The sequence below is a fragment of the Stenotrophomonas sp. YJH_SMC_138 genome (assembly GCF_059369855.1).
This window is the reverse complement of the sequence record NZ_JCAFTB010000006.1, coordinates 1-56937: the sequence shown is the minus strand read 5'-3', so window position 1 is coordinate 56937 and position 56937 is coordinate 1. Positions and strand designations below refer to the sequence as shown.

52 protein-coding genes (1 of these 52 only partly in view) are annotated in these 56937 nt (G+C 67.0%); 30 read left to right on the top strand and 22 right to left on the bottom strand.

Annotated elements, in window-relative coordinates:
- Together AC5P7I_RS13785 and AC5P7I_RS13780 are read left to right on the top strand one after the other, a co-directional pair.
- On the top strand, nt 1–1371 hold the 3' portion of the coding sequence (locus AC5P7I_RS13785) for an ATP-binding protein (RefSeq protein WP_262087580.1). 342 nt of this gene lie to the left of the window's left edge; only the last 1371 of its 1713 coding nucleotides appear in the window; its start codon lies beyond the left edge, outside the window; it ends in the stop codon at nt 1369–1371.
- A complete protein-coding gene (locus AC5P7I_RS13780; protein WP_262087578.1) occupies nt 1368–1985 on the top strand; it encodes an Hpt domain-containing response regulator in 618 nt (205 codons plus the stop codon). Before AC5P7I_RS13785 ends, AC5P7I_RS13780 begins: the two co-directional genes overlap by 4 nt.
- Here the strand turns inward: AC5P7I_RS13780 and AC5P7I_RS13775 are convergent, their stop codons facing one another.
- The 9 genes from AC5P7I_RS13775 to AC5P7I_RS13735 all read right to left on the bottom strand — a co-directional run bounded on the left by AC5P7I_RS13775 (nt 1986) and on the right by AC5P7I_RS13735 (nt 12097).
- A complete protein-coding gene (locus AC5P7I_RS13775; protein ID WP_262087576.1) occupies nt 1986–2741 on the bottom strand; it encodes a SapC family protein in 756 nt (251 codons plus the stop codon).
- Between the two features lie 110 nt (nt 2742–2851).
- The gene (locus AC5P7I_RS13770; RefSeq protein WP_005409616.1) at nt 2852–3124 is read right to left on the bottom strand and encodes a hypothetical protein; all 273 of its coding nucleotides are present in this window, start codon (nt 3122–3124) and stop codon (nt 2852–2854) included.
- A gap of 252 nt (nt 3125–3376) precedes the next feature.
- On the bottom strand, nt 3377–5413 hold the full coding sequence (gene fusA / locus AC5P7I_RS13765) for an elongation factor G (RefSeq protein ID WP_262087573.1): 2037 nt from the start codon (nt 5411–5413) through the stop codon (nt 3377–3379).
- A gap of 447 nt (nt 5414–5860) precedes the next feature.
- Nucleotides 5861–6610, bottom strand: coding sequence for a hypothetical protein (locus AC5P7I_RS13760; RefSeq protein WP_262087572.1), 750 nt, complete (start codon nt 6608–6610; stop codon nt 5861–5863).
- Nucleotides 6611–6673: 63 nt separating this feature from the next.
- A complete protein-coding gene (locus AC5P7I_RS13755) occupies nt 6674–7435 on the bottom strand; it encodes a heme ABC transporter ATP-binding protein (protein ID WP_049403890.1) in 762 nt (253 codons plus the stop codon).
- A complete protein-coding gene (locus tag AC5P7I_RS13750; RefSeq protein ID WP_046430486.1) occupies nt 7432–8475 on the bottom strand; it encodes a FecCD family ABC transporter permease in 1044 nt (347 codons plus the stop codon). Before AC5P7I_RS13750 ends, AC5P7I_RS13755 begins: the two co-directional genes overlap by 4 nt.
- A complete protein-coding gene (locus tag AC5P7I_RS13745) occupies nt 8472–9518 on the bottom strand; it encodes a heme/hemin ABC transporter substrate-binding protein (RefSeq protein WP_262087571.1) in 1047 nt (348 codons plus the stop codon). The genes AC5P7I_RS13750 and AC5P7I_RS13745 overlap by 4 nt, the downstream gene beginning before the upstream one ends.
- 51 nt (nt 9519–9569) lie before the next feature.
- Nucleotides 9570–10946 carry a YncE family protein gene (locus AC5P7I_RS13740; RefSeq protein ID WP_164109205.1) on the bottom strand — a complete coding sequence of 459 codons (1377 nt, stop codon included), beginning with the start codon at nt 10944–10946 and terminating at the stop codon, nt 9570–9572.
- A 122-nt stretch (nt 10947–11068) separates the two neighbouring features.
- A complete protein-coding gene (locus tag AC5P7I_RS13735) occupies nt 11069–12097 on the bottom strand; it encodes an alpha/beta hydrolase-fold protein (protein WP_169411023.1) in 1029 nt (342 codons plus the stop codon).
- Between the two features lie 281 nt (nt 12098–12378).
- Here AC5P7I_RS13735 and AC5P7I_RS13730 point away from each other — a divergent pair, with 281 nt between their 5' ends.
- Nucleotides 12379–12753, top strand: coding sequence for a hypothetical protein (locus tag AC5P7I_RS13730; RefSeq protein ID WP_014647092.1), 375 nt, complete (start codon nt 12379–12381; stop codon nt 12751–12753).
- 74 nt (nt 12754–12827) lie between these two features.
- Here AC5P7I_RS13730 and AC5P7I_RS13725 read toward each other — a convergent pair whose 3' ends face one another.
- From AC5P7I_RS13725 to AC5P7I_RS13705, 5 genes are all read right to left on the bottom strand, one after another.
- Entirely contained in the window at nt 12828–13199 is a 372-nt protein-coding gene (locus AC5P7I_RS13725) for a DUF805 domain-containing protein (RefSeq protein WP_014647091.1), read from the bottom strand.
- Between the two features lie 189 nt (nt 13200–13388).
- Nucleotides 13389–14666, bottom strand: coding sequence for a replication-associated recombination protein A (locus AC5P7I_RS13720; protein WP_262087568.1), 1278 nt, complete (start codon nt 14664–14666; stop codon nt 13389–13391).
- A gap of 490 nt (nt 14667–15156) precedes the next feature.
- Entirely contained in the window at nt 15157–15795 is a 639-nt protein-coding gene (gene lolA, locus AC5P7I_RS13715; protein ID WP_005413289.1) for an outer membrane lipoprotein periplasmic chaperone LolA, read from the bottom strand.
- A 111-nt stretch (nt 15796–15906) separates the two neighbouring features.
- The gene (locus AC5P7I_RS13710) at nt 15907–17850 is read right to left on the bottom strand and encodes a DUF3857 domain-containing protein (protein ID WP_262087567.1); all 1944 of its coding nucleotides are present in this window, start codon (nt 17848–17850) and stop codon (nt 15907–15909) included.
- 39 nt (nt 17851–17889) lie between these two features.
- Nucleotides 17890–20250 carry a DNA translocase FtsK gene (locus AC5P7I_RS13705; RefSeq protein WP_014647088.1) on the bottom strand — a complete coding sequence of 787 codons (2361 nt, stop codon included), beginning with the start codon at nt 20248–20250 and terminating at the stop codon, nt 17890–17892.
- A 233-nt stretch (nt 20251–20483) separates the two neighbouring features.
- Here AC5P7I_RS13705 and trxB point away from each other — a divergent pair, with 233 nt between their 5' ends.
- Complete coding sequence (trxB, locus tag AC5P7I_RS13700) at nt 20484–21455, top strand: thioredoxin-disulfide reductase (RefSeq protein WP_014647087.1); 972 nt, start codon at nt 20484–20486, stop codon at nt 21453–21455.
- 78 nt (nt 21456–21533) lie between these two features.
- On the opposite strand, the gene AC5P7I_RS13695 is transcribed toward trxB, so the two are convergent.
- Nucleotides 21534–23066, bottom strand: a complete 1533-nt coding sequence (locus AC5P7I_RS13695; protein WP_262087566.1) for an N-acetylmuramoyl-L-alanine amidase family protein — start codon at nt 23064–23066, stop codon at nt 21534–21536.
- 193 nt (nt 23067–23259) lie between these two features.
- On the opposite strand from AC5P7I_RS13695, the gene AC5P7I_RS13690 reads away from it, so the two are divergent.
- The 4 genes from AC5P7I_RS13690 to AC5P7I_RS13675 all read left to right on the top strand — a co-directional run bounded on the left by AC5P7I_RS13690 (nt 23260) and on the right by AC5P7I_RS13675 (nt 26079).
- Nucleotides 23260–24384, top strand: coding sequence for a GNAT family N-acetyltransferase (locus AC5P7I_RS13690; RefSeq protein WP_262087565.1), 1125 nt, complete (start codon nt 23260–23262; stop codon nt 24382–24384).
- Nucleotides 24385–24449: 65 nt separating this feature from the next.
- Complete coding sequence (aat, locus tag AC5P7I_RS13685) at nt 24450–25190, top strand: leucyl/phenylalanyl-tRNA--protein transferase (RefSeq protein WP_014647084.1); 741 nt, start codon at nt 24450–24452, stop codon at nt 25188–25190.
- An 86-nt stretch (nt 25191–25276) separates the two neighbouring features.
- Nucleotides 25277–25495 carry a translation initiation factor IF-1 gene (gene infA, locus AC5P7I_RS13680; protein ID WP_005409596.1) on the top strand — a complete coding sequence of 73 codons (219 nt, stop codon included), beginning with the start codon at nt 25277–25279 and terminating at the stop codon, nt 25493–25495.
- Nucleotides 25496–25704: 209 nt separating this feature from the next.
- A complete protein-coding gene (locus AC5P7I_RS13675) occupies nt 25705–26079 on the top strand; it encodes a hypothetical protein (RefSeq protein ID WP_229767389.1) in 375 nt (124 codons plus the stop codon).
- A 72-nt stretch (nt 26080–26151) separates the two neighbouring features.
- Here AC5P7I_RS13675 and clpA read toward each other — a convergent pair whose 3' ends face one another.
- The gene (gene clpA, locus AC5P7I_RS13670; RefSeq protein ID WP_014647082.1) at nt 26152–28437 is read right to left on the bottom strand and encodes an ATP-dependent Clp protease ATP-binding subunit ClpA; all 2286 of its coding nucleotides are present in this window, start codon (nt 28435–28437) and stop codon (nt 26152–26154) included.
- Between the two features lie 138 nt (nt 28438–28575).
- Between clpA and AC5P7I_RS13665 the strand changes: the two genes are divergently transcribed.
- Nucleotides 28576–29388 carry an APH(6) family putative aminoglycoside O-phosphotransferase gene (locus AC5P7I_RS13665; protein ID WP_262087564.1) on the top strand — a complete coding sequence of 271 codons (813 nt, stop codon included), beginning with the start codon at nt 28576–28578 and terminating at the stop codon, nt 29386–29388.
- A gap of 161 nt (nt 29389–29549) precedes the next feature.
- Here AC5P7I_RS13665 and clpS read toward each other — a convergent pair whose 3' ends face one another.
- Nucleotides 29550–29876, bottom strand: coding sequence for an ATP-dependent Clp protease adapter ClpS (gene clpS / locus AC5P7I_RS13660; protein WP_005416477.1), 327 nt, complete (start codon nt 29874–29876; stop codon nt 29550–29552).
- A 112-nt stretch (nt 29877–29988) separates the two neighbouring features.
- On the opposite strand from clpS, the gene AC5P7I_RS13655 reads away from it, so the two are divergent.
- From AC5P7I_RS13655 to AC5P7I_RS13625, 7 genes are all read left to right on the top strand, one after another.
- The gene (locus tag AC5P7I_RS13655; RefSeq protein ID WP_014647079.1) at nt 29989–30462 is read left to right on the top strand and encodes a hypothetical protein; all 474 of its coding nucleotides are present in this window, start codon (nt 29989–29991) and stop codon (nt 30460–30462) included.
- Between the two features lies 1 nt (nt 30463).
- On the top strand, nt 30464–30925 hold the full coding sequence (locus AC5P7I_RS13650) for an NUDIX hydrolase (RefSeq protein WP_014647078.1): 462 nt from the start codon (nt 30464–30466) through the stop codon (nt 30923–30925).
- Complete coding sequence (gene mnmA, locus AC5P7I_RS13645; RefSeq protein WP_053495617.1) at nt 30922–32064, top strand: tRNA 2-thiouridine(34) synthase MnmA; 1143 nt, start codon at nt 30922–30924, stop codon at nt 32062–32064. The genes AC5P7I_RS13650 and mnmA overlap by 4 nt, the downstream gene beginning before the upstream one ends.
- The gene (hflD, locus tag AC5P7I_RS13640) at nt 32061–32675 is read left to right on the top strand and encodes a high frequency lysogenization protein HflD (protein WP_032961893.1); all 615 of its coding nucleotides are present in this window, start codon (nt 32061–32063) and stop codon (nt 32673–32675) included. Before mnmA ends, hflD begins: the two co-directional genes overlap by 4 nt.
- A 218-nt stretch (nt 32676–32893) precedes the next feature.
- The gene (locus AC5P7I_RS13635) at nt 32894–34084 is read left to right on the top strand and encodes a methyl-accepting chemotaxis protein (RefSeq protein WP_014647075.1); all 1191 of its coding nucleotides are present in this window, start codon (nt 32894–32896) and stop codon (nt 34082–34084) included.
- Nucleotides 34085–34182: 98 nt separating this feature from the next.
- On the top strand, nt 34183–34398 hold the full coding sequence (locus tag AC5P7I_RS13630) for a hypothetical protein (protein ID WP_014647074.1): 216 nt from the start codon (nt 34183–34185) through the stop codon (nt 34396–34398).
- Nucleotides 34399–34465: 67 nt separating this feature from the next.
- Nucleotides 34466–34972: a hypothetical protein gene (locus tag AC5P7I_RS13625; RefSeq protein WP_032961898.1), complete on the top strand. Its 507-nt coding sequence runs from the start codon at nt 34466–34468 to the stop codon at nt 34970–34972.
- 124 nt (nt 34973–35096) lie between these two features.
- Here the strand turns inward: AC5P7I_RS13625 and AC5P7I_RS13620 are convergent, their stop codons facing one another.
- Entirely contained in the window at nt 35097–37856 is a 2760-nt protein-coding gene (locus AC5P7I_RS13620) for a bifunctional diguanylate cyclase/phosphodiesterase (RefSeq protein ID WP_262087563.1), read from the bottom strand.
- Between the two features lie 130 nt (nt 37857–37986).
- On the opposite strand from AC5P7I_RS13620, the gene AC5P7I_RS13615 reads away from it, so the two are divergent.
- Nucleotides 37987–40089: a sensor histidine kinase gene (locus AC5P7I_RS13615; protein ID WP_032961901.1), complete on the top strand. Its 2103-nt coding sequence runs from the start codon at nt 37987–37989 to the stop codon at nt 40087–40089.
- Nucleotides 40090–40093: 4 nt separating this feature from the next.
- On the top strand, nt 40094–41866 hold the full coding sequence (locus AC5P7I_RS13610) for an EAL domain-containing protein (RefSeq protein WP_014647070.1): 1773 nt from the start codon (nt 40094–40096) through the stop codon (nt 41864–41866).
- 414 nt (nt 41867–42280) lie between these two features.
- Here AC5P7I_RS13610 and AC5P7I_RS13605 read toward each other — a convergent pair whose 3' ends face one another.
- The 4 genes from AC5P7I_RS13605 to flgA form a co-directional block, all read right to left on the bottom strand.
- Nucleotides 42281–43507, bottom strand: a complete 1227-nt coding sequence (locus AC5P7I_RS13605) for an ATP-binding protein (protein WP_262087562.1) — start codon at nt 43505–43507, stop codon at nt 42281–42283.
- A 91-nt stretch (nt 43508–43598) separates the two neighbouring features.
- Nucleotides 43599–43937 (bottom strand): flagella protein, encoded by a 339-nt coding sequence (locus tag AC5P7I_RS13600; RefSeq protein WP_041863395.1) that lies wholly within the window; start codon nt 43935–43937, stop codon nt 43599–43601.
- Nucleotides 43934–44239 carry a flagellar biosynthesis anti-sigma factor FlgM gene (gene flgM / locus AC5P7I_RS13595; protein ID WP_014647067.1) on the bottom strand — a complete coding sequence of 102 codons (306 nt, stop codon included), beginning with the start codon at nt 44237–44239 and terminating at the stop codon, nt 43934–43936. Before flgM ends, AC5P7I_RS13600 begins: the two co-directional genes overlap by 4 nt.
- A gap of 75 nt (nt 44240–44314) precedes the next feature.
- Entirely contained in the window at nt 44315–44971 is a 657-nt protein-coding gene (gene flgA / locus AC5P7I_RS13590; RefSeq protein ID WP_032961903.1) for a flagellar basal body P-ring formation chaperone FlgA, read from the bottom strand.
- Nucleotides 44972–45230: 259 nt separating this feature from the next.
- Here flgA and AC5P7I_RS13585 point away from each other — a divergent pair, with 259 nt between their 5' ends.
- The 12 genes from AC5P7I_RS13585 to flgL all read left to right on the top strand — a co-directional run bounded on the left by AC5P7I_RS13585 (nt 45231) and on the right by flgL (nt 56910).
- Nucleotides 45231–46175 (top strand): chemotaxis protein, encoded by a 945-nt coding sequence (locus tag AC5P7I_RS13585; RefSeq protein ID WP_014037130.1) that lies wholly within the window; start codon nt 45231–45233, stop codon nt 46173–46175.
- A 151-nt stretch (nt 46176–46326) separates the two neighbouring features.
- Nucleotides 46327–46722: a flagellar basal body rod protein FlgB gene (gene flgB / locus AC5P7I_RS13580; RefSeq protein ID WP_005409576.1), complete on the top strand. Its 396-nt coding sequence runs from the start codon at nt 46327–46329 to the stop codon at nt 46720–46722.
- A 3-nt stretch (nt 46723–46725) separates the two neighbouring features.
- Nucleotides 46726–47133 (top strand): flagellar basal body rod protein FlgC, encoded by a 408-nt coding sequence (gene flgC / locus AC5P7I_RS13575; RefSeq protein ID WP_005416461.1) that lies wholly within the window; start codon nt 46726–46728, stop codon nt 47131–47133.
- A 23-nt stretch (nt 47134–47156) separates the two neighbouring features.
- Entirely contained in the window at nt 47157–47840 is a 684-nt protein-coding gene (locus tag AC5P7I_RS13570; protein WP_014647064.1) for a flagellar hook assembly protein FlgD, read from the top strand.
- A gap of 32 nt (nt 47841–47872) precedes the next feature.
- Nucleotides 47873–49096: a flagellar hook protein FlgE gene (flgE, locus tag AC5P7I_RS13565; RefSeq protein WP_197621743.1), complete on the top strand. Its 1224-nt coding sequence runs from the start codon at nt 47873–47875 to the stop codon at nt 49094–49096.
- A 32-nt stretch (nt 49097–49128) separates the two neighbouring features.
- On the top strand, nt 49129–49878 hold the full coding sequence (locus AC5P7I_RS13560) for a flagellar basal body rod protein FlgF (protein ID WP_014647062.1): 750 nt from the start codon (nt 49129–49131) through the stop codon (nt 49876–49878).
- Between the two features lie 103 nt (nt 49879–49981).
- Nucleotides 49982–50767: a flagellar basal-body rod protein FlgG gene (gene flgG, locus AC5P7I_RS13555; RefSeq protein WP_005409571.1), complete on the top strand. Its 786-nt coding sequence runs from the start codon at nt 49982–49984 to the stop codon at nt 50765–50767.
- 22 nt (nt 50768–50789) lie between these two features.
- Nucleotides 50790–51482 (top strand): flagellar basal body L-ring protein FlgH, encoded by a 693-nt coding sequence (gene flgH / locus AC5P7I_RS13550; RefSeq protein ID WP_014647061.1) that lies wholly within the window; start codon nt 50790–50792, stop codon nt 51480–51482.
- A gap of 2 nt (nt 51483–51484) precedes the next feature.
- Nucleotides 51485–52621, top strand: a complete 1137-nt coding sequence (locus tag AC5P7I_RS13545) for a flagellar basal body P-ring protein FlgI (protein WP_041863393.1) — start codon at nt 51485–51487, stop codon at nt 52619–52621.
- 1 nt (nt 52622) lies between these two features.
- The gene (flgJ, locus tag AC5P7I_RS13540) at nt 52623–53822 is read left to right on the top strand and encodes a flagellar assembly peptidoglycan hydrolase FlgJ (RefSeq protein WP_262087561.1); all 1200 of its coding nucleotides are present in this window, start codon (nt 52623–52625) and stop codon (nt 53820–53822) included.
- Between the two features lie 8 nt (nt 53823–53830).
- Nucleotides 53831–55711 (top strand): flagellar hook-associated protein FlgK, encoded by a 1881-nt coding sequence (gene flgK / locus AC5P7I_RS13535; RefSeq protein ID WP_262087560.1) that lies wholly within the window; start codon nt 53831–53833, stop codon nt 55709–55711.
- Nucleotides 55708–56910, top strand: coding sequence for a flagellar hook-associated protein FlgL (gene flgL, locus AC5P7I_RS13530; RefSeq protein WP_014647057.1), 1203 nt, complete (start codon nt 55708–55710; stop codon nt 56908–56910). The genes flgK and flgL overlap by 4 nt, the downstream gene beginning before the upstream one ends.
- The last annotated feature ends 27 nt before the right edge of the window (nt 56911–56937 follow it).

Genomic DNA, 56937 nt, shown 5'->3' with positions numbered 1-56937 from the left:
CTGCCCTGCCCCGGCCTTGCCGCGTCCACCCCGTTCCGTGGCGGCGCCACCCTGTTGGCCGGACGCGCCGGCGAGTGGCTGCCACGGGAGATGCGCGAACTCGACGGCCGGGTCATCGCCGTCGTTGAAGGCGGGCCCTACGCCAGCTGGCTGCACGCGCATCACCCGCAGGTCCGGCTGCGGCAGCTGCCAGACCGGCATGCAGCACTGGCGGCAGTCGAAGCCGGCCTGGCGGACGTGGCGATTGGCCTGGAGCCCACGCTGCGCCCCCTGGTTCGACGCCATTTCAATGGCAGCCTGCGCCTGCAGCCGTTCGATAGCGGTTTCTCCACCGACCTTTACCTGCTGGTTCGCCGGGAAGACCAGCAGCTGCTTGGGCGCATCGAACAGGCATTGCGGGAGATCACACTGGAAGAGCACGCAGGCCTGCTCCACCCATGGGCAGGCCAGACCCTGCCTGCCGCGGCCGGGAATGCACTGGACTGGATGCAGGCGTCGCCCCCGCGCGGGTGGCTGCTGCTGGCCCCACTGCTGATTGCCCTGCCGCTGCTGTGGCTCGCAATGCGCCACCTGCGGGCGCGCGGTGACCGAAGCAGCGCGCATGCCATCGGCGTGATCAGCCACGAGATGCGCAACTCGGCGCAGGCCGTGCTGACCTCGATCGAGCTGCTGGGGCAATCGACATTGCCCAAGGGCGAGCGTGACCTGCTCGCCGCTGCCAGCAGCGCCAGCCAATCCCTGCGCAGCCTGTTGAATCGCGCACTGGATTTTTCGCGCCTTGCGAGCGGCGCTTTCAAGCCGCATGCGCAACCCTGCGATGCAACCCAGCTGTGCCGGCAGGCTCTGGAGGCGATCCGGCCACATGCCCAGCGGAAAGGCCTGCAGCTGCATCTCGATGCCCAGGGCGCATCCCCGTCGAACATCCTGGTGGACGCCGATGCGCTACGCCAGATTGCCAGCAATCTATTGGCGAACGCAGTGAAGTTCAGCGATTCCGGCCGCATCGAGCTGCGCCTGCAACTGATGCCGGCGGCGCGTCCGCGGGCGCTGCTGCTGGAGGTGATCGACAGCGGCATCGGCATCGCGCCGGCGCAGGTAGCCACCCTGTTCCAGCCTTTCCAGCAAGGCAGCAGCGGACAGCGGCGTGGCGGAAGTGGGCTGGGGCTTTCCATCGCGCGCGAGCTGGCCCGCGCAATGGGCGGCGACCTCACTGTGCACAGCGTGCTGGGCCGTGGCAGTCGCTTCATCCTGCGCCTGCCGGTGTGCCCGGCTGGCACCGGCGTGGATGCCCAGGACATGCCCGTGGCGATACGCCACTGGCCGGACTGCACCTGCTGCTGGTCGAGGACCACGAGCTCAATCGCCACGTGATCGCCGAACAGCTGCGGCGCTGGGGCGCAGAGGTGTGCGCCGTGAAAGATGCGGCCAGTGCCCTGGCCGAACAGGCACGACAGCCCCGCTCCGTTGCTCTGATCGACATTGGGTTGCCTGGCGCCGATGGTCACGTGCTGGCGCGCAAGCTACGCGGGTCTGCCGGGCGCACCGTTCGCCTGATCGCATTGTCTGCCCGCACCGGACGGCGTCATCGCGCACGCTGCCACCGCTCGGGCTTCGACGCGGTGCTGGCCAAGCCGCTGCGCGCCGCCCAGCTGCTGCCTGCGCTCGGCATTGCGCGACCAGAGGGCCTGGGCGCAGCCGCGCAGACGATTGACATGGACGCGGCCTACATCGCCGACATCCACGATGAGCTCGGCAACATGGAGCGGGTTATTGATCGAGCGGATGCATCGGCACTGGGCCATCACGCGCACCGATTGCAGGGCACGCTGCAGATGCTGGGCCAATGCGAGCATGCGGCCATCGCGGCGGAGCTGGTCGACCTGGCGCATGACGCCGCGCCGGACTGGGCCGATGCGCGGCGCCTGCTGGACGTGCTGAAGGCCGGACAGGGCTCCCGCCCAGCGGGAACCCTGCCAATGCCTTGATCAGGCGGACAGGCGCTCGACCTGGCGACGGGTCAGGTCATTGAAGCGACCCAGCGACATCAGGTGCTGGTGGATCAGTGCCAGCCAGCCGCTGCGGTGCCACTCGACCACGGTGGCTTCCGGCAGCGCAACGAACTTCTCGACGTCCACCACCAGGAAGCCATTGAGGTTGAACTCGCGGCCATCCGGGGTACGCACGGTGGCGTTGCGCTCGACCAGCAGGCCGTTGTCGGTCAGGGCCTTGGAGAAGGCCAGGGTCTGTTCGTGCTCGCGGGTGTACTGGCCGCAGAACTCCAGCGCCTGCTGCACCATTTCGGTGGCCTTGCCGTCAACGAACAGCGGCTGGCCTTCCTCGCCGCCCTTGACCACGCGCGGGCTTTCTTCGTCGATGCCCAGCAGGAAGTCATTCTCCGCGCCGGTGTCGATGAAGATGAAGGGGTGGCGGCGCAGGTAGGCCGGAATATAGGCCTCGTCTTCCCACAGGCCGTCCTTGATGAACAGGTTCTGGTCGGACACGCCGACGGCAGCCATCGGAACCGCACCGGGGCCGGCGAACAGGATCGGGAAATGATGCAGCGCCAGCGAGAACTCGCCCAGCACCAGCGGAATGGCGTTGTTGCCGGCGGCGAACTCGAGCTTGCCCGGCAGGATGCGCAGATCGGCGTGCACATCGGCCTGCAGCGGCACCGGACGGGTATAGAACAGGGGAGCGCCGCTCGGCGCCGCTTCGGTGGTGGTGTCGCTGGTGGTGGTCATCTTGGGAACCGTTCGATCATGCGCGCCTGCCATCCCGGGCACGCCAGCGGGAACAACCTGAATCCCGCATTATCAACAAGCTCGATGACAACGGCCACCCCGCCAGCGAACTATTTCAGCTGCAGGGGGTAGCGCTGCCAGAGCACGTGGACCAGGAATCCGGCCAGTTCGGTGTCGCGCGCGCTCACCGCTGCACGGATCTTGTCCAGCAGCACCATGTCGCTGCAGGAGCGCACATCGGCGTGGTTGGCCTGCCCTGCCCGGCGCGCACGATAGCGTGCGGCCCGCTGCGCATCGCTCATCGCATACCCGAACTTGGGCGGACGACCGCGCTTGCGCGGCAGGGTCAGCTCCAGGGTTCCGGGGTCTTTGTCATCACGCATGAGAGGGGTGCGGGCGGCGGCGAGCAACGGGGGGTGCGCAATTTATCGTGAGGCATCACTTTAATCCAGCTTTTTCTGCAGTTTTGTTGCATCGCAATGCAAAAAAACGCATCGCGAGGGCCCCATCCACGCATGGCGTGGATCTAGTGCAGAGCTCGCGACCCGATCACCCGGTAGATCCACGCCATGCATGGATGCGGAAACCCGAACCCACAAAAAAGGGAGCCCGCGAACGGGCTCCCCTCACCTTCTTCATGCAGCGCGCACCGGCTCGTAGCCATGCAGGTGCGCCTCGCTGCTGGCCCGCCCCTGGCTGAGCGAACGCAGCGAGGTGGTATAGCCCACCAGCTGCGCCAGCGGTGCGAAGCCACTGACCTCGGCGCGACCATCCTGATCGTCGATGCGGGCAATGCGACCATGGCGGCGGTTGAGGTCGCCGACCACATCACCCACCGACGCTGACGGCGAATGCACCGTCACCGCCATCACCGGCTCCAGCAGCTGCGTGCCGCCTTCGGCCAGCGCCGCCTTGATCGCCTCGGCGCCTGCGCGATGGAACGCCATCTCCGAGGAGTCCTTGGCATGGGTCTGGCCATCGACAAGACTGACCTCGATGCCGACCACCGGATGGCCCTGGGGGCCTTCCGACAGCGCAGCACGCACACCTTTCTCCACCGCCGCGATGAAGCTGCGCGGCACCACGCCACCGACGATGCGGTCGTTGAATACGACCTGGTCGTCCTCGCGCGGCGATACATCCAGTACCACGTGCGCGAACTGGCCCTGGCCGCCGGTCTGCTTGACCAGCCGCCCGACGACGCCGGTCATCGCACGCGTCGGCGTCTCCTGGTAGGCCACGCGCGGCGCACCTACGCCTACGTCGACCTTCCATTCGCTGCGCAGGCGCTCGACCATCACCTCCAGGTGCAGTTCGCCCATGCCCCAGACCAGGGTCTCCGCCGTGTCGCGATCGGTTTCGACGCGGAACGAGGGATCTTCCTGGGCCAGGCTGGCCAAACCCTGTGCCATCCGGATCAGGTCGGCCGCACGCGCCGGCTCCAACCGCCACGCCAGCACCGGTGCCTGTGCCTGGATGTTCTCCAGGCGCAGCGGCTGCGCACGACCGCTCAGCGTTTCACCACTGACCGCATCCTTCCAGCCCAGCACTGCAACGATGTCACCGGCCACGGCCTGTTCGATGTCGTGGGTCTGGTCGGCCTGCACCCGCACCAGGCGACTGACACGCCGCCCCTGCGGATGCTGCGAACTGGCCACCGCATCGCCCACCTTCAAGGTGCCCGAGTAAAGCCGCACGAAGCTCAACGCGCCGTGCTGCTGGTGGGTGATCTTGAACAGCAGGCCGGCCAGCGGACCGTCCGGGTCCGGCGGCAGCACGACCTCGCCCTCATCGCTTTCGGCGCTGACGGCAGGGCGATCCAGCGGCGACGGCAGGTAATCGACCACGGCGTCCAGCAGCGTCTCGATACCCTTGTCCTTGAACGCAGCACCGGCCAGCACGGGCACGCCCGCACCCGCCAGCGTCGCCCGGCGGATCGCCGCGCGCAGCTGCCCGGCATCGATCACGCGACCTTCCAGCCAGGCATCGGCCAGTTGCTCATCGTGATCGGCCACGGCCTCGACCAGCGCATCGCGCTGGGCTTGCCACTGGGCCCGCGCCGCTTGGTCCCACGGGGTCACCGTGGTTGCGGCACCATCCTGCCACTGCAGCACGCGCTCATCGACCAGATCGACCCAGCCGTTGAAGCCACTTTCGCTGCCCAACGGCACGCCCAGCGCCCACGGCCGCGCCCGCAGCTTGTCCCGCAGCTGCTCCAGTACGCGCTCGAACGAAGCGCCGACGCGGTCCATCTTGTTGACGAAAGCGATCAGCGGCACGCGGTGGCGACGCGCCTGGCGCCACACGGTTTCGGACTGCGGCTGCACGCCATCCACGGCCGAGAACACGGCCACGGCGCCGTCGAGCACGCGCAGTGAACGCTCGACCTCGATGGCGAAGTCGATGTGGCCAGGGGTGTCGATCAGGGTCAGCCGATGCGGCGGCAGGTCGCGCGGCGCCCACTGCGCCTGCACGGCGGCAGCGCCGATGGTGATGCCGCGTTCGCGTTCGATCGCCGAGAAATCGGTGGTCGCGTTGCCGTCGTGCACTTCACCGACGCGGTGGATCTCGCCGCTTTTCCACAGCAGGCGTTCGGTCAGCGTGGTCTTGCCGGCGTCGATGTGGGCAATGATGCCAAGGTTGCGACGACGGGAAAGGACTTGGGTGTTCATATAGAGATTCCTGCAAAGCCAACTTCAGGGGCCGCGCCCCCCGGTTGGCGACAGGGTGCGCGGCTAGCGTTCGGTCTCGGCGATGTGGTGCATGGCACGTTCTCCTTTGCAGTACTGGGTAGCGTCGGCTGGGTAGCGTCGACTGGGTAGAGTCGACTGTTAGTCGACTAACAAAAACAAAAAGAGCGCCCCGGGGGGCGCTCTGTCGAAGGTCCAGCGATGGCCGCTTCAACGGCCTCGTGGGGCTCCAGGCAGACACGCCCGTTCCGCGTTGGCGCGGGTCAGGGTGAAAAACTTCAGGAGCGGCATCCGATTCATGGGGCGCATTCTAGACCTGCCAATCTGGCGCGCAAGTGAATATTGCAAACATAAATGGAACGATGAGGCCGACAATGATCGGGGTCAGATCCCTTTGCCCCTGGGCAAAGGGTTCTGACCTCTCAGCCTTTACTTGCAGCCGTGCAGCGTGCGCGCCTCGGCCACGGTCGCCGCCTGGTCATCCCCCATCGGAATCCACCCCTTCAGCGACGTCGCCGGGTCAATGTGCGGCAGCCGCGGGCCACCATGGATCAGCACCTCGGTCCAGCTCCCCACCGGCGCCAGTTCGGACAGGCGTGCCGCCTGGTCATCCTCGGTGCTGAACGTGTCGTCCGGGCTCGCCGGGGGCGTCGTGTTCACGGTCTCGGTCTTGCGGGAATGCACACGCAGCGCGCCGCCCGGCATGCGCTGGGTGGTGACGTCGTAGCGCTCGATACCGTACGCCCAATGGCTTTCACCAATGCTGCGGGTCTCGCTTCCGTCATCCGCCACAGCCACCACCTCGCCCGCCGGCCCGACCACGCCCGCGACAGCACCCAGGCCGGACATCAGCGCCTGGTAGACGATCATCTGCCGCTGCTCGGTGCTCAACGCACCGGCCTTGAGCTTGGCAGGGGGAATCTGCAGGTATGCCGCCTCCTTGCAAAGCACCAGCACCTGCTGGTCATCCCAACTCACGGACATTTCCTCGCTGGCGAAGTACTGCGTCCGGATGGACGCAACAGGAGAACCCGCGCCAGCGGAATGCCGTATCTCGATCAGCGAGGCATTCTCCGCCGCATCGGTCAGCGAAACCGGAGAGGTGGAAGCCGCAGTCGCAGCGCCTGCGAAGCCAACCAACACGGCCAGCAGCGTGCCGCGCGAAATGCTACAGATCATTGCATCAGTCCATTGAGGGAATACCGGTCAGACATGATACGCGGCGACGGCAGCAGATCCGGACTACGTCACCACCACCAACGGCACCCCGCGCCGCGGATGCTCCAGCACCACCACATCCTGCTGATAGACCCGCTGCAGGTTGTCTTCGGTGAGCACCTGCAGCGGCGTGCCATCGGCGGCCACCCTGCCCTGTTCCAGCAACACGATGCGGTCGGCATAGCCGGCGGCCAGGTTCAGATCGTGCAGCACCACGATCACGCACGCGCCGGCTTCGGCACAGGCACGCACACTGCGCAACGTACGCTCCTGGTGGCGCAGATCCAGCGCCGCGGTCGGTTCATCAAGCAACAGCAGCGGCGTGTCCTGCGCCAGCACGCGCGCGAACGTGGTCCGGGCGGACTCGCCACCGGACAGCTGCTGCACTTCGCGCAGGCGTAGCGCCTGCAGTTCGGCGGCATCGATGGCAGCTTCCACCCGTGCATCGTCCACACGCGGATCCGGCGGATGCGGCAATCGTCCCATCGCCACCACTTCTTCCACGCTGAAGGCGAAGCGCACGCCATGTTCCTGCGGCATCACCGCGCGCTCGCGTGCCAGCGGCCCGGCCTTGTAGCTGGCCAGCGGTTTGTCCAACAGGCTCACCTCGCCCGCATCGGCGCGCAGGTCACCGGCCGCCACCGCCAGCAACGTAGACTTGCCCGCGCCGTTCGGGCCAACCAGCGCGGTCACCGTGCCCGGTTCGAACGCCAGCGAGATGCCATGCAGGATCTCGCGCTGCTGGCGGCGCACCACCACCTGGTGCAGTTTCAGCAGCACGCTCATGGCGCCGCCTTGCGGCGCTGCTGCAGCACCAGCCAGAGGAAGAACGGAGCACCCAGCGCGGCCGAGAACAGGCCCAGCGGAATCTCCGCAGGTGGATCGAGCGTGCGTGCGGCGGTGTCGGCCACCACGATCAGCAGCGCACCGAGCAGCCCGGACAACGGCAGCAGCCAGCGATGACCCGGGCCGACCAGCAGTCGCGCCACGTGCGGCACCACCAGGCCGACGAAGCTGATCGAGCCCGCGAACGCCACCGCTGCGCCCACCAGCAGCGCACTGAACGCGACCAGGCGACGCCGCGTACGGGTCACGTCCAGCCCCAGGTGCTGCGCCTGGCGCTCACCCAGCGCCAGCATGTCCAGCGGCGTGGCCAGTCGCTGCAGCGCAAACACGCCGAGCGCAAACAGCGGCACCACCGCGGCCACGTCGGCCCAGTTGGCGCGCGCCAGCGAGCCCATCTGCCAGAACACCAGCGACTGCAGCTCGCTTTCGCTGGCGATGTAAGTAAGGAAACCAATCAGCGCCGAGCAGAACGCGGCCATCGCGATGCCGACCAGAAGCAGCGTGGCATTCCCACTGCCTTTGCCGGGCCGGGCCAGCGCATAGGTCAGGCCGATCGCCAGCGCGCCGCCGACGAAGGCTGCCACCGGCACCAGCCAGCCGGCCGCACCGGCAGCGCCGAGAACAATGGCAGCCACCGCACCCAGCGCAGCACCCTGGCTGACACCGACGATGCCGGGGTCGGCCAGCGGATTGCCAAACAGGCCCTGCAGGCTGGCACCGGCCATCGCCAGCGACGCACCGACCATCGCGCCCAACAGGGCGCGCGGAATGCGCAGCTGCCAGACCACGGCCAGATCACGGCTGCTGACTGCCCCTGGGTCAAGCAGGCCCAGCTTCACCGCAAGCGCCTGCATCACCTCCAGCGGCGGCAACCGCAACGGACCCACGGCGAACGACGCCAGCACTGCCCCCAGCAGCGCCAGCAACGCCACCATCAACATCGTCCGCCCGCGACGGCGGCGCCGATCCGCCGGACTCATGCCTTCGGCAAGGCTGCCAGGGCCTTGGCCAGCGCCAGCGCGCCCGCACCAGAACCCACGCTGGTGTACTTCAGCTGCACATCCGGCATCACCCAGACCCGATTGGCCTGCCCGGCCGGCGTCTGCTTCAGCGTCGGGTACGCCTTCCACAGGCCTTCGGCACCGCCGAACAGCCGCAGGTCATGCTCGGTCACCAGGATCACCTCCGGTGCCGCGGCGACCACCCCCTCGTTGCTCAGCTGCGAGTAGTTCTTCACCCCGGCCTCGGTGCCGATGTTGATGCCGCCGGCCAGCGCGATCAGCTGCGCTGACGCGCTGTCGGCACCGGCAACAGTGGGCGAGCCGCCAGCGCCGGTGGCCGATACGTGGATCAGTCGTGGCGCATGGCCCAGGCCCTTGCCAATCGCTGCAGCCTCGTCGAGCTGGCGCTGCACCTGCGTGGCCAATGTTTGCCCCGCTTCGGCCAGCCCTAGTGCGGCGGCGACCTTGCGCACCTTGTCCGGGGCCGGCTGCAGATCATCGATGACCACCGCCGGCTCACCGACTTCGCGCAGCTTTTTGGCCAGCTCGGTGTGGCGGCGCAGGCTGTTGCCGAGGAACAGCGAGCCCTGCAGGCTCAGCACGCCCTCCACGCCGGTGGTGCGGTTGAACAGGAACTGGTGCGGCGCGGCCAGGCCGGCCTGGGTGGTGGTGTTGGTCGGCGCGGCGAATACCTGCGTGCCCAGCCCCAGTGCTTCGATCACCGCGATGACGTCGTCGCCACCGGCAATGATCCGGCTGGTATCGGTCACCTCGATATCGGCGCCGTCATCGGAATGCACCTTGGCCGGCAGCATCGCCTTCTGGTCATGCACGGCCGGCAGCTCGGCACCGGCCACGCGCTGCCAGCCTGCCGGCAACGCGGTTTCGGCAGCGGCCGGTGCGGCGGGCGGCTCGGCGGCCTTCTGGCCATCAGGCGGTGTCGACGCGCCGCCACAGGCGGCCAGTACCAGCGAAACAGCCAACGGAAGCGCACACAGGCGCAGACGGGACGCGGTGTTCATGCTCGTTCTCCTTGCTGGCAGGGCGGCGCGCACGCCGCCCCACCGTGTGACTTACTGCTTCGGGGTGATGCGGGTGATGCGGTCACCCTTCGGGTCCTCAGCGCCGCGCGACTTGTTCACCGCGAACACGTTGCCCTTGCCATCGGCGCGGACGTGGTTCGGCAGCGTGCCGCCATCAAGATTGGCGACCACCTTGCCGTCACCATTCACCACGGTGACCGTGCCAGCGCCACGGTTGCTGACATAGGCCAGGCCGGAGGCATCATCGAAGGCGACGTTCAGCGCACCGGCGCCGACCGGCACGTCATGCAGCACCTTGCCGGCAGCCACGTCGACGATCAGCAGGTTGTCGGTGCCCTGCGAGGCGACGTACAGGCGGTTGCGTGCCGCATCGAAGGCCACGCCCGAGGCACTGATCGAATTACCCAGATCGATGACCTTCTCGACCTTGCCGCTGGCCACATCGATCACCGCCGCTTCCGGGGTGCCGATGCTGACGGTGAACAGCTTGCCGCCCTTCTCGTCCAGCACCAGGCTCATCGGGGTGAACGTGCCGTCGTCCACGCCGGATTCCAGCGTCACTGCCGGCAGCTCCTTGAAGGTCCTGGCGTCGAACACCGACAGGTGGTCCTCGCCCGTCGCCGAGGCGAACACCTTGCCGCGGGTGCCATCGACCACCACGTCGCGCGCGTGCGGCACAGTGTCGGCCGGGAACTGGTGGACCAGCGACAGGTCCTTCTGCCGGTAGACCGCGATCGAGTTCTGGCGGGTGTTGGTCACCCAGACGTTGCCGTTGGTGTCATCCACGCCCACGCCGTAGACCGCATAGACCGCGCCATTGGTGCTGCCCGGTACCTGCGCCGGGGTGATCGCCCTGGTCACCTTCAGCGACGTCGGGTCCAGCTTCAGCAGCTGCGACTGGGTCACCGGCGGGCGGCCCACCGCCGAGGTCACGAACACCGCATCGCTGGCGGCGCTGTAGGCGGACTGGTACAGGCCCGGCACCAGCTTGCTGGACCGGGTGGCGAACTGCGCCTGGCCGGACAGCGGCAACTGCGGCGACACGCGCAGCTTCAGCACCGTGGCCGCAGCCGGCTGGCTGGCGCGCACCACCACCGGGTGGGTGCCCGGCACCGCGTCGGCCGGAATGCTCAGCTGGGTCTTGAAGTTGCCATCGGCATCGACCACCACCGGCTGTGCGTTGAGCACGCTGTCGCCACGCAGCAGGCTGACCTTCTGGCCCGGCACGAAACCACGGCCGACCACGTCGGCGGTGCTGCCGGGAACCACGTTCTCACCGCGTGAGACGACCTCACCCTTGAAGGTGGCGTTGGCCGGCTGGTCGAACACCGGCTGCGCGGTGGCGGTCACTGCCAGCAGCAGGCCGGCAGCGAGAGAGGTAAGACGGAGAGACGGACGGAACGACATGGCAGGCTCCTTGCACACGTAGGCCGCGCCACGTGGCGCGGGGGTCATCGGTTGCCTGGGCCGCTGCACGTCGGCAGCCTCGCCTGGGTAGTGGGGTCGCACGGCAGCGCGTGCGAAGGGATTCATTCGGCGGCGTTGTCACCGCCATTGGGCGCGCCATCGCCGGCGCTGCGATCGGTCACGCCGTACAGCTCATGCAGCGCCGCATGGAAGGACGCCGGCAGCATCGGGCCGTGGCCAAGGCCGGGGAACTCGCGGTACTGCACGCTCAGGCCCAGCACCTTGCCCAAGCGCTCGGACAGCTGCATCGCCGCATCCGGGGTGGCGCCACCGATGCGGCGCAGGTGCGCGACCACGCGCGGATTGTTCATGTCGCGCTTGCCGCGATCACCGACACGCTCGGCACCGCCCAGCATCAGCCAGAGCCTTGCCGGTTGGCCGTGCACGTTCTGCACGAACTGTTGTTCCGGATCCCCCAGCGCCGCACCCTGGCTCCACCACAGCGACGGGCTGGCGGCCAGATAGGACTGGAAGGCGGCCGGGCGCGTGTACAGCACATTGAGCACGAACAATCCACCCAGTGAGTGGCCCCACAGCGCTTGCTGCTGCGTGTCGATGCGTGCGCGACGCTCCACTTCCGGCTTGATGCGGCGCTCGATCACATCCAGGAACGCGGCAGCCCCACCGCCAACCGCCTGGGTCGTACCGCTCTCGTCGTCGGCACGGTCGATCCATGCGGTGTAGTCGCGGGTGCGCGCCTTGGAATCGATGCGCAGGTCGTTGTCGTAGCCGATCAGCACCAGCACCGGCGGCGCCTTGCGCGCGGCCAGCTCGGCCAGCAACGGCTGATCCAGGACCATCGCGACGGCGTTGCCGTCCAGCGCGTAGAGCACCGGGGATGGCGTCTTGCCGGCCTTGGCCGGAATCGCCAGGTTCACCCGCCAGCGGCGTTGCTGGTCGGGACTGTCCACCACGAAATGCTCGAAGCGATAGCTGGCCGCCGGCTCGTCGAGCACGGTGCGGCCGATCTTCTGCAGCGGGTTGCGCTGCTGTGCATGGGCATATGGGGTGGCCAGGAGCAGACCCATCATCAAGGCGGCCAAGCCGCGGGCCAGCAGACCACGGCGCGAAGGCGGAACAAAGTGCTTCATCAGCGGCGGCAGAAGCGGCCCAGGGCCGCCGGTTCACAAGGGACCGCAGTCTACCTTAAACGCGAATGATTATCACATCGATCAAACGTCACGCTGTGTATCACGCGCGCGCATGCCCGGGTTGCGCAAGGGGCAGCAATTCCCCTATTTTGCCGCCCATCGGGGCATTGGATCGCCCCGCTTCCAGCGCAGCCATGGATGGCGGGCACTTGCCGCCATCCGGGTCGCGTTCATCTGCACACAACCGCCATGGGATTGGATCCCATGATTGTGAGACTCCCTTGAAGCACACCACCCTGATCGCCCTCTCCCTCGGCCTGCTTGCGCCGCTGGCCGCCCATGCCGCACAGGACCTGCCAACGCTCTACCAGGCCTTTGAAGAAGCCGGCAATTCGTCACTGGGCATGGACCAACTCAACCAGACGGTGACATTCACTGCCGTAGCCCTGAGCGTTTCCAGCAACCTGGCGGGCGAGCCGCTGATCGAGGCCGGCGACGACCAGGGCAATGTCCTGGCCCGGCTGACCAGCGACGACGAACAGCAGGCGGCCAAGCTGGGCGCACTGGAAGAAGGCGCGACGTTCACCGCCAGCTGCACGCTGCAGTTCAGTTCCGGCACGGACTACCTGTCCTTCGGCGACTGCACCATCAAGTAAAGACGAAGCCGGCGAAATGCCGGCTTCTTTTCTTTGCCTCTTGTGGAGTCGAGCCATGCCCGACTCGCGGAATGTCACGGCCCCGAAGGCACCGGACCATAAGCATTTTCCTGCGGCGTGCCCGGCAGCAGCGCGAATACGAAGATCACCAGGCCGCCGAACGGAACGAAGGCCAGCAGGTACATCCAGCCCGACTGGTTGCAGTCGTGCAGGCGGCGCACGGTGACGGCGATGACCGGCACGAACGTGGCCAGCCAGAACACGACAAACAGGATGATCGACGCGATGCCCAGGACGTCGGACTGCATCACCAGCCCGGCAACGAGCGGCACCATCAGGACGGCGGAGACGATCAGCATGAACAGCTGGAACATCCAGTACTCACGACGGTTGGCACGCCCCTCGAACTGGGCGTAGCGCTTCAACGGCAGAATCATTTCCTGCACGGCATCAATCCTTGAAAAAGTGGCCGCGCAGTGTGCCAAAGACCGCCGCCGGGAACAATGTGGAGCCGAGCCATGCTCGGCTGCCATTGGCCCTGTAGAGCCGAGCCCATGCTCGGCTGCCGTTGCCGCAGGCGCTGCTGGCCCGGTCCAGAGCGGAGTCGAGCGCGGCTCGACGCTACATAAACCGGGTCAGCGACCCTTTGCCGCCCTCGCCGCTTCGCGCTCGGCACGCAGCCGGTCCAGCTTTTCCTTCAGCTTGATTTCCAGGCCACGCGGCACCGGGTTGTAGTACACCCGTTCGCCCATCGCATCCGGGAAACCCGTCTGGTCCAGCGCGATGCCACCCTCGGCGTCATGGTCGTACTGGTACTCGGCGCCGTAGCCGAGCTCCTTCATCAGCTTGGTCGGCGCATTACGCAGGTGCAGCGGCACTTCTTCGGTGCCGCTCTCGCGCACGTCGGCCTTGGCCTGATTGAAGGCCGCATAGCCGGCGTTCGACTTGGCAGTGCTGGCCAGGTAAAGCACCAGCTGCGCGAACGCCAGCTCGCCTTCCGGGCTGCCCAGCCGCTCGTAGATGTCCCAGGCTTCCAGCGCCATGCTCTGCGCGCGCGGATCGGCCAGGCCGATATCCTCGATGGCCATGCGGGTCAGCCGGCGCGCCAGGTAGGACGGGTCGCAGCCACCATCGAGCATGCGGGTCAGCCAGTACAGCGCGGCATCCGGGTTGGAGCTGCGTACCGACTTGTGCAGCGCCGAGATCTGGTCGTAGAACTGCTCGCCGCCCTTGTCGAAGCGACGGGTGCGATCGGCCAGCACCTGGGTCAAGGTCTGCGGCGTGATGCGTCCCCCCTCCCCGCCCGCCAGTTCCGCGGCGATCTCCAACAGGGTCAGCGCACGGCGCACATCACCATCGGCAGCGGTGGCGATTTCCAGAAGCAGTTCGGGGGGGACCTCGATACCCTCTTCGCCCAGGCCGCGCTCGCGATCACCCAGCGCACGTTCCAGCGCCTCGACGATGTCGGTGGGCGAAACGCCTTCCAGGACATGCACGCGGCAACGCGACAGCAATGCGGAATTCAACTCGAACGACGGATTCTCGGTGGTGGCACCGACGAACAGGATGGTGCCGCGCTCGATATGCGGCAGGAACGCATCCTGCTGCGCCTTGTTGAAGCGGTGCACCTCATCCACGAACAGCACGGTGCGGCGGCCTTCGGCGAAACGCTGCGCGGCCTCGGCCAACACTTGGCGCACCTCCGGCAGGCCGGAGAGCACGGCGGAGATGGCACGGAATTCTGCGTCGGAGTATTCGGCCAGCAACAGCGCCAGCGTGGTCTTGCCACAGCCTGGCGGCCCCCACAGGATCATTGAATGCACGCGACCGGATTCGACCGCGCGACGCAGCGCGCTGTCCGGCGCCAGCAGGCGCTTCTGCCCAACCATTTCGTCGAGAGTGCGCGGACGCATGCGCTCGGCCAGCGGGCGCAGGTGTTCCCGATCGACGCTCAGCAGATCGGGACCAGGGAAGGAAGTTGAACGATGTCTTGCCACCCGGTCATTGTACCGCGCCGCCCAACGGTAGCGCCGGGCCGTGCCCGGCGGCGGGACGCGATGTCTGGTAGTGCCGGCCGCTGGCCGGCAGATCCCAAGCGTGCCAACCAACGGTTGACACCCACCAAGGCGGTCCCGGTTGAAACCCACCAGAGCAGAAAGCGCCGGGCCATGCCGGCGATCAGGCCGCACGGGTGGTAGTGCCGGCCGCTGGCCGGCAGATCAAGAGCGTGTCAACCAAGGTTGACACCCACCATGACGGTGCCGGTTGACACCCGCCAGAGCAGACAGCACCGAACCCTGCCCGGCAGATCAGGCCACAGGATCGGTAGAGCCGGCCGCTGGCCGGTAGATCAAAAGCGTGTCAACCAAGGTTGACACCCACCAAAGCGCCTCCGCCCACAGGTCAATTACCGATGACGTCGGTACCCTTCGGCGGGGTGAAGCTGAAGGTGCCGGCCGCGAAGCCCGGGTTGCGCTTCCAGCCGCTGAAGCTGATCACGGTACGCTGGCCAACCGCATCGGTGATTTCCATCTTGGCCAGGCCCTGGGCATTGAAGCCCAGCGCGGCGTACTGGAAGCTGGCTTCGGTCTCGCGCTTCGGCGACAGCGACAGCCACTGCAGGCCGTCGCGCTGCGCAGCCTCTTCACTGACGTCGTACTGCTGTTCCAGCAGTGCCGGGTTGATCAGCGCGGTCAGCGGGCTGTTCTGCTCTTCCTTGCCCTGCTCACGCACGGTGGCCTGCTCCAGGTCCGGTTCGTACATCCAGACCTTCTTGCCGTCGGCCACGATCAACTGCTCGTGCGGGCGCACGTATTCCCAGCGGAACAGGCGCGGCGCCGACAGGGCCACGCGGCCACTGGTCGATTCCTTCACCTTGCCGCGGCTGTCGAACACCTGCTGGCTGAACTGGCCATCCAGGCCCTTCAGGCCACTGGTGAAGGTCTTCAGGTCATCGCGGGCGCCTGCCCAGGCGCTGCCGGCGGCGGCGCAGGCCACGGCCAGGGTGGTGGTGGCAAGGAAACGACGGAAGCGGAAGTTCATGCGGGAATCCTGTGGGCGCGGGCGCCAGGAAAGGTGGTTGCCAGTGTGCCCGGGGAAAGATGAATGGGCGATCAGGGCGACATTATGCCGCCCTGAACGTCCATCGGCGATTCAGCCGCCCGAGCCCGGCAGCTTGCCGTACAGCACCTGGCCACGGAAGCCACGCCGCACTTCGCGATACAACGCGCGGAATGCGGTGTAGTCCTGCGGCTGGCACAGCGCCTCCGGCCCACGCACCGCGTTCTGCTGCAAGTGGTGGTGCACGATCACGTCCTGGCCCTCGCGACTCCAGTCCACCCGATACTCACCGGCGGCGTTGCTGAAACGCTGGCTGGCCGGGATGGCGATGATCGGTGCATTGGCCGGGAACTGCAGGCGATAGGTCTCTTCGCGCAGGCTGGCATTGCAGTAGAACGGCGTCTCGTTGGCCGGCGCCGAGGCGGTGGCGTACAGGCCGCGCACCGATTCGCCACCCGGCGGATCCGGCACGGCCATGCCGCCGGCCACGCTGAAGTCGGCGTAGTCCTCGGCCTGGAACGCCATGCGATAGCCAAACGGCCGGGTCAGGTCGACCGGCACGCCCTGGATCTGCAGCTGCCCTCTCCCGTCGAAACCGGACGCGGCCATGATCTGCTCCTCGGCGCGCGCACGGTTCTGCGCGTTGAGCTGGGAGAACTGGGCGCGCATGCCGATCTCGGCGTTCTCGCCCAGCTTCGGAATGGTCTCGCCGCGCAGGTTGCCGTTGGCGTCGAAGGTGAAACGCACCTCCATCGAGGTGGCGTTGCGCTGCGGCGTGTTGGCCGGGGTGCGCGCCAACGAGGCGTCGCGGGTACGCATCACCGGTGCGCCGAGGTCGCCTTCCGGCAGCTGCCCGAAGCGCGCCCACGCGGTGGTCGAATCCAGATACAGATCGAACTCGGGGATGTAGGTGATGGCGTGGTTGAAGCGGCCCAGCACCGGAATCTTCGGCAGCGTGGGGCCGCCGCCGGCACCGATCAGCACCGGCGAGCTGGCGATGCCCTTGGCCGCCAGCAGCGCCTCCAGGATCGTCACATGGTCCTTGCAGTCACCGTAGTGGTTGTCGAGGATGCTCTGCGCGCTGTTCGGCTCCAGGCCGCCATTGCCCAGGTACACCGCCACATAGCGGATGTTCTGCGCCACCCAGCGGTACAGCGCATCGGCCTGCTCGCGCCGGTCGCTGATGCCAGCGGTGATTTCATCAGCCAGCGCCTGCAGCGCCGGGGTCACGTCGGCCGCCGGGCCGGCCTTGAGCTGGTAGGCGCGTCCCATCTGCGACCAGTCACGATACGTGCTGGCCATGATGTTCGGGCCGAACTCCCAGCCCGCCGCCGACCAGTTCTGTGCCGGCATGGCTTCGCGCCGCTGGTAGCGCCAGCGCCACTGCGCCTGGCCGTTCTTCACCGTCGGGCGATCGCTGCCCTGCACGCCGCGGCTGTCGATGAACATCGGCAGGCTGGCCGGCGCAGTCAGGGTGACCTCGGCGTCTTCGTACTCGGTGAAGACGTTGAAGGTCTCCCACAGGCCGAAATAGCCCGGGAAGTACGGCGTGGCCTGGGTGCGGCGCACCTGGTAGTACAGGCGCGTGCCCGGGGCCAGGTTCGGGAACACGATCACCCGCACCTTGCGGTCGGCATACATCGCCGCCGAGGCGCTGGAGTAGCTCTCCTGGGTGTAGATGCGATCGGCCGGCACGTCGCGCCGCTGGCCGTCGGCGGTGATGGTGTAGGCGCCAAGCACCTCCAGGGTTTCCATCTTCTCGCTGTAGCTCAGCCGCACCTGGCTGAACTGCTCGACGGAGGCCTTGGTCTTGAGCAGGACTTCGTAGGTTTCGGTCTGCACATTGCCCGCATCCGGCCGCACCTGGTAGTCGGCGCGGTAACGGACAATGCTGAAATTATTGCTGGCTTCGGTATCGCCGCTGGTGGAAGGCGGCGCCGTGGCGGGCGCGGAGGTGGCGGTTTCTGCCAGTGCCGGGCCGGCAGCCAGGAAGGCTGCCAGCGCCAGCGCCAGCGCGCTTGGTACGGGGTGAAGCATGCGTCGGTTCCTTGGACGTCGTGGGGGATACGTCGGGCCTTACTTCGGCGGCGGCGGTGCCAGCACCGTGCGGTCGCCGTTGTGCTCGGGCGGGCTGACCACGCCGGCCGCTTCCATGGCCTCGATCAGTCGCGCTGCACGGTTGTAGCCGATCTTCAGCCGGCGCTGCACGCCGGAAATCGAGGCGCGGCGGGTCTCGGTGACCACCCGCAGCGCTTCGTCATACAGCGGGTCGGACTCGTCGCCGGCCGCACTGGTCTCGGGCAGGCCGGTGGCACCGACGACCACGCCGTCGCCCATCGTCTGCACCTCGTCCAGCACCCCGTCGATATAGTCGGCCGGGCCCATCGCCTTGAGGTGCTCGACCACGCGGTGCACTTCGTCATCGGACACGAACGCACCATGCACGCGCTCGGGCAGCGCGGTGCCCGGCGGCAGGTACAGCATGTCGCCGTGGCCCAGCAGGGTTTCCGCGCCGGACTGGTCGAGGATGGTGCGCGAGTCGATCTTGGAGCTGACCTGGAAGGCGATACGGGTCGGGATGTTGGCCTTGATCAGGCCCGTGATCACGTCCACCGACGGGCGCTGCGTGGCCAGGATCAGGTGGATGCCGGCCGCACGCGCCTTCTGTGCCAGGCGCGCGATCAGCTCTTCCACCTTCTTGCCGACGATCATCATCATGTCGGCGAATTCGTCGATGAAGATGACGATGAACGGCAGCGTCTCCAATGGACGCGGCGCCTCGCCCAGCTCCGGGTTCGGCTTGAACAGCGGGTCCATCAGCGGCTGGCCGGCATCCTGCGCTTCCTTCACCTTCTTGTTGAAGCCGGCCAGGTTGCGCACGCCCACCGCGCTCATCAGCTTGTAGCGGCGCTCCATCTCGGCCACGCACCAGCGCAGGCCGTTGGCAGCCTCCTTCATGTCGGTGACCACCGGCGCCAGCAGGTGCGGGATGCCCTGGTAGACGCTCAGCTCGAGCATCTTCGGGTCGATCATCAGCATCCGCAGGTCTTTCGGCGAGGCCTTGAACAGCAGGCTCAGCACCATCGCGTTGACCGCCACCGACTTGCCCGAACCGGTGGTACCGGCCACCAGCAGGTGCGGCATGCGCGCCAGATCGGCCACGGTCGAGCGCCCGGCAATGTCCTTGCCCAGCGCCAGGGTCAGCACGCTGGCCGACTTGTCGTATTCCTTCGAGCGCAACAGCTCGGACAGGTAGATCATCTCGCGGGTGACGTTGGGGATTTCCAGGCCGATCACCGACTTGCCCGGAATCACGTCGACCACGCGCACCGACTTCACCGACAGGCCGCGCGCGATGTCCTTGTCCAGCGAACTGATCTGGCTGACCTTGATGCCCGGCGCGGGCTCGATCTCGAAGCGGGTGATGACCGGCCCGGGGTTGGCGCCGACCACCTGGGCGTCGATGCGGAAATCCTTCAGCTTGAACTCGATCTGCCGTGACAGCGCGTCCAGGGTTTCCTTGTCGTAGCCCACCGGCTGCGGCTTGGGGTCGTCCAGCAGGGCCAACGGCGGCAGGTCCGAGCCGTCGCCATTGACGCCACGGAACATCGGGATCTGCGTGTCGCGCTTGGCCCGGTCACTCTTCTCGATCACCGGTTCCGGTCGCGGCTCGATCTTCACCGGCTCGCGCTTGGCGCGGACCTCGGCATCGGCCTTGCGCACTTCCTGGCGCTCCTCGCGCATCACCCGGGTCTGCTGCCACTCGGTGACTTCTTCCTTCTTGCGCGCCAGCAACGGTGCCAGCGACATCACGCCACGGCCGATCTTTTCCATCACCGTGAACCAGGACAGCCCGGTGGCCAGGGTGATCGAGGCCAGCAGCAACACCAGCACGAACAGGTTCGCGCCCAGCGCACCGAAGCCCACCGTGAGCGAATTGCCAACCAGCTTGCCGAGGATGCCGCCGGCGCTGGAGACATCGCCGCTGAACAGGCGTACATGCAGGAAGCCGGTGCCGGCGATCAGGAATCCGACCAGGCCGACCAGGCGCAGCGCCGGGTCCAGGTCGTTCTCGCCCTTGCTCTCGCGCTTGAGGCCGAACATGGCAATCCACGACAGCGCACCGAGCACCACCGGCAGCAGGAAGGCGATGTAGCCGAACAACTGCAGCAGCACGTCGGCGATCCAGGCGCCCGCGCGACCACCGAGGTTGTGCACCGGCGCGACCACGCTGCCGGTATGCGACCAGCCAGGATCCGTCGCTGAATAGGTGAAAAGACTCGCCGCCAGATAGAGCAGGGCCGGCGCGATCGCGATCAGGCCCAGGTCGCGCCAGAGGCGCTGGCGGCGTGGATTGTCGGTCGTCGCCGCCGCGGCCGTGCGACGTGACGCCTTGCTGTCGTCCGACTTGGAGCGTTCAGGGACCTGCTTCGCCACCTTAGACCATACCTTTGGAATGCGCTGTTAGTGATTGATAATAAATGAGACGGCGTCAGTTTTCAGTTATGCGACTTCTGACCGGGCCCGGACAGGGGTGAAACCACCGCTGGATGACGGCGTTCTGTTCATCGGCTTGAATCGCCCTGCCCCAGCCGCCACTCTATGACCAGCCACGGATGCTGCGCAAACATCGCCAGCGCCTTGTCCCATCTACCTTTTCGCGAGTCTACATGAGCACCAGCCTGCCCTCCCGCCACCAGCGCCTCGTCATCCTCGGTTCCGGACCGGCCGGCTGGACCGCCGCCGTCTACGCCGCCCGTGCCAACCTGAAGCCGGTCGTCATCACTGGCCTGCAGCAGGGCGGCCAGCTGATGACCACCACCGAGGTGGACAACTGGCCGGGTGACGCCCACGGCCTGATGGGCCCGGACCTGATGGCGCGCATGCAGGCCCACGCCGAGCGCTTCGAGACCGAGGTCATCTTCGACCACATCCACACCGCCGACCTGTCGCAGCGCCCGTTCAAGCTGATCGGCGACAGCCACGAGTACACCTGCGACGCGCTGATCATCGCCACCGGCGCCACCGCCAAGTACCTGGGCATCCCGACCGAAGACGAGTTCAAGGGCCGCGGCGTGTCCGCCTGTGCCACCTGTGACGGCTTCTTCTACCGCGACCAGGACGTGGTCGTGGTCGGCGGCGGCAACACCGCGGTGGAAGAGGCCCTGTACCTGTCCAACATCGCCCGCAAGGTCTACCTGGTCCACCGCCGCGACACCCTGAAGGCGGAGAAGATCATGCAGGACAAGCTGTTCAGGAAGGTGGCCGAAGGCAAGATCGAGACCGTCTGGCACCACCAGGTGGAGGAAGTGCTGGGCAACGACGCCGGCGTGACCGGCGTGCGCGTGAAGTCCACCCTGGACGGCGGCACCCGCGACATCGATGCCCACGGCTTCTTCGTGGCCATCGGCCACCACCCGAACACCACCCTGTTCGACGGCCAGCTGGCGATGAACAACGGCTACCTGGAAATCCGTTCGGGCCTGGGCGGCAACGCTACCCAGACCTCGGTGGAAGGCGTGTTCGCCGCCGGCGACGTGGCCGACCAGCACTACCGCCAGGCGATCACCTCGGCCGGCTTCGGCTGCATGGCCGCTCTGGACGCCGAGCGCTATCTGGACGCGCAGGGCAAGGCCAGCTGAAGCGCTGATTATGCTCTGTAGAGTCGAGCCATGCTCGACTCAGGAGAAAGGCCGACGCGAAAGCGTCGGCCTTTCTCGTTACATCCCTGCGGCAGCCGTATTCTCAGGCAAGCCATTTCGATCAGGGCCGGCCGCATCGGGAACACAACGAACGGTGTGAGGCACGGGCTGCGACTTGACCCCATCCGCATCCAACACATGCGTCTCCCAGCCGAGCGTCCCCACGCTGTCGCGACCGCAGCTGAGTTGCATCCTGCTGGGCTGGTCAGGCGAATCGATGACCACCGTCCGTCCGCTGCAGCTCCACCCTGATGGGCACAGCGTATTGCGGGTGATCAGGCTGATCGGGAATTGCGGATGGCCCGCAAACGCCACGTCCACCTCGCGCGAGTCGCCGGATGGAACGTCGACATCTGCGATCGGCTGCCCGGACAGCGGCTCACACGACTTTCCCGTTGCCCACAGGCGATAGCCCTTCTCCACCCCTTTCATCGACGCCGAGCGGAAGACGGGGTCCTGCAAGGCGGCCACATCGTCAGGATTGGAGTGGTAGGCGGTTTCGATGATCACCGAGGGCATCTTCCCGATGCGGTTCTCGCCGTGCCTGGCCGAGGTCGAACTCTCGCGAATCGGGAAATCCCGATAGCCCGGTTGCGCTCGGATGATTTCACGCATCCCACAGAGAATGCTATCCGCCAGCGCCTTGTCCTGCGGTTTGTCCTGATGATAGTAGACCTCGGTTCCACGCAGACTGGCTGAATCGCTGCCATTGGTGTGCAGGCTCAGCATCACATCCACACCCAGATGGTTTGCGTAGTTGGGGCGAGCCCGTATGTCCTCTTCCTTTTCGCGAGCAGACTCTGGGCTGTTCGGAAACTCATTCCACATGTCGGTGCGTTCGGGGAAAAGCGCCTTGAGGTGGTAGCGGGATGACATGTGCTCCCATGGCTTCCCGGACTCCGGATGGAGTTCCGTGGAGCGGCTGCGTGCCCGGTGCACCGTCAAACCGCTACGTTGTTCGATCAATCCTTGCAGTTCGTCACCAAACAGTGGACTCAGCGTGTCTTCCTGAATGCCGAGAGGCGCTGGGCGCTGAAACTTCCATTCTCTGCTGGGATGCAAGCTGATGTAGCCATGGCTTGCTGACACCAAAGCTGATGTATGCGTCGACTTCTCGTTCGTCTTCGGCGGAACGGCCAGATCCTCGGGGTAGTATTCCTCAAGGGTTTTTCCGTCAAACAGGAAGTCAATATCATTCACATCCAGTCCCGACTTCTCGGCGTAGTACCTCAACGTAGACGCCATCGGAATCAGGAAGAGCTCGTCATAACCGCGATCCGGGCCGGGAAGGTATCCAGGCCCAAAGCTGATCACCATCGATCTTGCCTTCACATCCAGACGGATGCTGACGCTGATTTGTCGCAGCTCACCCCTCTCCTGCAAATGACGCGTCAGCTGGTTCGAAGCTTCACGCTCCAACAGCGCAACCGCCTCCGCGTGAGCACCTGCATCCTCAAGCACTTTCGCCGGCTGATCTCCAGAAGCCAACACGGGCGGCACAAAGATCAGGCCGCACGCGACCGCGGCAGTTGCAAGCTTCAATCCCTTCATTGTTGATTCCTCCATGTGGTGGGACACACGCCGCTCATGCGGCGTCCCGCCACCCTGCCCAGCCGCGCGACGGCGATTCCGCAACACAGCGCACACGGATGGAGAATTCAAATTTTCCTCACCTCCAACCGAAACAAACCAACCCAGCTCCGCCAACACCGTTCGCGATCCACCTGGCCTATCCTTGCCAACCATGCCCTCCACCCGCTTCCTCCACTCCCTTCAGTCCATTCCCGCCACCGACTGGGATGCCCTGCACGACGGCCAGAATCCGTTTATCAGCCACGCCTTCCTCTCAGGCCTGGAAGAGCACGGCTGCCTGCGCGAGGACTGGGGCTGGCAACCCCGGCACTTCACGCTGTGGGAGGGCGAGCGCCTGATCGGCGCAATTCCGGGCTACCTGAAGACCAACTCCCACGGCGAATTCGTGTTCGATCACGCCTGGGCCAATGCCTATGCCCGCCATGGCCGCGACTACTACCCGAAGTGGCTGGGCGCGGTGCCGTACTCGCCGGTCACCGGGCCGCGCCTGCTGGCCCGTCACGATTCAGAGCGCACTACGCTGCTGTCGGCGTTGCGCGATGCACTGCCGGCACTGGAGGTGTCATCGGCCCATATCAACTTCCACACCGCAGCGGACGAAGCGCTGTTCGGCGATGACTGGCTGCTGCGCGAGGACGTGCAGTTCCAGTGGCAGAACCCGGGTGACTGGGCGACATTCGACCAGTTCCTCGGCGCGATGAACCACAAGCACCGCAAGAACATCCGCCAGGAACGGGCCAAGGTCGCCCGCCAGGGCATCACCTTCCGCGTGGTGCACGGCGACGACGCCAGCCGCGCCGACCTGCAGGCGATGTACCGCTTCTACCTGCAGACCTTCCTGGAATACGGCAATGCCCCGGCGCTGACCGAGCCCTTCCTGCGCCATCTGGCCATTTCATTGGGACGCGGGCTGGTGCTGTTCCTGGCCGAGCAGGAAGGCCAGCCGATTGCCGGCGCGCTGTGCCTGCGCGGCGGTGACACGCTGTACGGCCGCTACTGGGGCGGCGCCACCCTGCCCGGCCTGCACTTCGAAGCCTGTTACTACCAGGGCATCGAGTACTGCCTGCGCGAAGGCCTGAGTCGTTTCGAACCCGGCGCACAGGGCGAGCACAAGCTGGCGCGCGGCTTCCTGCCTACACTGGTGCGCAGCCGGCACTGGGTGGCTGATGCGGAGTTCGCCGAGGCGTTGCAGGAGTGGTGCCGGCAGGAGCGGCGGGATGTGCGGCGCTACCAACAGGAGCTGCTGGGGCACAGCCCATTTCGCGCGGACGGGTGACCCGCCAACCAAGGTTGGCATCTACCGCGGCATTCGCGCGGGGCCGCGACGAATACAATGCCGGCATGACCCGCCAGCTGCCCTGGCGCCTGGCCGACGCGCCGGACGCCCCCTTCCCGCCGGCCGAGACCGCCCTGCGCCAGCCCGACGGCCTGCTCGCCGTGGGCGGCGACCTGCACCCGGCGCGCCTGCTCAACGCGTATGCGGGCGGCATCTTTCCATGGTTCAGCGAGGGCGAGCCGATCCTGTGGTGGTCGCCCGACCCGCGCATGGTGTTCCGTACCGATGGCGTGCATCTGTCCAGCCGCTTCCGGCGCCAGTTGCGCGGCAGCACATGGGAGGTCACCGCCGACACCGCCTTCAGCCGGGTGATGCGCGCCTGTGCGGCGGCACCGCGGCCCGGCCAGGACGGCACCTGGATCAGCCCCGACATGGTCGAGGCCTACAGCCAGCTGCATGACCTCGGCTTTGCCCACTCCTTCGAGGTCTGGGACCGGCAGACGCTGGTCGGCGGCATCTACGGGGTGGCGATCGGGACGATGTTCTTCGGCGAGAGCATGTTCAGTGGCGCCAGCGGCGGCTCCAAGATCGCCCTGGCCGCGCTGGCATCCACGCTTCACGGCTGGGGCTGGGCGCTGATCGATGCCCAGGTGGAGAATCCGCACCTGCTGCGGATGGGCGCCGAGCACCTGCCGCGCGCGGCGTTCCTGCAGCACGTCCGCCACGCGGTGCGCCATGACGGCCGTGAAGGCCCGTGGACGCAGGCGGTCGGACGCTTGCCGGCACAGCGTTTGGCCGGGGGTTAACACAAACTTTGCAAGCTGGGCCGGTCACGCGTAAAATACTGCGCCTTAGGCCCAGCGTGGCCGTTTTCTGAACCGCACAGGACTACATGTCGAAAGACGATTCCATCGAGTTCGAGGGCACCGTCAGCGAGACGCTGCCGAACACCACTTTCCGCGTTCGCCTGGAAAATGGGCACGAAATCATCGCCCACATTTCCGGCCGCATGCGCAAGAACTACATCCGCATCCTCACCGGTGACCGGGTCAAGGTTGAAATGACCCCGTACGACCTGACCAAGGGTCGTATCACCTACCGCATGAAGTAAGCGGTCGGCGCGTTGCGCCACTTCGACAAGGCCAGCCCTGGTTGCTGGCCTTTTGTCATGGGTGCAATCCGGCCCTGCCGGAGGTCATCGTGACCGAACGCACCGTGGCGTCGGTCAGCCCTGCTTGCGGCAGATTCGCATCTTCATCCGTGGCGGCATCGTGGGACCCGATCCAGTCCGGATCGCCACTCCCCTGCCCCGCCATGAACATGCTCACGTTGACCGCCCTGCTCGTCGCCGTTGCCGCGTCCGCCAGCGCATCGCCTGTGCGCGCCGCCGAGCCCCCTTCCACGGCCAGTGACTGCATCCAGCTGGGCAGCGACCAGCAGATCGTGCGCGCCGGCGTTTCGCGAAACATCCTGCTGCGCAATGGCCAGGACCACTATGTCGTGCACTTCCAGAACGACTGCTCCACTGCCGGCTACTCGCGGAAACTGAGCTTCATCACCGAAGGCCAGCAGGGCCTGCTGTGCAGCGCCGGCCGCAGCCAGCTGCGCACCGATGCCGACCACTGCCGGGTGGCGCAGATCGAACCGATCGACGAAGCCACCTTCCAGAAGAAGGCCCGCCAGCGCGGCCGTTGATGGCGCATATGACAAGGGCGGCCGAAGCCGCCCTTGTCATTTCAGGTCCGCCGGGCCAGGCCCGGCGTCAGCTCACTCCACCGTGACCGGCAGCAGGCGCTCCGGCTCGGCCTGGGTCTCGACGACCAGCTCGTCGTCGCGGACATCGATGTTCACCTTGCCGCCGTTGACCAGTTTGCCGAACAGCAGCTCGTCGGCCAGAGGACGCTTGATCTTGTCCTGGATCACGCGGGCCATCGGGCGCGCACCCATCAGCGGGTCGAAGCCGTGGTGGGCCAGCCAGTCGCGCGCGGTCGGTGTGGCCGACAGGCTGACGTGCTTGTCCTGCAGCAGCATCTCCAGCTCGATCAGGAACTTGTCGACCACGCGCAGGATGTGCTCGAAGCCCAACGCCTGGAACTGCACCACCGCATCGAGTCGGTTGCGGAATTCCGGGGTGAAGCTGCGGCGGATGGTCTCCATCGCGTCGGTGGCATGGTCCTGCTTGGTGAAGCCGATCGAGCGCCGCGAGGCCTGCGCCGCGCCGGCATTGGTGGTCATCACCAGCACCACGTTCTTGAAGTTGGCCTCACGCCCGTTGGTATCGGTCAGCACGCCGCGGTCCATCACCTGCAACAGGATGTTGAAGATATCCGGGTGCGCCTTTTCGATTTCGTCCAGCAGCAGCACGCAGTGCGGCGTCTTGACGATCTTTTCGGTCAGCAGGCCGCCCTGGTCGAAGCCGACATAGCCCGGAGGGGCACCGATCAGGCGGCTGATCGAATGCGGCTCCATGTACTCGGACATGTCGAAGCGGACCAGCTCGATGCCCAGCTGCAGCGCCAGCTGCTTGGTCACCTCGGTCTTGCCGACACCGGTCGGGCCGGCGAACAGGAAGTTGCCGATCGGCTTTTCCGGATTGCCCAGGCCCGAGCGGGCCAGCTTGATCGCCGAGGACAGCGTCTCGATGGCCGGGTCCTGGCCGAAGATCACCATCTTCAGGTTGCGCTCCAGGTGCTGCAGCACATCCTTGTCGGTGGCACTGACCTGCTTGGTCGGGATGCGCGCCATCTTGGCCACGATCGCCTCCACTTCCTCGACGTCGATCAGCTCCTTGCGCTGGCCTTCCGGCAGCAGCCGCTGGCGGGCACCGGCCTCGTCGATCACGTCGATGGCCTTGTCCGGAAGCAGGCGGTCGCCGATGTGCTTCACCGACAGATCCACCGCCGCCTGCAGCGCTTCGTCCGAATAGGTCACGCCGTGGTGCAGCTCGTACTTGGACTTCAGGCCCTGCAGGATCTCGTAGGTCTCGCCCACGGTCGGCTCGACGATGTCGATCTTCTGGAAGCGGCGGGCCAGCGCCCGGTCCTTCTCGAAGATGCCGCGGTACTCCTGGAAGGTGGTCGAGCCGATGCAGCGCAGCTCGCCGGAGGCCAGCGCCGGCTTGATCAGGTTGGACGCATCCATGGTGCCACCCGAGGCCGAACCGGCACCGATGATGGTATGGATCTCGTCGATGAACAGCACCGCATTGGGGACCTTCTTCAGTGCGGTCAGCACGCTCTTCAGGCGCTTCTCGAAGTCGCCGCGGTACTTGGTGCCGGCCACCAGCGCGCCCAGGTCGAGCGAGTAGATCACCGCGTCGGCCAGCACGTCGGGCACCGAACCCTCGACGATGCGGCGGGCCAGGCCCTCGGCAATCGCGGTCTTGCCCACGCCGGCCTCGCCCACGTACAGCGGGTTGTTCTTGCGGCGGCGGCACAGGACCTGGATGGTGCGCTCGATCTCGTCGGCACGGCCGACCAGCGGATCGATGCGGCCGGACCGCGCCTGTTCGTTGAGGTTGCTGGCGAACTCGGTCAGGGCATCACCCTTCGGCTCGCCCTCCCCGCCTTCGATGCGGCCTTCGCCATCGGAGGAGGAGGACGGCTGCTCGCCTTCCTCGCCCAGCTTGGCGATGCCATGGGACAGGTAATTGACCACGTCCAGACGGGTCACGTCCTGCTGGTTGAGGTAATAGACGGCATGGGAGTCCTTTTCGCCGAAGATGGCGACCAGCACGTTGGCGCCGGTGACCTCCTTCTTGCCCGAGGACTGCACGTGGTACACGGCCCGCTGCAGCACGCGCTGGAAGCCCAGGGTCGGCTGGGTATCACGGCCGTCATCTTCGGCCAGGCGGGACACGGAAGCCTCGATGGCCTGCTCCAGCTCCTGGCGCAGGCGTTCGGCGTCGGCACCACAGGCCTTCAGTACGGCCTGGGCGGACGGGTTGTCGAGCAGTGCCAACAGCAGGTGTTCGACCGTCATGAATTCATGCCGGGCCTCACGGGCGCGCTTGTAGCACTGGCCGATGGTGTGTTCGAGGTCTTTGCTGAACATGGATTACTCCGGCGGCAGATGGGGACAATATGCGGCCTGACTACGCGATTTCCATCACCCTAGCGGATTGCTGCGTTCAGATGGCGTTAGCAGTGCAGATCGCTTGATCTTCATTCACTCCAGGACAGCCCACCCAGCATGAGCGAACCCTACCTGAGCCGCTGGCGATTGCGGCGTGATGGCGCGGCCATCGAGACGCCCCACGCCCAGCTCTGGCCGGTGCTGACCGCCGACGGCGAACCGGCGATGCTGAAGGTCAGCAGCGAAACCGAGGAGCAGAACGGCCATCGCCTGCTGCGCTGGTGGGACGGCGATGGTGCCGCCCGCCTGCTGGCCCACGAGGGGCCGGCGATCCTGATCGAGCGTGCCGGCGGCGATTCGCTGCGGCAACGTTCGATCGAGGGCGACGATGATGCCTGTACCACGATTCTGTGCCAGGTCCTGCGGCAGCTGCACCGGCCACGGAGCGCGCCACCAGCGGAACTGGTCTGCCTGCGTACATGGTTCGCCGACCTGCTGCAGCCAAGGGCCGCGCTGCCGCCACTGCTGGAACAGTGCAGATCACTGGCGGAGCGGGTGTTGCAGGAAGAACACGAGATCCGGCCGCTGCACGGCGACCTGCACCACGACAACGTGCTGGATTTCGGCGCGCGTGGCTGGCTGGCGATCGACCCGAAGCGGCTGCTGGGCGACCGCGCGTTCGACTACACGACGATGTTCAGCAACCCGGACCTCTGTGGCCCGGGCATCCATGTGGCCACCCGGCCCGAGCGGTTTGCCGCCCGGCTGCAACAGGTAAGCGCACTGGCCGGCCTGGAACGCACGCGCCTGCTGCGCTGGATCGCGGCCAGCACTGCGCTGTCGGCGGTGTGGTTCAGGGATGACGGCGACCCCGCCGACGTCGACGAGACGGTGGCGCGGATGGCGCTGGAGGCGTTGGCGGAGGCGTGACCTCCGCGCGTGGTGGGCGCACTCCATCCGGGATCATTGCGCCGGGACGAAAAGCAGCCGAGCATGGGCTCGGCTCTACAGGTTTCTGCCTTGGTAGGTGCCCACCTTGGTGGGCACGCCGTGTCCGGAGTCGATGTACCCGGACGAGGATCGGCAGCCGGTCAGGCCTTTTCCATCGTGCACAGCAGCGGGTGCTGGTTCATCCGCGAGTACTCGTTGACCTGGGCAACCTTGGTCTCGGCGACCTCGCGGGTGAACACCCCGCAGACGCCGCGGCCGCGGGTATGGACGTGCAGCATCACCTGCGTGGCCTTGTCCAGGTCCATGCTGAAGAACTGCTGCAGCACATCCACCACGAAATCCATCGGGGTGTAGTCGTCGTTGAGCAGCATCACCTGATAGAACGGCGGCGGCGCCACTTCCGGGCGCGCGGGCTCCACGGCAACGCCGTGCTCGTGCTGGGAATCGGGGGAGGACTCATGGGGCATCCGCCCATTATAGGGGTAGCGCCGGACCTGCGTCGGCCCGCCGCGGATTGGACGGCACGCACGCCCAACGTCACAATTGCAGCTTCTTTCAACACTGCTTCACAGGATCTTCATGAAAAGGACCCTTCTGCCCGCCCTGCTGATCACCCTGGCCGCTGCCGGTGCTGCCACCGCCGCGCCCCAGGCCGACAAGTCCGTGGCCCGCCACCTGGACAAGCTGGGTTACACCTACGAGGTCGACGAGGATGGCGACTACCGCATGGTCTTCGACGTCGAGGGTGACCGCACCCAGATGGTCTACGTGCGCTCGGCGGTGGAAGACTTCGGCAGCCACAACATCCGCGAGATCTGGTCGCCGGCCTACAGCGCCAAGACCAAGCAGTTCCCGGTGGCCGTGGCCAACCGCCTGCTGGAAGATTCGCAGGACGCCAAGATGGGCGGCTGGGTAAAGCAGGACACCACTGCCATGTTCGTGGTGAAGATCGACGCCGATGCCACCGCCGACCAGCTCAGCGACGCCATCGATGCGGCCATCCGCACCGCCGACGCGATGGAGCTGGAACTGACCAAGAAGGACGAGTTCTGAGTTGAACGCCACGCCGGACCCGCGCTGGGCACCGCACGCCACCGTTGCCACCGTGGTGATCGACGGCGGCCGCGTGCTGCTGGTCGAGGAGACCATTGACGGCCGCCAGGTGCTGAACCAGCCGGCCGGCCACCTCGAGCCGGGCGAAAGCCTGGCCGAGGCCGCCCTGCGCGAGACCCGCGAGGAAACCGGCTGGACGGTGCAGCTGACCCACTTCATCGGCTGCTACCAGTGGACTGCCGGCGACGGCACGGCCTTCCTGCGCTTCTGCTACGCGGCGCGCCCGGTTTCGCACGACCCGGCGCAGCCGCTGGACACCGGCATCGACCGCGCGCTGTGGCTGACCCCGGCCGAGCTGCAGGCCGCCGGCGAGCGCCAGCGCAGCCCGCTGGTGTGGCAGGTGGTGGCGGATTACCTGGGTGGCCAGCGCCACCCGCTTTCGCTGGTCCGGGAGGTCGCATGAGCACTCCACGTGTGATGGTGGGCGTCTCCGGTGGCGTCGATTCCTCGGTCGCCGCCTGGCGCCTGGTACAGCAGGGCGAGGCCGTGGCCGGCCTGTTCATGCAGAACTGGGCCGACGATGGCAGCGGTGATTGCCGTGCCGAGGATGACCGTCGCGACGCGGTGGCCGTGTGCGGCCTGCTGGGCATCCCGTTCCACTTCCGGGACTTCTCCAGCGAGTACTGGCAGGGCGTGTTCGAGCACTTCCTGGCCGAGTACGCGGCCGGCCGCACGCCGAACCCGGACGTGCTGTGCAACCGTGAAGTGAAGTTCAAGCATTTCCTGGACGCCGCCCGCGAGCTGGGCGCCGAGCGCATCGCCACCGGCCATTACGCACGGGTGACCCAGCGCGGCCACCAGTGGCTGCTGCTGCGCGGCGCCGATCGATCCAAGGACCAGAGCTACTTCCTGCATCAACTGGGCCAGGAACAGCTGGCAGCCACCCTGTTCCCGATCGGCGACCTGGAAAAGAGCGACCTGCGCCGGATCGCGCGCGACGTCGGCCTGCCGACCCACGCCAAGAAGGACTCCACCGGCATCTGTTTCATCGGCGAGCGCGACTTCCGCGAATTCCTCGGCCGCTACCTGCCGGCCAAGCCCGGCCAGATCCTCGACCCGGCCGACGGCAGCGTGATTGCCGAACACCCGGGCGTGTTCTATTTCACCCTGGGCCAGCGCGAGGGCCTGAACATCGGCGGCGTGCGTGGCCGCCCGGCCGCGCCGTGGTACGTGGTTGGCAAGGATGTGGCCAGCAACGTGCTGTACGTGGACCAGGACCGCGACAGCAAGTGGATGCTGTCCGACCGCCTGCGTTCGGAAACCGCGCACTGGATCGCCGGCTCACCGCCGGCACGGCGCTTCGAATGCACCGCCCAGACCCGCTACCGCCAGCCCGACGAGCCATGTACGGTCGAGGTGCTGGACGATGGCAGCGTGCTGGTCACCTTTGCGCGCCCGCAGCGTGCCGTTACCCCTGGTCAATCGCTGGTGCTGTATGACGGTGATGTGTGCCTGGGCGGCGCGGTGATCGCCGCCACCGATGCGCCGCTGGAACAACGCCTGCGCACCACCCCCTCCCCTTTTGAGGTAATCGCTGCATGAGTTTCACTGTCGACGACCGCGTCCTGGCCCTGGCCGGCATTGCCCAGGCCCTGCAGCAGGTGCGCCGCATCGCCGATACCGGCCATTCCGACGCCGCCGCCGTGCGCACCGCCGTGGACAGCGTGTTCCGCGTCGATGCGTCCTCGCCGCAGGCGGTGTTCGGTGACCGTCATGCACTGAAGTCCGGCCTGCGCCTGCTGCACAACTACTTCCGCAGCCAGGGCCAGGACCCGATCCTGCCCAAGCTGGCCCTGTCGGTGCTGCAGCTGGAGCGCCGCTTCGTGCAGGATGGGGCGACCGTGAACAAGGTCGCCTCGGGCATCGAGCGCGCCCAGCGCCAGGCCACCGAACTGGGCGACAGTGGCCACCCGGACGTACTGGCCAACCTGGGCGGCCTGTATGCCGACACCATCAGCCACCTGAAACCGCGGGTGATGGTGCAGGGCAACCCGCACTACCTGGGCCAGGCCGGCGTGGTGGCGGAGATCCGTGCCCTGCTGCTGGCCGCGGTGCGTTCGGCGGTGTTGTGGCGCCAGCTGGGCGGCAGCTACTGGGACTTCCTGTTCAGCCGCAAGGCGATGATCGAGGCCGTGGACCGCCTGCTGGCCTGAGGGTGTGGGGTCAGAGCCCTTTTCCATGGAAAAGGGATCCGACCCCGTTGCGCCTGCCCAAGGGGTCGGATCCCTTTCCGGCACGGAAAGGGCTCTGACCCCGAGGCCGCCAAGGCGCCGGAAAATCGGCGCATTCAGAATGCACTTCGAGGCACATCGACGTTAAAGAGAAAGGGGGTACGGCCGATACATCCTCCGTGCACCTCCCGAGAACGTCCATGTACTCACGCATTTTCATCCGTCTGGCCGCCCCCCTGGCTCTGACCCTGCTGCTCCCCTTCGCCATCGGTTTCGAATGGCCGGCCGCCCTGCGCTGGGCGATCCTGACCACGATGACGCTGAGCTGGCTCGGCTTTGCGTGGTGGACCACCCGCGCCCAGGCACATCGTTCCCCCGAGCACGCCCGTGTCCTGCGCGAACAGGACCAGCTGCTGACCGAGCTGCGCAACTTCGTCGGCAACGAGATCGACGGTTCGCGTGGCGAAGTGGAACGCGCCCGTGACCTGATCCGCCAGGCCGTCTCCAGCCTGGGCGGCAGCTTCGATGCCATGAACCGCAAGTCGCGCCAGCAGAGCCAGGCCCTGTCGCGCATCGTCGACCGCGCCGGTGATGAAGGCAATGCCGGCCTCGACGTCGCCCGTTTCGCCCAGCACGCCAGCCATCGCATGGAACAGCTGGTGGAAGCGCTGGAACAGGTGAGCGGCCAGAGCAGCACCACCGTGCAGCACATCGACCAGATGGCGCAGCACCTGGATGGCATCTTCGCGCTGCTGGAAGACGTCAAGTCGATCGCCGACCAGACCAACCTTCTGGCGCTGAACGCGGCCATCGAAGCGGCGCGCGCCGGTGAAGCCGGTCGTGGCTTCGCCGTGGTCGCCGACGAAGTGCGCAACCTGTCCGAGCGCTCGACCACCTTCAACGAGCAGATCCGCAAGCTGGCGCACAGCTCCAAGGACGCCATCGCCAAGGTGCGCGAGACGGTTTCGCACATGGCCTCGCGCGATATGGACCGCTCCCGCGAAGCCCGTCAGGAAGCAGCAGCGATGCTCGACAACGTCGCGCAGATCAACGCCTCGCTGGGCGACGGCATGCGCGAAGTGTCCGAGTGCGCCCGTGCGATCGATGGCAGCGTGGCCGAAGCCGTGCGTGCCCTGCAGTTCGAAGACATCGCCACCCAGGCGCTGGGCGGCGTGCACACCCACTTGGACCGCCTGACCGCGATCAACCGCGAAGCGGTGGCCCTGCAGGAGCTGCTGCACCGCAATGGCGGCGTGTTCGACGAAGAGATCGCCAGCGCCCTGCAGCGGACCGGCAATCGCCTGCGCGAGCTGCGCAGCGAATGGGAACGCCCGCCGCACAAGCCCGTCGCCCAGCAGAGCATGGGCGCCGGCACCGTCGAGCTGTTCTGATCCTGATGTCCGCTGCCCTCGCCGGCAGCCCGCAAGGCCCCGGTTCGCCCGGGGCCTTTGCCTGTAACCCGCCATTGGATGCATCCTGTACGCGCACCATGACCCTGATCCGCGCCCTGCCCGCCCTCACCGACACCGAGCGCCCGCGCAATGCGAGCGTGCGTGAGCAGCTGCAGCGGCTGGAAGACGTGGCCCGCGAGGAACTGCTCGAACTGCAGCAGCTGGCCGATGCGCGCCCCACCCCCTCCCGAGCCGACGATGAACTGCTGGGCCTGGCATGGGACCTGGGCCTGGATGGCGAAGCCCTGAAGTAGATCCACGTCCTGCGTGGATGGGCCGTCCCGCATGGCATGATCCACCGGTCCCATTCATGGAAGACCGATGGCCATCGCCCTGATCGCAGTGCTCCTCATCGAAGCCGTCCTTCTGATGGCCTGGGTGGCCGGCTATTTCAGCTGGGGCATCACCCTGTTCAACGAACGCATCGCGGCGTCACCGGCCATGCAGGCCCGGCTCTCGCTGGGCAGCCTGGAACGTGACCTGCCGCAGGACAGATGGCTGCAACTGGCCTTCCATGCGCTGCCCGATGGCAGCATGGCGTTCCGCGAGAGCTTCGCACCGAGCTTCGGCCTGCGCTACTTCCCGGTGATGCGTGGACGCATCGTTCTCAACGCGCGACGGCACGAGGTGCGGGTGATCGGCCTGTGCAGCTGGTTCGTGGCAATCCTGTCGCTGCTGCTGTTGCCGCTGGTGGCGATGCGCCCGATGGTGGCACCGATGCTGCTGGTGCTGCCGCTGTTCCTGGCCAGCTATCTGGTCCAGAAGCGGCGCTATGCGGCCATCGTCGAGGCCCTGCGCATGCAGTTGAAGGCGGAGTTTCCCAGGTAGTTCCACGCCATGCGTGGATGATCGCGAGCGCCAGGGCATCCGTGCCGGCCAACGGTCGGCACCCACCAGAGCTGGGCGCACCAGAGTCAGGCCACACCGCGCCGGCATCCGCCAGCGCAGACCCTCAGCGCACCAGCACCGCTTCGCCGCTGGCGTCGGTGCGCATTGGCGCCGGGCGCTGCTGGCGCAGCCACTGCGCCAGATCACGCGGGCTGAGCGGACGCGAGTACAGGTAGCCCTGGATCTCGTCGCAGCCCTGGCGGCGCAGCATGTCTTCTTCCTGGTGGGTTTCCACGCCTTCGGCCACCACCTTCATGCCCAGCGCGTGGCCCAGGTGGACGATGGCCTGGGTGACTTCGGCCGTGCCCGAATCATGCAGCATGCCCTGCACGAAACTGCGGTCGATCTTCAGGCGCCCCACCGGGAAGCGGTTGAGGTAATTGAGGTTGGAGAAGCCGGTGCCGAAGTCATCCACCGCCAGCGGCACGCCGTGCCGTTCCAGCACGTCGAAGCAATGGCGCAGGATGTCGGTATCACGGATCAGCGCCGACTCGGTCAGCTCCAGTTCCAGCCGTTGCGGCGGCCAGCCATGGGCATGGCAGATCTCGATCACGCGCTCGGCGAAGCCGCGATCACGCAGCTGCACCGCCGACACGTTGACCGCGATGCGATCAAAGTGCAGTCCGGCACGGTCCCAGGCGGTCGCCTGGCGGCAGGCCTCGTTCAGCACCCAATCGCCGATGCGCACGATCTCGCCGCACTTTTCGGCAATGGGAATGAACTCGGCCGGGCTGCAGTAGCCGATGCCGGGGCGGTGCCAGCGCAACAGTGCCTCGATCGCCGGTGGCTCGCCGTGGTGGGCGTGCAGCAGCGGCTGGTAGGCCAGGCTGAACTCGTCGCGCTCGATCGCCCCATGCAGGGCATGCTCGACGTCCAGCCGGCGCTGGATGCGGGCCAGGGCGTCCTGGCTGTAGTACTGGTAGGTGTTGCGCCCGGCTTCCTTGGCCGCATACATCGCGGCGTCGGCCGCGCGCAGCAGTGAGTCGAAATCGGTCTGCGCATCGCCCAGCATCGCGATGCCGACGCTGGCGCCGACTTTCAACGTGGTCTCGCCACGGCGCAGCGGCTCAGCCAGCGAGGCAATCAGCTTGCGGGCGACATGACCGGCATCTTCCGGCTCGGCCAGGTCGCGCAGCACCACGATGAACTCATCGCCACTGAAGCGGCCGAACAGGTCGTTGTTGCGCAGGTTCTGGTGCAGGCGGGTGGCTGCGGCCTTCAGCAGCGCATCGCCGGTGGCGTGGCCGAAGCTGTCGTTGATGGTCTTGAAGCCGTCCAGGTCGATGAACAGCATGGCCAGCGAGCAACCGCGGTCGCGTGCTTCCTCGATGGCTTCGGCGGTCTGTTCGCCGAGCAGTACGCGGTTGGGCAGGCCGGTCAGCAGGTCGTAGTGGGCCAGCAGTTCGATGCGCTCGTTGGCTTCGCGCTCGCGGGTGATGTCACGGAACAGGACAACGAACCGCGGCGGCAGGCCGTCACGGCGGTCCAGTTCGATCAGCACCTGCACCCAGACGCGCAGGCCGGACTGGCGGTAGAAACACAGGTCCAGCTGCTCGGGCAGGCCGCCGTTGGCGATACGGGCGAGCGCCGCCTCGAACGCGTTGCGCGAGTCCTCCGTGTACAGCGCCAGCGCCTGGTCGAGGGTGATCGGTTCCTTGCGCAGGCCATGGATGCGGTAGCACTCCTCGGTCCATTGCATGCTGCGGGTCTGCACTTCGATCTCGCAGCCGCCGATGCGGCCCAGCGCGGAGACCCGGTTCAGCAGTTCGGTGCGCCAGCGGATCAACGCATCGGTCTGGTGCTGTTCGGTGATGTTCTGTACCTGGCCGAGCAGGCGCTTGGGTTGCCCGTCCATGTCCAGCAGCGGCTGCATCCATAGCCGCAGGTGCTGCGAAGGCTCATGGCCGCGGGTCAGCTCCAGCTCGAGGTTGGCAGCGCGGCCATCGCGCCACAACCGCCGCCATGCCGCGCGCAGCGCGCCGCGGGAGCGTGGATGCAGCTGCTTCAGCCAACGCCGCTGGCCCGGAACGGCGCCCTGCTCCAGGGCCAGCAGCGAACGCAGTTCCGGCGACCACCAGAAATGCCCGCTGTTGGGATCAAACGACCAGCTGCCCATGCTGGCGATGCGCTGGGCCTCGCTCAGGTGCAGCTGCTGTTCCTGCAGCAGCGATTCGAGCTGCTTCTGCTGCTCGATATCGGTATGCGTGCCGACCATGCGCAGGGGCTGGCCATCGGCGGTGCGAGCGACCACGCGGCCGCGATCGAGCACCCAACGCCACTGGCCATCGGCCTGGCGGAAACGGAACTGTGCGCTGTACTGCTCGCTGTGCCCGCGCAGGTGCTCGTCGAGCGCGGCGCGCACCTGCACGATGTCCTCGCCGTGCACGCGAGACAGCAATTCAGTGGCGGTCTCGTCGCCCAGCGCCGGCGTGCGCGCCACCCGGTCACTGGGGATGTCCCAGTCCCACAGGCTGTGGCCGGCGCTGTCCAGTGCCAGTTCCCAGCGCCCGCCCGCATCGACCGGCACCGGCTCGGGAATGCTCAGGGTGAACGCCAGCAGGTTGCCGGCACCGTCGTGCACCGCACGCAGGTGCCCGTCGTAGTGCCCCCGCGGGCCGCCCGGCAGCGTGCAGGCAACGATGCCACCATCGGCGGCCATCAGGCGCAGATCTTCCAGCATCGGCGCATAGGCCGCCACGGTGGCCGGCAGGCCATGCTCGCGCGCGGCCGGATTGGCCGCCAGCGGGCGCCCGGCACGGTCGACGATGACCAGCGCCGACGCAAGCGGGTGCTGCAGCAGGCTGGCGATGATCCCTTGGTCCACGCGATCTTGCTCCGGATGACACGCCCGTCAGCGGGGCACGCAGTGGTTAACGGCGCCTGCGGCGGATAATTGAGTGGTCACGGCACGCTGCGGGGTAAGATGACCGGCGCCCCTGTCACCCGCCCCGTCCATGCCCGCAGAACCGACCGGCAACGCCCCAGTTCCCGACCCGCGGATGGCGCAGGCGCTGAGCCGTGACCGGCGCCGGGTGGTGCTGAGCTACCTGGTGATGGCGCTGGCCTGGATGATCTCCACCGACAGCGTGGTGCAGGCGCTGGTGCCCGATCCGCAGCAGGCGGCCCTGTGGCAGGGCCTGAAGGGCTCGTTCTTCGCGCTGGCCAGCGCCGGCCTGCTCTATCTGCTGCTGCGCCCGCTGGCCGAACACGTGCTGCATACCCATGCGCGCCAGCAGGCCTCCGAGCTGCGCCTGCGGCAGATGTTCGAGGGCAACCCCGGGCCGATCCTCGTCTACGACCTGGACACGCTGGCGATCCTCGATGCCAACCCCGCCGCCTGCAGCGCCTTCGGCTGGGACCGCGACGAGCTGCTGGAACAGACCATCGACGCCTTGTGGCCGCCGGGCCAGGATCAGGCCCTGCAGACCAAGCTGGAGGCGATCCGCGAGGCGCCCGAGGAGCTGTGCATCCTGCGCGCTCAGCTGCAGCTGCGCGATGGCGCGCTGCGGCAGATGGAGCTGCGCTCCAACGCCATCAGCTACGACGGCCACAACGCCCGCCTGCTGATCGCCATCGACCGCACCGCCGAGGATCTGGCCCAGCTGCGCCGCGACCAGGCGTTGGCCCGGGTGGAGGAAGCCCATGAGCTGGCCCGCATCGGCGCCTGGGAACTGGACCCGTCCACCGGGCTGGGCCGCTATTCCAACCAGGTCTATCGCCTGCTCGGCCGCCGCCCGCCCGAGGCCCGGCGCTGGCACCGCTTCGATGAGCTGCTGGTGCCGGCCGACCCGGCCACCGCCACCCAGACCGAACAGCTGCTGGCCGAACTGTGCTCCGGCGAGCCGGTACAGGTGGACGTGCTGCTGCCGCTGCTGTCGATGGACGGCCGTGCATTGATGGTGCACCTGCGGGCGGCCAGCGGTATCGACGAAGCCGGCCGCAGCCGCGTGCTGGGGACGCTGCAGGACGTGACCGAGCGCGAGCAGTCGCGGCGCCTGCTGCGCGAGCGCGAGGAACAGTTCCGCGAGCTGGTGCGGGTACTGCCCGACGGCGTGGTGATCCTCTCCGACGAGCACGTGCTGTACGCCAACGCCTGGGCCGCCGGCCTGTTCGGCTACGGCAGCCACACCCTGCTGGGCGAGCCGCTGTCGGCACTGGTCGCTGCCGCCGACCTGCCACGGGTGCGCAGCCAGCTGCGCGCCGGCCAGCCCCACCTGGGGCCGGGCCACAGCAGCGTGGTGGCCATGCAGCGTGCGGACGGCCGCAGCTTCCATGCCGGTCTGGCGGTGGGCGAAGTGCGCTACGGCGGTCGTGACTGCAAGCTGCTGATCGTACGCGACCTGAGCGATTCCGAACGCACCCGCAGGGCGCTGGAAACCAGCAATCGCGAGCTGCAGGCGATGGCCGGGCGGCTGTTCTCGCTGCAGGAGGACGAGCGTCGCGCGATCTCGCGCGACCTGCACGATGACATCGGCCAGGCCATTACCGCGATCAAGCTGTCGGCGCATGCGGCGCAGGATGAGGACGATCCGAAGCGTCGTGGCGAGGACCTGGCGCAGATCGTCAGCCTGGCTGACACCACCGTGGCCAAGCTGCGCGACATCTCCACCCTGCTGCGCCCGCCGCAGCTGGATGCACTGGGCCTGGAGGCGGCGCTGAGCTGGCAGGCGCGGGTGCTGTTCCGCTCTTCGCCGGTGGAGCTGCTGGCCGAGATCGAGCCGCTGCCGCACCGCCCCGACAACAGCATCGAACAAGCCTGCTTCCGCATCGCACAGGAAAGCCTGACCAATGCGCTGCGCCATGCGCGCGCCAGCCAGGTCCTGCTGCAGCTGCGCGACGTCAGCCAGCGTGGCCTGCACCTGCAGATCCGCGATGATGGTGAAGGCTTCGATCCGGACGGCCCGCGCGGCCTCGGCCTGATCGTGATGCGCGAGCGCGCGCAGAGCGTCGGTGGCCACGTGCGGATCGAATCCGCGCATGGCGAGGGCACCCTGATCGACGTCCACCTCCCCTACCAGGCGACCAGCATGGCCGCCGTCGATTCACCGGAATACTGAGCCTATGTGGAATCCCAACCTGCCCCCGGTCAGCATCGATGATGCCCCCGACCGCCTTGGCGCCGGCAACCCCGAGCTGCAGGCGATGGTTGCCGAGGCGGCCTCCGGCGGCATTGCGCTGATGCTGATGCACGTGGACATCGACCACTTCGCATCGGTCAACGAGAACATGAGTGCCGAAGTGGGCGATCAGGCGCTGGTACTGGTGGCGCAGCGCCTGCAGTCCTACCTGCGCGGGCGTGGCAAGCTGTGGCGGCATGGCAGCGACGAGTTCCTGATCGCGGTGCCCCGCACCGCGGACCTGCCGCTGCCGGAGGACTTCGCTGAAGAGATCCGCCAGCAGATGGAACTGCCGCTGTCGGTGCTTCCATACACGCTGTTCATGACCGGCAAGCTGGGCGTGAGCCTGTGCCCGGAACATGCCAGCAGCGCCTCGCGCCTGCTCGACCATGCCGAAGATGCGCTGTACCAGGCCGCCCGCGAAGGCGGCAATGCCGTGCGCATCCATGCCGTGGATACCCCGCCGAGCGCGCACAGCGAGAGCATCATCGCGCGCCAGATCGTCGATGCCATTCCCAATGGCGAGCTGAAGCTGCGTTACCAGCCGCTGGTGAGCGCCCGCGACGGCCACGTGGTCGGCATGGAAGCGCTGCTGCGCTGGCAGTCGCCGACCCTGGGCATGCTGGTGCCGGAGCGCTTCATGCGCACCGCCGAGCGCCTGGGCATCATCGTGCAGATCGGCACCTGGGTGCTGGAAGGCGCATTGAAGCAGGCGCGGTTGTGGCGCGACCAGGGCTTTGATGACTTCACCATCGCGGTGAACGTGTCCACCCTGCAGCTGCTGCGGCCGAACTTCTTCGCCGAGGTGATGTCCCTGCTGCAGGCCGCGGGCGTGCCGGCGCACATGCTGACGCTGGAGATCAACGAGAGCGCGCTGACCAACAACGTCAATTTCGTCCATGAAACGCTGGCCAACCTGCGCAACGAAGGCATCAGCCTGAGCCTGGACAACTTCGGCACCGGCGATTCCAGCCTCAGCGCGCTGGTGCGCTACCCGGTGGACAAGCTGAAGATCGACCGCAGCTTCATCAAGAGCGCACCGGCTGGCAATCGCGAAGCAGCCATTGCCCGCGCGATCATTGCCATGGGCCACCAGCTGGGCATGACCGTGATTGCCAACGGCGTGGAATCGCAGGCCCAACTGGGCTTCCTGCGCCGCAACGACTGCGATGTGTTCCAGGGCTACCTGTTCGGCGAGCCGATGTCGGCCGATGCCGCCGGCATGACCCTGCGCCGGCGCTACCTGCGCCCGGAAGCCTTCGCCGAAACGCGCCCGGACCGCACGTTGCTGCTGCTGGATGACGAGGAGAACGTGCTGCGCTCGCTGGTGCGCCTGTTCCGCCGCGACGGCTACCGCATCCTGGCCGCTGGCAACGTGCGTGACGCCTTTGATCTGCTGGCGATCAACGACGTGCAGGTGATCCTGTCCGACCAGCGCATGAGCGACATGAGCGGCACCGAGTTCCTGGGCCGGGTGAAGATGCTGTACCCGGATACGATCCGCCTGGTGCTGTCGGGCTACACCGATCTGAACACGGTGACCGATGCGATCAACCGCGGCGCGATCTATCGCTTCCTGACCAAGCCGTGGAACGACGACGAGCTGCGCAAGCACATCCACCAGGCATTCCGCACGTACGAAGAACAGCGCCGTAGCAATGCCGGCCCGGCACCGGTGGAAACCGGGGATGGTGGCGAGGATCGGCCGCTGCGGTGATGATCGGGTAGAGCCGGCCGCTGGCCGGCTGCCTTGGGTGCCCGGCTTCAATGAGGTTGCCGGGCAGCGGCCGGCACTACCGTCGATTGGCCCCGGTAGAGCCGGCCGCTGGCCGGCTGCTCTGGGTGTCCGGTTCCAATGAGGTTGCCGGCCAGCGGCCGGCACTACCATCGATCGGCCCCGGTAGAGCCGGCCGCTGGCCGGCTGCCCTGGGTGCCCGGCTTCAATGAGGTTGCCGGCCAGCGGCCGGCACTACCATCGATGGGCCCCGGTAGAGCCGGCCGCTGGCCGGCTGCTCTGGGTGGCCGGGTTCAATGAAGCTGCCGGCCAGCGGCCGGCACTACCATCGATAGGCCCCGGTAGAGCCGGCCGCTGGCCGGCTGCTCTGGGTGTCCGGTTCCACTTCGGAAGCGGTCAGCGCGGCTGCTTCACCGGCAGCACCACGCGGAAGCGCGAGCCCACGCCCGGGGTGCTGTCCAGGTCGATGCGGCCGTGATGCTTGTTGATGATGCTGTAGGAGATCGACAGGCCCAGACCGGTGCCACTGCCGACCGGCTTGGTGGTGAAGAACGGATCGAAAATGCGCTGGCGCAGTTCCGGCGAGATGCCGCCGCCGGTGTCTTCGAATTCAACCCACACGTGATCGCCATCAACGCCGGTGCGCACAATGATCGTGCCGCGCTCGGCGATGGCATGGCCAGCGTTGAGCAGCAGGTTCATGTAGACCTGGTTCAACTCCGACGGCAGGCACTCCACCAGCGGCAACTGGCCGAATTCGCGTACCAGGGTGACCTTGTACTTGAGTTCGTTCCAGATGATGTTGATGGTCGATTCCAGGCCCGCGTGCAGGTCGACCAGCTTCCACGATTCGTCGCGACCGGAATACGAGAAGTCCTTCAGGTCGCGCACGATGCGGGTAACGCGCTCGATGCCTTCGCGCGATTCGGCCATCAGCTGCGGCAGGTCGCGGCTGATGAAGTCGATGTCCAGGCGGTCACGGATGTCATCGATTTCCGGGATCAGTGCCTTCGGGTCCGGCGCGCGCAGGGCGCGCTCGTAGGCTTCGATCACGGTGAACAGGCTGCGCAGGTACTCCTGCAGGCTGCCCAGGTTGGAGTGCACGTAACCGATCGGGTTGTTGATCTCGTGCGCGACGCCGGCGGCGAGCTGGCCGATCGAGGCCATCTTCTCCGACTGCAGCAGCTTTTCCTGGGTGCCATTGAGGCGCAGGTAGGCCTGGCGCAGCTCGGCGTGGCGCTGCTGCAGTTCGCGCTCGTAGTCTTCCTGCCCTTCGATGTGGCGGAACAACGCAAGGAAATGCCCTTCGCCGACCGGACCATGGTGGTACAGGTGGGCGATGACCACGCCCTCGCCCAGCGGCAGGCTGCCATTCCAGTGGCCATGCTGGCGGGCCTGCTCCAGTGCATCAGGGGGGAGCAGCTCGCGCAGCCGCTGCGGCGGCGGCAATCCGCCGTCCGAGCCACTGGCCAGCAGGTTCTGCGCGGCCGGGTTGGCCAGGGCCACCTGCCCGTCTTCAGTGAACAGCAGCAGGCCTTCGCGCAGGCGCTCAAGCAGGGCCTGCAGCACCGGCTGCGGCGGAAGGGGGGCGGTAACCAGGGCGTTGGCAGCGGCAGCGGACACGGCGACTCGGGGCGTTCGAACAGGCGCCCAATATACGCGGTCATGCAGCGGGCTTCAGCCCACCGGGAGGGGGTGTGCGACCGCCGTCGCGTCAGGCGACGGCGAGTGGCCGGCCGATGCTGACCGTGTGCGACTGGCCCTTGGCATCGTAGGCCGAGGCATCTTCGGTACGGCCGAGCTGGCGCAGCGCCCAGTTCACCTCGCGGCGACGGCGCGACAGCAGCACGCCGTTGGCGCGGTTGCGCTCGGCCAGTTCCTGCAGCTGTTCGCCCTCGCCCACCGGCGGCGCGCCTTCCAGCGCACGCAGCGCTTCCAGCTTGGCGCCGGTGGCCCGGATCAGGGCGTGCATGTCGTGCTCGACCAGGGCCTGGCGCTCAACGTCCAGGGCCTGGGCGAGGCGCTGCAGCGGCTCGCTCATCGCCGCAGTCATCCGTGCAGCTGCTGGTCCAGATCGAGCATGCGCGATGCGATCGCGTCCGGATTGATCTTGTAGGTGCCGTTCTGCAGTGACTCGCGCACGGCCGCCACGCGCTGGGCGTCGATCGCCGGGGCGGTGGTCAGCTCACGCTCGATGGCCTGCAGATTGGTGGCCTCGCCGGTCAGGCGCAGGCTGTCGGCCGCCTCGACCGGGCGCGCCGCCGCATCGGTGCTGACGCCGGGCTTGCTGGCCGGGGTCGTCACGCTGCGCAGTGCCTGGGGGACCTGCAGGTTGCCGTCGATTTTCTGGCTCATGGGGTGTCCTGGAGTTGCCGTTCACAAGGGATAACGGCCGCAGGGCCGTGATCTTTAGGGATATTTTGCGGTAAATCAACGCGCCACGATTACGTCACCTGCGGCGTCGACCGTGCCCTGCACGATCCGCCGCGAGGACAGGTTCTCGACCGAGACCCGCTCGTTCTCACCGGCATCACCCATCGCACGGCCGGCAATGCGCACCTCGACCGAGCCGCGACGCGACACCAGGGCTACATTGTCTCCTCGCTTGATGAGACGCTGGACCACCAGATCGTTGTTCGACAGCAGCGCTCCGGCCTGCAACGGACGGCGGGCGATGCGGCCGATCGCTGCATTGGGATCGGACAGCACCGCGCCGGCAATCCGGGCAGCGTCACGCTGGGCAGTGGTGATATCGGCGGCCGTGAGGGTTTCTCCAGTGCCGATTCCGCGGTTGAGCACCAGCACGGTCTGGTTGCGCCGCACCTTCACCGGCACGAACAGGCGCCAGCCGCCCGCATCGGGACAGCTCACCTCCACCGTGGTGTTGGCGGTGGGCTGCACCTGCAACGCGCTGCCGCATTTCGGCAGGCGCAGCGCATCGGCCACCTGCGCCTCGCCTTCACTGCCGGCAGGCAGCGTCGACAGCGCCGCAGTGCGGATGCTGGCCACCGGCTGCCAGTCCGTGGCGCCCGCCCACGGCGCGGCCAGGGCGAGCGCGATGGCGAACAGCGATGTGACCCGGCGCATGGCGCCTCCTGTCGATGGGATCTGGCCCAGCAGCGTGCAAGGGGTGTGCCAGAGACCGGGTCCCGTTGATCGGATCCGGGATGGGGATTCGACCGGATGGGTAGAGTCGACTGCCAGTCGACTTTCGCGCGAAGCGCGGGGTTTCCCGTGATCGGATCGAAGAGCAGTCGACTGACAGTCGACTCTACAAACGCGGTGTGGAGCGCGCGGACGACAGAGCGCCCTCAAGTTCCGCCCCCACCACGCCGATACAGCAGCCATGTCCCATGACCTGCTCAACCGGATCGACCAGCGGACCCGACTGGCCGGCCACAACCGCCTGGCGCTGCTGCTGTTCCGCCTCGGCGGACGTCAGCTTTTTGGCGTCAATGTCTTCAAGGTGCAGGAAGTCCTGCGCCGCCCGGAGCTGTTCCAGGTGCCCGGCCTGCCCAGCCAGTTCTCCGGCGTGGCCGACGTGCGCGGCCGCTCGGTGCCGGTACTGGACCTGGGCCTGGCGATCGGCCACCCCGAGCGCGAACCGGACGCGGACACCTCGCCCGGCTACCTGGTCGTCACCGAATTCAACCGCTCGATCCAGGGCTTCCTGGTCAGTGGCGTCGAACGCATCGTCAACATCGCGGTGGAAGACATCCACCCGCCACCGGAGCTGGGCGCCGAGTCGAGCTACCTGACCGCGGTGACCCGCTTCCAGGGCGAGCTGATCCAGGTGATCGACGTTGAGAGCGTGCTGGCCGATATCGCCCAGGTGCGCGGAGAAGCGGTACTCGACCCGGCAATGGCCATGCCCGCCGACGGCCCGCAGCTGCAGGTGCTGGTGGTGGACGACTCGCGCGTGGCCCGCCAGCAGATCCGCAGCGTGCTGGACCAGCTGGGCGTGGGTGCCACCCTGCTTTCCGACGGCAAGCAGGCGCTGGACCACCTGCTGCAGGTCCACGCCTCGGGGGAAAACCCGGCTGAGCGCTATGCCATGGTCATCTCGGACATCGAGATGCCGGCCATGGATGGCTACACGCTGACGACGGAAATCCGGCGCCACCCGGGCCTGGCCGGCCTGTACGTGCTGCTGCACACCTCGCTGTCGGGCGTCTTCAACAACGCCATGGTCGAGCGCGTCGGCGCCAATGCGTTCGTCGCCAAGTACTCGCCGCACGAGCTGGCCGACTTCGTGCTGGACCGCCTGCGCAAGGTGGCGCTGGCGGCGTAAGGCCCGCCGAGGGGTCGGATGCCGGAACGGGCTCCGACCCCGCATCGCAACGCGTCAACCACGGGGTCAGAGCCCCTGCGGGGATCTGACCCCCTCTCCATTTGGCACACCCCTTGCAGCTTCCCGGGCAACGTTCCCGTGGGAGTGCACCGTGCGCAACCTGATTACCGACTACCTGGGCGTCCACGCCCAGGCCATGCCGTTGCGCGAACAGCGGATGAAGCTGATCGCCAGCAACCTCGGCAATGCCGACACTCCCGGCTACAAGGCCCAGGACCTGGACTTCGATGCCGCCCTGCGCCACGCCCAGGGGCAGGATGCCAATGGCCTGATGGCCACCACCCATGAGCAGCACTACGAGATCAGTAGTGGCCTGAACCCGTTCCAGATCGCGCGCGAAGGCGTGCAGCCCAGCCTGGACGGCAACACCGTCGACCCCGATGCCGAGCGTGCCGCCTATGGCCGCGCCGCACTGGAATACCGCGCCTCGCTCAGCTTCGTCGAGAGCAAGGTGCGTTCCATGCTGACCGCGATCACGGGGCAATAAGCCATGAGCAACCTGCCGATCTTCGACATCGCCGGCTCCGCGCTGCAGGCACAGTCGGTGCGCATGAGCACCATCGCCTCCAACCTCTCCAATGCCGACACCGTCGCCGGTTCCGCCGACGCCGTGTACAAGCCGCTGGAACCGATCTTCCAGGCCGTCACCAGCAAGAACGATCCCAACATCACCTCGGTGAAGGTGAAGGAGATCACCCAGAGCGAGGCCGCGCCGATCAAGCGCTACGAGCCAGGCCACCCGCTGGCCGACGCCGATGGCTACATCTACCAGCCCGATGTCGATCCGGTGGCGCAGATGGTCAACCTGATCTCGACCTCGCGCAATTACCAGGCCGGCGTGGAGATGTTGACCACCGCCAAGGAACTGGCCCTGGCCACCCTGACCATGGGCCGCTGAGGCCCGCAGCACCGGATACCGCCATGACCACCGCCGTCAACAACCAGACCAGCCAGGACGTCTATTCCGCGCTGGGCCTGAACGCCCCCAACAGCAACGCCACGAAAAAGAAGAACACGCTGGACCAGGCCGACTTCCTGCGCCTGATGACCGAGCAGCTGCAGCACCAGGATCCGCTGAAGCCGATGGACAACACGCAGATGGTCGCGCAGATGGCGCAGATGTCCACCGTGCAGGGCATCACCGATCTGAACAAGACGGTGAAGGGCTTCCAGGAGTCGATGGCCAGCGACCAGGTGCTGCGTGGCGCTGCGCTGGTCGGCCACCAGGTGCTGGTGCCGTCGGAAAAGCTGGTGCTGGAGAAGGAAGGCAATGTCGAAGGCACGGTGGCTGCACCGTCGGCCGGCATCATCACCGTGGACATCACCGATGCCAACGGCGCCAAGGTCACCTCGCTGAGCGTGGAAGCCAAGGCTGCCGGCGAAACCGCCTTCCAGTGGGACGGCAAGGATGCCAACGGCAAGCGCATGGAGCCGGGCAAGTACTCCATCGTCGCCAACCATGTCGACACCGCCGGCAAGAGCACCAAGCTGTCCACCTACGTACAGGCGCCGGTGGAGAGCGTGACCGTTGGTTCCGACGGCCTGTACCTGAACCTCAAGGGCCTGGGCACGGCCCCGATCGACTACGTGCTCCGCGTCAGCTGAGCCGCACCTTCCGCATCAACCAGGAGCATCCCATGGGCTTCAATGTCTCGCTGTCCGGCATCAACGCCGCCAACACCGACCTGAGCGTCACCGCCAACAACGTCGCCAACGTCAACACTACCGGCTTCAAGCAGTCACGCGCGGAGTTCGCCGACCTGTTCGCTTCGACCAGCTACGGCCTGTCGAAGAACCAGACCGGCTCGGGCGTGCGCGTTTCCAACGTCGCCCAGCAGTTCATCCAGGGCCACAACGAGCAGACCGGGCGCAGCCTGGACATGGCCATTTCCGGTGAAGGCTTCTTCACCATGAACATGAATGGTTCGCGCGTGTACTCGCGCGCCGGCAACTTCCAGACCGACTCGGCCGGCTACGTGGTCAACCCGCAGGGTGCGCGCCTGCAGGTGTTCGCGCCGAATGCCGATGGCACCAACTTCGATGCAGGCCGCCTGGTCGACCTGCAGCTGCTGACCACCGACAGCCCGCCGAAGCAGACCAGCGAAGTGAAGGTTGGCTTCACCCTGCCGGCCAACGCCAAGCAACCGACGGTGGCGACCTTCGACCCGGCCGATTCGAACAGCTACAACCACTCCAGCGGTGGCATCACCGTGTACGACTCGCTGGGCGTGAGCCACATCCAGGTCTCGTACTTCGTCAAGGGCGCCAACCCCAACGAATGGACCGTGCGCAATTACGTCGATGGCCAGCCGGCCGGCGCAGCGACCCCGGTCACCTTCGACAACAGCGGCAAGCTGGTCGCACCTGCCAACGGCAAGGTCAGCCTCGGCACCTTCACCCCGACCACCGGTGCCGGCCAGTTGAACATGACGCTGGACATCAGCGGCTCCACCCAGTACGGCGAGAAGTTCGCCCTGCGCAATACCCAGCAGGACGGCTATGCCGCCGGCAAGCTCAACGAAGTGACCGTGTCCGAATCCGGCGTGGTCTACGCCCGCTATTCCAACGGCGACGACAAGCCACTGGGCCAGGTCGCCCTGACCACCTTCAACAACACGCAGGGCCTGGAATCGAAGGGCAACAACCTGTGGGTGGAGACCTTCGAATCGGGCACGCCGCGCACCGGCATGCCGGACACCTCCAACCTCGGCAAGATCCAGGCCGGCTCGCTGGAAGCGTCCACCGTCGATCTCACCGAGCAACTGGTCAACATGATCACCGCGCAGCGCAACTTCCAGGCCAACGCGCAGATGATCACCACGCAGGACCAGATCACCCAGACCGTCATCAACATCCGTTGATGAGCTGCTGACCCTGTCACGGAACTCCCCGCATGGATAAAGCTCTTTACGTGGCGATGACCGGTGCCCGCGCCTCCCTGCAGGCGCAGGGAACGCTCAGCCACAACCTCGCCAACTCGGACACCCCTGGCTTCAAGGAAGCGCTGGCCAACACCGAAGCCTTCCCGATCAAGGGCCCGGGCTTTGCCTCGCGGGTGGATGCGCTGCACGTCGACGCCGGCTTCAACCGTACTCCCGGCTCGCAGCACATCACCGGCAAGCCGCTGGATCTGTCCCTGCAGACCGGCACCTGGCTGGCCGTGCAGTCCAGCGACGGCAGTGAGGCATACACGCGCGGCGCTGCATTGTCGGTCACCCCGAACGGCCAGCTGGTGACCTCCAGCGGCCGTCCGGTACTGGATGACAACAACAACCCGATCGCCATTCCGCCCTACCAGGCGATGGAAATCGGTGCCGACGGCACGCTCTCGATCATCCCGCAGGGCGAAGGCCCGCAGACCATGGCGCAGATCGGCCGGATCAAGGTGGTACAGGCGCCGGACGAGCGCCTCGAGCGTGGCCTGGATGGCCTGTTCCGCAACACCGACCCACTGCAGCCGTTCGCACCGGCACAGGGCACGGCCGTGCACAGCGGCCAGCTGGAAGGCAGCAACGTCGATGCCGCCGGTGCACTGGTGCAGATGATCCAGTTGCAGCGCCAGTACGAAATGCAGGTGCAGGTGATCAAGCACGGCGACGACAACGCGCGCAGTGCCAACAACCTGCTGCGCCTGGGCAGCTGACGGAATTCCGGCGCCGCCCGGGCGCGGCGCTGGCACACCGCTTGCACACCCGTTACCAGGGGCCGCATCGCGCGGCCGGCTTTACCCAGACAGGACACCGAAGATGAACCAGGCATTGTGGATCGCGAAAACCGGACTGGATGCGCAGCAGATGCGCATGTCGGTGGTTTCCAACAACCTCGCCAACACCAACACCACCGGCTTCAAGCAGGACCGTGCCAGCTTCGAGGACCTGCTGTACCAGCAGGTGCGCCAGCCCGGCGGCTCTTCGTCGGCGCAGACCCAGCTGCCGACCGGCCTGCAGCTGGGTACCGGCGTACGCGTGGTCGCCACCGCCAAGAATTTCGAGCAGGGTGGCCAGCAGCAGACCGGCCGTGCGCTGGACGTGATGGTCAACGGCCGCGGCTTCTTCGAAGTGCAGATGCCCGACGGCAGCTCGGCCTACACCCGTGATGGCTCGTTCAAGATCAACCAGGACAGCGAGCTGGTCACCAACAGCGGCTACCCGGTGCAGCCGGGCATCCAGATTCCCGAGGGCGCGCAGTCGGTGACCATCGGTACCGACGGCACCATCAGCGTGAAGATGGCCGACGGCGCGGCGTCAGTGGAAGTGGGTGCGCTGACCCTGACCGACTTCGTCAATCCGGCCGGCCTGCAGGCGCGCGGCGAGAACCTGTTCCTGGAAACCACCGCTTCCGGTCCGGCACAGAACGGCAATCCCGGGCTCAACGGCCTCGGCACCGTGGTGCAGGGCGCGCTGGAAGGCAGCAACGTCAATGTGGTCGAAGAGCTGGTGTCGATGATCGAAACCCAGCGCGCCTACGAAATGAACGCCAAGGCAATCTCCACCACCGATTCGATGCTCGGCTATCTCAACAACAAGCTCTGACCGGCCCAACCGGGAAACCGCCATGTCGCCCATTTCCAGATTCACCCGCACTGCCCTCGCCTGCGCCGTGGTCGCCCTGCTCGGTGGCTGCGTGATCGCCGGCGACGTGCGCCCCTACGCGGCGATGGCACCGATCCAGCCGATCATGCCGCCGCAGGCCGCGCCGACCGCCGGTGCGATCTACGCTGCCGGCCCGACCCTGCAGCTATACTCGGACCGCCGCGCACGCGATGTCGGCGACCTGCTGACCATCACCCTGCTGGAAAACACCACCGCGCAGACCAGCGCCAACACGGCCACCAACAAGGAATCCAACCTGAGCCTGGGCACGCCGTCCATCCTCGGTGCGCCGGTCACCCTGGGCGGCAAGGACATCCTCAGTGCGACGGCCAAGGGCGCGCGTGACTTCACCGGCAAGGGCAACAGCGCGCAGAGCAACCGCCTGCAGGGCAGTGTCACCGTCACGGTGATCCAGCGCCTGCCCAATGGCAACCTGGTGGTACAGGGGCAGAAGAACCTGCGACTGAACCAGGGTGATGAACTGGTGCAGGTGCAGGGCATCGTGCGCCCGGGCGACATCAGCCAGGACAACACCATTCCTTCCAGCCGCGTGGCCGAAGCCCGCATCGTCTACGGCGGCCGCGGCCCGGTCGCGCAGTCCAACGCGATGGGCTGGCTGAGCCGCTTCTTCAATTCCGGCCTGACGCCGTTCTGAGTATGGCCATGAAACTCCTCCCCTCTTCTTCCTGGCAGCGCCGCGTGGCGTCGTTCGTCGCGCTGATGCTGCTGGTCGTGGCAGCCCCGGCCAGCGCCGAGCGCATCAAGGACCTGGCCCAGGTCGGCGGCGTGCGTGGTAACGCCCTGGTGGGCTACGGCCTGGTGGTCGGCCTGGATGGCAGCGGCGACCGCACCAGCCAGGCGCCCTTCACCGTGCAGAGCCTGAAGAACCTGCTCGGCGAGCTGGGCGTGAACGTACCGGCCAACGTCAATCCGCAGCTAAAGAATGTTGCGGCCGTCGCGATCCATGCCGAGCTGCCGCCGTTCGCCAAGCCGGGCCAGCCGATCGACATCACCGTGTCGTCGATCGGCAACGCCGTCTCGCTGCGCGGCGGCTCGCTGCTGATGGCCCCGCTGCGCGGCGCCGATGGCCAGATCTATGCGATCGCGCAGGGCAACCTGATCGTCGGCGGCTTTGGTGCGCAGGGCAAGGATGGTTCGCGGGTTTCGGTGAACGTACCGAGCGTGGGCCGCATTCCCAATGGCGCCACGGTCGAGCGTGCCCTGCCCGACCCGCTGGCCAATGGCGGCGACATCACGCTGAACCTGCACAACAACGATTTCACCACCGTTTCGCGCATGGTCGCCGCACTCAACAACGCGTTCGGCGAAGGCGCCGCGCGTGCGGTCGACGGCGTGACCGTGGCCGTGACTGCGCCGACCGATCCGGGCGCACGCATCGGCCTGCTGGCCCGCATCGAGAACCTGGAGCTGACCCCGGGCAGCGCCCCGGCCAAGGTCGTGGTCAATTCCCGCACCGGCACCGTGGTCATCGGCCAGCAGGTGCGGGTCGGCCCTGCCGCGATCTCGCATGGTTCGCTGACGGTGACGATCCAGGAGAACACCAACGTCAGCCAACCCAATGCCCTGTCCGGTGGCCGTACCGTGGCCAGCCCACAGTCGACCATCACCGCCACCAACGACGGCAGCCGCATGTTCAAGTTCAGCGGCGGCACCACCCTGGACGAGATCGTGCACGCGGTGAACGCCGTGGGCGCGGCGCCGGGCGACCTGATCGCGATCCTGGAAGCCCTGAAGCAGGCCGGCGCATTGAGTGCCGAGCTCGAGGTGATCTGACATGCGCATCAATCCCGCATTCGACCTGCACCCGGCGCAGCAGAACGACCCGGCGAAGATCGACAAGGTCGCACGCCAGCTGGAAGGCCAGTTCGCACAGATGCTGGTCAAGAGCATGCGTGATGCCAGTTTCGGCGACTCGCTGTTTCCCGGCGAGAACAAGATGTTCCGCGACATGTACGACCAGAAGATCGCCGAGGCGATGACCCGCGGCAAGGGGCTGGGCCTGTCCGGCATGATCAGCCGCCAGCTGTCCGGCCAGGCCGCCGACGGCCCCGCGCTGGATACCCGCGTGGATCCGGCCAAGGCCAGCCGCGCCTACCAGCTCAACGCGCCGGACAAGCCGGCACCGTCGCTGCCGTTGGAAGATGGCAGCCAGGCCGTGCGCATGCTGCAGCAGATGGCGGCCGGCGCACAGCACGGCGCGCAGGCCGCGCTGGCACCGATGGAACAGGCACTGGACCTGATCGCCGGTCGCGAAAGCAGCAGCCTGCACCGCTCGCTGGGCACCGAGGATCCGTACATCGGCAACCTGCAGGGCGAGGACTGGTCCGCCAACAACGACCAGTGGTCGGCGACGGCCAGCAACCGCGGTACGGCCATGAGCCAGGCCGATGCGATGGCTACCCGCACCGCGGTGGCCCAGCTGGGGCCGCACACGCCGGAAGGTTTCGTCGCCAGCATCTGGCAGCACGCGCAGAGCGCAGCCAGGGAACTGGGCGTGGATGCCCGCGCGCTGGTCGCCCAGGCCGCGTTGGAAACCGGCTGGGGCAAGCGCCACATCCGCCAGTCCGACGGCAGTACCTCGCACAATCTGTTCGGCATCAAGGCCACCGGCTGGAGCGGCCAGCGCGTTGCAGCCGGCACCCACGAATACGTGGATGGCGTGCGCCGCAACGAAACCGCCAGCTTCCGCGCCTACAGCTCGCCGGCCGAAAGCTTCGCCGACTACGTGCGCCTGCTGAAGACCAGCCCGCGCTACCAGCAGGCCCTGCAGGCCGGCACCGACGTGCAGGGCTTCGCCCGTGGCCTGCAGCGCGCCAGCTATGCCACCGACCCGCGCTATGCGGCCAAGATCGCCGCGATCGCCGGCGGCCCGACCATCGAGCGTGCCGTAGCGGCCGTGACCGACGCCGGCGCGCGCCTTGGCCAGACCTTCGCCAGCACCGCGACCGCGGCGCTGGGTATCACCCGTCGTTGAGGAACCCCATGTCCAGCGTACTTTCCACCGGTACCGGTGCCCTGCTCGCCTTCCAGCGTGCGTTGGCGACCACCAGCCACAACGTGGCCAACCTCAATACGCCCGGCTACAGCCGGCAGAAGGTCAACTTCGCTACCGCCGACCCGCAGAACTACGGCTATGGCACGGTCGGCAACGGCACCCGGATCACTGACATCCGCCGCACGGCCGACCAGCTGGCGATCTCGCGCCTGCTCGACAGCAGCGGTGAACTGGCGCGCCTGAAACAGCTTTCGGGCATGGCCGACCGGGTCAACGCGCTGTTCTCCGATGCGGCCACCAATGTGGCCGGCGTCTGGTCGAACTTCTTCGATTCGGTCAGTGGCCTGTCGTCCAACGCGGCCGGCACCGCCGACCGCCAGAACATGCTCGACGGCGGCAAGGCCTTGGCCAACCGCTTCGTGCAGCTCAACACGCACTTGAACAACCTCAACAGCGAGGTCAACAACGGCCTGCTGGCCGGTGCCACCGAGGTCAACCGCCTGGCGCAGGAAATCGCGCAGATCAACGGCGCCATCGGCACCAACATCGCCTCTGCCGCACCCGATCTGCTCGACCGCCGCGACCAGCTGATCACCCAGCTGATCGGCTACACCGGTGGCACGGCGGTGATCCAGGACGGCGGCATCATGAATGTCTACACCGCCGGCGGCAACGCGCTGGTGGTGGGTACCACGGCGACCAAGGTCACCACCGTGGCCGACCCGTACCAGCCCGAGCGCCTGCAGTTGGCGCTGGAGACCCAGGGCAACACCATCCGCCTCGACCCGAAGGCGGTCGGCGGCCAGATCGGTGGCCTGCTGGAATTCCGCGACACCGTGCTGACCCCTGCCCAGGCTGAACTGGGCAAGCTGGCGGTGGGCCTGGCCGAGAGCTTCAACCAGGCGCACCACCAGGGCGTGGACCTGTATGGCCAGCTGGGCGGGGACTTCTTCACCATCGGCAACCCGCGCGTCACCGGCAACAACAGCAATACCGGCACCGCCAGCCTCAGCGCAACCTACGGCGACCTGGGCAAGCTGGACGCGCAGAACGTGGTGCTGCAGTTCGATGGCACCAACTGGAAGGCCAGCCGCGCCGACACCGGCGCCAGCATCCCGCTGACCGGCACCGGCACCGCCGCCGATCCGCTGGTGATCAACGGCGTCAAGCTGGTCGTCGGCGGTACGCCGGCTGCAAATGACCGCTTCCTGCTGCAGCCGACCGCGGGCGTGGCCGGCAGCATGGAAGTGGCAATCACCGATCCGTCGCGCATCGCCGCCGCTGCAGCGGTGAAGGGCGCGGCCGCCACCGCCAACACCGGTAGCGGCAAGCTGAGCGGTGTCACCGTCACCGATTCGACCAACGCCAACCTGCGCAATCCGTCGGCGATCGTGTTCACCTCGGCCACCACCTACACCATCGACGGTGGGCCGCCGCAGACCTACACGCCCGGCCAGACCATCAGCGCCAACGGCTGGAGCTTCGTGCTGGACGGTGCACCGAAGGTGGGCGATACCTTCAACATCACCCCGACCCCGGCCGGTTCGTCGGACAACAGCAACGCGTCGAAGCTGGCCAAGGTGGAAAGCGCGAAGGCGTTCAACGCCGGAACGGTGACACTGAACGGCGCGCTGGGTGGCCTGACCACCCAGGTCGGCGCCGCCGCCCGCTCGGCCGAGTACTCGCTCGACGCGCAGCTGGTGATCAATGACAAGGCGCAGGAAGCCCGCGACGAAGTCTCCGGCGTGAACCTGGACGAGGAAGCGGCGGACATGCTGCGCCTGCAGCAGGCCTACCAGGCCGCCTCGCAGCTGATCTCGACCGCCGACAGCATGTTTCAGACCATCCTGGGAGCCGTCCGCCGATGAGCAGCCGCATCTCCACCAGCATGATGTTCAACCAGTCGGTGTCGCTGATGATGGCCAAGCAGGCCAAGCTCAGCCACCTGGAGCAGCAGATCGCCACCGGCAGCAAGATCGTCAGCGCCAAGGACGATCCGGTTGCCGCCGGCACTGCGGTCGGCCTTGACCGCAGCCTGGCTGCACTGGACCGCATGAAGCTCAATGCCGGCAACGTGCAGAACCGCCTGGGCGTGCAGGAAAACACCCTGGCACAGGTCAACGACCTGATGGCACGCGTCAACGATCTGACCATCCAGGCCAGCAACCCGGCGCTGAGCGCGGCGGACAAGAAGACGCTGATCACCGAGGTCAACCAGATCCGCGACGGCCTGCTGTCGCTGGCCAACGCCGATGATGGCACCGGCCGCTACGTGTTCGGTGGCACCAACGACGGCGACCCGCCGTTTGCCAAGATCAACGGCAAAGTGGTCTACCGTGGCGACCAGACCCAGCGCCAGGTTGAAGTCGGTCCGGATACCTACGTGAAGGACGCGCTGCCCGGCAGCGAGATCTTCATGCGCATTCCCACCGGCGATGGCTTCGTCGACGGCAGCGCTGCGGCCGGCAACACCGGCAACGGCGTGCTCACCAACATCACCCGCGACGGCAGCGACAGCTGGAACGGCCAGGGCTTCAGCGTGCGCTTCACCACTGGCAACCAATACGAGGTGGTGGACGGTGCGGGCAACGTGACCGGAACCGGCACCTACAAGGCCGGCGACGATCTGGAAGTGAACGGTGTGCGCCTGCGCATCACCGGCGCACCGGCAGCGGGCGACAGCTTCAGCGTACAGGCCGCGAGCAGCCGCGACATCTTCTCCACCATGGACAACCTGGTGGCGGCGCTGGGTGCCGACACCGGTACCACCGCGCAGATGACTGCGCAGCAGAACCAGCTGCAGAGCGCACTGCGCGACGTGGCGCGCGCTTCCGAGCGGATGATCGATTCGCGTGCCGCAGGCGGTGCGCAGTTGAAGGCGCTGGACAATGCCGCCGACATGCGCGAGGCCAATGGCGTGACCCTGAAGACCACGCTGTCGCAGATGCGCGACCTGGATTACGCCGATGCGCTGAGCCAGTACCAGCTGCAGAGCACCGCGCTGCAGGCGGCGCAGACGATCTTCTCGCAGATGCAGTCGATGTCGCTGTTCAACAAGCTGCGCTGACGCGCCGCCCGAGTCAGTCCCGAAAGG

Bases quoted from the DNA above. Each gene is read 5' to 3' on its own strand.
- AC5P7I_RS13775 (WP_262087576.1), bottom strand. From the start codon at position 2,741: ATGACCACCACCAGCGACACCACCACCGAAGCGGCGCCGAGCGGCGCT.
- AC5P7I_RS13770 (WP_005409616.1), bottom strand. From the start codon at position 3,124: ATGCGTGATGACAAAGACCCCGGAACCCTGGAGCTGACCCTGCCGCGC.
- fusA (WP_262087573.1), bottom strand. From the start codon at position 5,413: ATGAACACCCAAGTCCTTTCCCGTCGTCGCAACCTTGGCATCATTGCC.
- AC5P7I_RS13760 (WP_262087572.1), bottom strand. From the start codon at position 6,610: ATGATCTGTAGCATTTCGCGCGGCACGCTGCTGGCCGTGTTGGTTGGC.
- AC5P7I_RS13755 (WP_049403890.1), bottom strand. From the start codon at position 7,435: ATGAGCGTGCTGCTGAAACTGCACCAGGTGGTGGTGCGCCGCCAGCAG.
- AC5P7I_RS13750 (WP_046430486.1), bottom strand. From the start codon at position 8,475: ATGAGTCCGGCGGATCGGCGCCGCCGTCGCGGGCGGACGATGTTGATG.
- AC5P7I_RS13745 (WP_262087571.1), bottom strand. From the start codon at position 9,518: ATGAACACCGCGTCCCGTCTGCGCCTGTGTGCGCTTCCGTTGGCTGTT.
- AC5P7I_RS13740 (WP_164109205.1), bottom strand. From the start codon at position 10,946: ATGTCGTTCCGTCCGTCTCTCCGTCTTACCTCTCTCGCTGCCGGCCTG.
- AC5P7I_RS13735 (WP_169411023.1), bottom strand. From the start codon at position 12,097: ATGAAGCACTTTGTTCCGCCTTCGCGCCGTGGTCTGCTGGCCCGCGGC.
- AC5P7I_RS13720 (WP_262087568.1), bottom strand. From the start codon at position 14,666: ATGCGTCCGCGCACTCTCGACGAAATGGTTGGGCAGAAGCGCCTGCTG.
- lolA (WP_005413289.1), bottom strand. From the start codon at position 15,795: ATGAACTTCCGCTTCCGTCGTTTCCTTGCCACCACCACCCTGGCCGTG.
- AC5P7I_RS13710 (WP_262087567.1), bottom strand. From the start codon at position 17,850: ATGCTTCACCCCGTACCAAGCGCGCTGGCGCTGGCGCTGGCAGCCTTC.
- trxB (WP_014647087.1), top strand. From the start codon at position 20,484: ATGAGCACCAGCCTGCCCTCCCGCCACCAGCGCCTCGTCATCCTCGGT.
- AC5P7I_RS13695 (WP_262087566.1), bottom strand. From the start codon at position 23,066: ATGAAGGGATTGAAGCTTGCAACTGCCGCGGTCGCGTGCGGCCTGATC.
- AC5P7I_RS13690 (WP_262087565.1), top strand. From the start codon at position 23,260: ATGCCCTCCACCCGCTTCCTCCACTCCCTTCAGTCCATTCCCGCCACC.
- aat (WP_014647084.1), top strand. From the start codon at position 24,450: ATGACCCGCCAGCTGCCCTGGCGCCTGGCCGACGCGCCGGACGCCCCC.
- infA (WP_005409596.1), top strand. From the start codon at position 25,277: ATGTCGAAAGACGATTCCATCGAGTTCGAGGGCACCGTCAGCGAGACG.
- AC5P7I_RS13675 (WP_229767389.1), top strand. From the start codon at position 25,705: ATGCTCACGTTGACCGCCCTGCTCGTCGCCGTTGCCGCGTCCGCCAGC.
- clpA (WP_014647082.1), bottom strand. From the start codon at position 28,437: ATGTTCAGCAAAGACCTCGAACACACCATCGGCCAGTGCTACAAGCGC.
- AC5P7I_RS13665 (WP_262087564.1), top strand. From the start codon at position 28,576: ATGAGCGAACCCTACCTGAGCCGCTGGCGATTGCGGCGTGATGGCGCG.
- clpS (WP_005416477.1), bottom strand. From the start codon at position 29,876: ATGCCCCATGAGTCCTCCCCCGATTCCCAGCACGAGCACGGCGTTGCC.
- AC5P7I_RS13655 (WP_014647079.1), top strand. From the start codon at position 29,989: ATGAAAAGGACCCTTCTGCCCGCCCTGCTGATCACCCTGGCCGCTGCC.
- mnmA (WP_053495617.1), top strand. From the start codon at position 30,922: ATGAGCACTCCACGTGTGATGGTGGGCGTCTCCGGTGGCGTCGATTCC.
- hflD (WP_032961893.1), top strand. From the start codon at position 32,061: ATGAGTTTCACTGTCGACGACCGCGTCCTGGCCCTGGCCGGCATTGCC.
- AC5P7I_RS13635 (WP_014647075.1), top strand. From the start codon at position 32,894: ATGTACTCACGCATTTTCATCCGTCTGGCCGCCCCCCTGGCTCTGACC.
- AC5P7I_RS13630 (WP_014647074.1), top strand. From the start codon at position 34,183: ATGACCCTGATCCGCGCCCTGCCCGCCCTCACCGACACCGAGCGCCCG.
- AC5P7I_RS13625 (WP_032961898.1), top strand. From the start codon at position 34,466: ATGGCCATCGCCCTGATCGCAGTGCTCCTCATCGAAGCCGTCCTTCTG.
- AC5P7I_RS13615 (WP_032961901.1), top strand. From the start codon at position 37,987: ATGCCCGCAGAACCGACCGGCAACGCCCCAGTTCCCGACCCGCGGATG.
- AC5P7I_RS13610 (WP_014647070.1), top strand. From the start codon at position 40,094: ATGTGGAATCCCAACCTGCCCCCGGTCAGCATCGATGATGCCCCCGAC.
- AC5P7I_RS13600 (WP_041863395.1), bottom strand. From the start codon at position 43,937: ATGACTGCGGCGATGAGCGAGCCGCTGCAGCGCCTCGCCCAGGCCCTG.
- flgM (WP_014647067.1), bottom strand. From the start codon at position 44,239: ATGAGCCAGAAAATCGACGGCAACCTGCAGGTCCCCCAGGCACTGCGC.
- flgA (WP_032961903.1), bottom strand. From the start codon at position 44,971: ATGCGCCGGGTCACATCGCTGTTCGCCATCGCGCTCGCCCTGGCCGCG.
- AC5P7I_RS13585 (WP_014037130.1), top strand. From the start codon at position 45,231: ATGTCCCATGACCTGCTCAACCGGATCGACCAGCGGACCCGACTGGCC.
- flgC (WP_005416461.1), top strand. From the start codon at position 46,726: ATGAGCAACCTGCCGATCTTCGACATCGCCGGCTCCGCGCTGCAGGCA.
- AC5P7I_RS13570 (WP_014647064.1), top strand. From the start codon at position 47,157: ATGACCACCGCCGTCAACAACCAGACCAGCCAGGACGTCTATTCCGCG.
- flgE (WP_197621743.1), top strand. From the start codon at position 47,873: ATGGGCTTCAATGTCTCGCTGTCCGGCATCAACGCCGCCAACACCGAC.
- AC5P7I_RS13560 (WP_014647062.1), top strand. From the start codon at position 49,129: ATGGATAAAGCTCTTTACGTGGCGATGACCGGTGCCCGCGCCTCCCTG.
- flgG (WP_005409571.1), top strand. From the start codon at position 49,982: ATGAACCAGGCATTGTGGATCGCGAAAACCGGACTGGATGCGCAGCAG.
- flgH (WP_014647061.1), top strand. From the start codon at position 50,790: ATGTCGCCCATTTCCAGATTCACCCGCACTGCCCTCGCCTGCGCCGTG.
- AC5P7I_RS13545 (WP_041863393.1), top strand. From the start codon at position 51,485: ATGGCCATGAAACTCCTCCCCTCTTCTTCCTGGCAGCGCCGCGTGGCG.
- flgJ (WP_262087561.1), top strand. From the start codon at position 52,623: ATGCGCATCAATCCCGCATTCGACCTGCACCCGGCGCAGCAGAACGAC.
- flgK (WP_262087560.1), top strand. From the start codon at position 53,831: ATGTCCAGCGTACTTTCCACCGGTACCGGTGCCCTGCTCGCCTTCCAG.
- flgL (WP_014647057.1), top strand. From the start codon at position 55,708: ATGAGCAGCCGCATCTCCACCAGCATGATGTTCAACCAGTCGGTGTCG.